The following is a 57671-nucleotide window of genomic DNA, read 5'->3' on the forward strand; positions in this document are numbered from 1 at the left end:
TGGAGTATTTCATATCAATAGTCGGACTATCTTATTTTTACAGGGTAGTTTCAGTTTTACCGGAGTCAGCAATATGACCGTTGCCGTTCTTTGGGCAGGAGGGACCGTTTTAACATCTCAATCTTTGAAACCTAAAAAATGGATACAGCTGATGGAGGTGCATAGGGCGGATCATATATATGCGCTGCCTACGAAATTACGTTTATTGATGCGGCATTGTGAATGTACATTATCATCGGTTGATTATATTATCGCAGGGTCTCAAGTGTTGGATCGAGATTTGATGGAGCGATTGGAATTCATATGCCCTCGCATGCAGTTTATCCTGTATTATGGGGCATCGGAATTGAATTATATATCGTATTGTAGCGGTTCGGAATGGCTGGAGAGGGAACATACGGTGGGAAAGGCTTTTCCTTCTGTACAAGTTGAAGAGCAGGATGGTCTATTGTATATTACAACCGCTTATCATATCGAAGGGATTCCTGATACATATACGGTTAATGATTGCGGATACATCGACAGTGACGGATATATTATTTTTACGGGGCGTCAAGGGGATGTGGTGAATAAAGGCGGTTATAAGATATCCGTTCCATCCATGGAAAGGTATTTACAATCGTTGACCGGTGTTGATGAGGTAGCTGTCATTGTCATTGACGACGATATGCGCGGTGAGGACTTTGCGGTATTTATGGTTTTAGCTGAAGGCAGTTCACGAGCGGATGTATTTAATCGTATTCGTGAAAGTTTACCCTCCGTAGAATGGCCGAAGAAAATTTTGGATGTTCCTATGTTACCTTTAACAGAGTGCTCAAAAGTTGATAAACGAAAGTTAAAAGAATGGTATAATAAGCTTGTATGTTCGTAATGATTGAGGAGGCTTTATGCAGATAAATAAAGCGGTGCTGGAAATTTTTGATTTTACATCGTCTCTGGCGGTATACTCTGAACATGAACTGAAGGTCGGTGACCAGTCTGTGCAGGAGTATATCGCTGCTCATGTAGCAAAGGCTTTTAAGGATCCCGGAGCGCGTACGGGCACCTTACATACCGCTAGTCCCGTAGGAAAACAATTAGATGCTTATAAACAGGGAACCCTCGATTTTGTTACGCTCAGTAAAGAGTTAGGTGAAAGTTTATTTAACTACATGAAACAGGCTACAGATGGAATCGTTATTGATACTATTATCTGTGAAGCTGTCACGGATACTTCATATCTCTGTATACTGTTATGTCAGGCCCATGATGCTTTCACCCATCAGTTATTCAGTGAAGATGATGGGACTCTGACGACAGAGTTAGTAGCTCATAAGGCTGTTTTACCTATGCCGGCTCAGAAATTACGTGCCTTTGCAGCGATTAATACGAATGATTTATCGGTGCGTATCTTCGAGCCGAAGGGTGAGTTCGATGGCGAGGTATCCTATATTTTAGCGGATAAGGTTCTGCAGTTAGGTACGAATCAATCGTCGCGGGATACGGTAAAAAAGGTGAAAAATATTGTAAATAAGGTGGCACAGGCCCATGAGTCTGACGGTGTTGCGGAAATGACCATGGCAAAGTCCATGATTGCAAAAAATGCCGAGGTATCTGATACGGTAGATCCTGTGCGTATCGTAGAGGAAGTATTTAAGACCAGCCCGATTCAACAAGAGGCGGCGAAAAAGGAACTGGCGGATCAGGATATGATGCGTCCGTTACCTGTAAATCGGGAATTTGCCGTCAAGGTGGGGGAACATCATAAAATAAAGACCGATACGGGCATAGAAATTTCTTTTCCTGTTGAATATATGAAAAATCGTGAGTTTATCGAAATCGTGACGAATGATGACGGCACATTGCGCATCGAATTAAAAAATATTAATAAAATCGTTAATAAATAGTTTTATAATAATTAGAGTTTATTGTTACACTGATATATAAGGCGGGATACAATGAGTAAAGAGAAACACAAGAAAACAAATGCATTGCGTATCTTAGATACGCATAAGGTGCCTTATAACATTAGTGAATATGAATGGTCCGAGGAGCGGGCCGCCGGACTTCATGTAGCGGAGGTTTTAGGGCTTGATGAAAAGAAAGTATTTAAAACGCTCGTCGGCAGAGGGGATAAGACGGGTTATGTCGTCTTTTGTATTCCCGTTGCCGCTGAGCTGGATATGAAGCAGGCTGCTCGGGTCAGTCGTAATAAGTCTGTTGAACTTATTCACGTAAAAGATTTATTGGGGATTACAGGTTACTTGCGAGGGGGCTGTTCACCGGTAGGTATGAAAAAGTCTTTTCCTACGTACTTTGATGCAACCATGGAGATGCAAGATTCCGTTTATGTAAGCGCCGGTCTCAGAGGAATGCAGATGCAGGTTAATCCGGTGGAATTGGCAGCTGTTGTCAATGCCGAGTTTGCAGCGTTGACGATGGATCATTAAGAGGTGCTTATGGCTAAGAAATATTATGCTGTGCGGCATGGTCGCACTCCAGGAATCTATATGATCTGGGCCGATTGCGAACAGCAGGTAAAGGGCTTTGGCGGAGCCGTCTATAAATCGTTTCCTACCGAAGCTGAAGCTCGCGCATTTATAGCTGATGCGGATATGAATAAACCTGATTTTACCGAATCTGCCCATCTTGTCGCGTACATTGATGGCAGTTATAATAAACAGGCGAATATCGTTGGTGCCGGTGGTATTATATTCTTAAACGGACAGAAGGAAACCTTTTCATTTTCTTCCGCTGATGAACGGCATACAGCGTTTTGGAATGTAGCCGGTGAATTACTGGCGGCCATGCATGTTATGCAATATGCGGTAGATCATGGGATAGAGGAGTGTTCCCTTTATTATGATTACATGGGCATTGAAATGTGGGCTACGAAGAAGTGGAAACGTAATAACTCCCTTACACAGCAGTATGCGGAGTTTTATGATTCCGTCAAAGGGGCTGTCAATGTACACTTTCACAAGGTGGCAGCTCATACGGGCGATACGTATAATGAAATGGCGGATATATTGGCAAAAAAAGGTGCCGGTATAAATTGATTATCGCAGAAAGGAGGACGTTATGAATATTTGTGTAACCGGTGGGGCCGGATTTATTGGTTCTCATCTGGTAGATCGTTTGATTGATTTAGGGCATAATGTCCTGGTTATCGATAATCTATCTACGGGGATGCGTTCGTTTGTACATGAACGGGCACAGTTTAAAGAGATGGATGTTCGAGATGCAAATCTGACTGCCGTATTTGAAGACTTTAAACCTTCTGTTGTCTTTCATGAAGCGGCGCAAACGATGGTGCCTTCATCGATGGAAAATCCAAGTTACGACTGTGATGTGAATTTATTAGGTCTCATCAATGTTCTTGAAGCGTGTCGTAAGGTAAAGGTGGAGCAGATGTTAATGCCTTCATCAGCCGCCGTATATGGGGATTTGGCTATTTTGCCGCTCACGGAGGAGTTGAGCGGTAAACCGTCCTCCTTTTACGGATTAACAAAGCTCACCGCAGAAGGATATTTGCGGATTTATCATGAGGCCTTCGGACTCAATACAGTATGTTTCAGATATGCTAATGTATACGGCCCTCGTCAAGGTGATGGCGGTGAAGGTGGCGTTGTGAGCATTTTCAATCGTCTTATCGTAGAGGGGCAGGAGTTGACCGTTTTTGGAGATGGCGAACAGACCCGTGATTTTATCTATGTTGATGATGTAGTGGATGCCAATATTAAAGCTATGGGAAAACCGGATTGCACCGGGATTTATAATATATCCACCAATACAGGTGTTTCTGTGAATGAATTGATTGCTCGATTCCGTGCTATCAGCGAAAAGGCTTTTACTGTTCGGTATGAGGCCGAACGGGTCGGAGATATAAAGCATTCTCGTTTGAGCAATGTAAAAGCCATGGAGAATTTTGGCTTTGTTGCACAGACTTCCTTGGATGAAGGGTTGAAAAAGACACTGGATTATTTTATTAATCAGATTCGAAATAAATGAGTGTAAGTGGTTTGGGGATATGAGTGATTTACAGTTTTGGGTGACAATAGGCCTTTGGAATCTCATTGTATGCGGAGTCTACGGGTATGATAAATTATGTGCGATCAAGGGATATGATCGTATTTCTGAATTTACATTGTTGTTTTTAGCCTTTGCTTTCGCCGGACTGGGCGCATTATTAGGAATGGTTTTGTGGCATCATAAAACAGCGAAGCTGAAGTTTAGAATTGTTATTCCTATAGCTTTACTATGGTCTGTATACTCCATAGGTTTTGCCTATGCTTTGTGGGTGTATTGATTGTATAAACTAGTATTTTATTCATCTAATTGTGTTATAATAAAATAGTTAGTATATAAAAATAGTAGAGAAGGAGTTATTTGATGTTGAGGTTAGGTTCGGGGTTTGAATTAGATTATTCCAATATCTATAATGAAAGCTGCATACAAGAGCGGGATGTAAACAATTTTGAACGGGCGATACAAAATATATGGCATCACACGAATATTTTACGGTCCACCGGATTTGAAGAAGGACATGTGTCAAAAGACGGTCTACCGGAGCCTGTTCTGTTTTATCAGTTGCCTTATATTTCGGAGAATGGCATCAATACGCCGCATATGTTAGAACGTTTATATGAATTGCGTGATTATGCACGTAATCATATTGATACGGTCGTATCTGTGGGCATCGGAGGATCCTATTTAGGGAGCAAGGTTATCTTTGATGTTCAATGCGGATCATTCTGGAATAACTGCAGCGTTGAAGAACGCGACGGATATCCTCGTATGTATTTTGCGGGTTTTAACGTAGACGGCGTTTATTTAGATGGCCTCATGCGCACCTTGAAATATCAAGCGCAGGAAAAGGGCTCCGATTATAAGGTGATGCTTGTTATTACCTCGAAGTCGGGATCTACAATTGAACCGATGGCAAATTTTATGATTCTTGAAAAATTCTTACAGGAGAATCATATTAATTATGAAGTGGTGGCTGTTACGGATACATCCGATGATGAACATCCCACCGTTTTGCGGTCCATGGCTCTTGAAAATAACTGGAAAACGTATTCTATTCCCTACGGTGTAGGCGGACGTTTTTCCGTATTTACGGAGGTGGGCTTTGTAACGGCGGCTTTAGTGGGTTTTGATATCGAAGGATTCTTGGCGGGGGCCGCATCTATGGATGCGGCATGCCAGGATGAAGATACTTTCAGAAATCCGGCTTTGTTGAGCGCTTTGTTGAAATATATTGCATCAGAACGGTATGGACGTATTATAGAGGTGTTTATGCCTTATGGGGAAGCATTACATTCCCTGTCGGATTGGTATGTACAACTTTTATCCGAATCGTTAGGCAAGATGAGTAATACGTGTCTGCCGTATGGACGCACACCTGTGGCGGCAGTGGGAACAATGGATATGCATGCACAGGTACAGGAACATCAAGAGGGACGCTTAAATAAGGTTGTTCAATTTATTAAGGTGAAAGACTGGCATAATAATCTTGTCGTGCCGGATACATATAGTCAGTATGAACGGTTGCGCTCATTAAATAATGTAAATATTTGTGATATTTTAAATATCGCTTTAGATGCCAATCGTGAGGCTTTATCCACCGATAATCGTTTTAATATGACAATTACGGTGCCCACATTGAATGCTTTTCATTTAGGGGAAATAATGTTTATGCATTGTTGGGCCGTATATTTTGAATCTATTTTAGCCGGTGTAGATGCTTTCGATCAGCCTGGGGTAGAGGTTTATAAACGTCTGATCGGGCCAAAACTGGCAGAAGTAAAGAATTCGTATAATTAGTAGGGGGACGTTATGAATATTTTAGTTACCGGAGGTGCCGGTTATATTGGAAGTCATACAGTACGTGCATTGCAACGCGCCGGGTATACACCTGTTATCGTAGATAATTTGTCTCGAGGCCATGTGGAATCGATTCCTGAAGGCATTGATTTTTATAACATGGATATTGCCGATCCAAAATTGGTAGAGGTGATGAAGAAGCATCAAATTATCGGTATAATGCATTTTGCAGCTCATTCCCAGGTCGGTGAATCAATGCAGAACCCCGCTATTTATTATGAAAATAATGTAGTCGGCTCGTATCACCTCATCGAATCCGCCCGCCAAGCCGGGATTAAGCATTTTGTATTTTCCAGCACTGCCGCAGTTTACGGGGAACCGGAGGTAGTGCCGATTCGAGAGGATGCTCAATTACATCCGACGAATGTATACGGTCGTACAAAATTGATGATTGAAGATATGTTGTCCGATTACAGTGCTATTTATGGTTCCACCTATGTGGCACTGCGTTACTTTAACGCAGCCGGAGCCGATCCGTCCGGTACAATCGGAGAGGATCATCATCCAGAAACGCATTTAATTCCGCTGGTTCTTGATGCGGCACGGGGAAAACGCGAATATATTACCGTGTTCGGAACGGATTACGATACGCCGGACGGCACATGCGTACGCGATTATATTCACGTCAATGATTTGGCATCCGCTCATGTGTTGGCAATGGATTATTTGCGTAATGGCGGACAGTCTCAGGTGTTTAATTTAGGTAGCGGCAATGGATTTTCTGTGAAAGAAATTATTGAAACTGCCAAAGCCGTGACGGGAATAGATATTCCTGTTCAGTATGGAGATCGTCGTGCCGGAGATCCGGGAACGCTTATTGCATCATCGGAAAAAATTAAGGATTTATTGGGATGGAATTCTCAATTCAGTAATGTATCCGATGTCATCAAGGATGCATGGAAATGGCATACATCTCATCCGGAAGGCTTTATAACTAAATAGTCATAAAAATTATTTTGTCAATATATTTAATGACTCTATTGGTCACCTATGTGACCGGTAGAGTCTTTTTTTTGTAGGATTTGGAAAGGAGTTCCTAGAATATGTGAGTAGGAGGTGGACTATGAGTCTGAACACATATAAGGAGCGGGTATGGCGGTGGATTTATAAACAACGCATTGTAGTCAGTCATTATAAAATTGCAGTTATTAGCTTTACGATAGTAACATGTACCATACTTGGAATAGGATTAATTTTTCCTTACGAGGAGGAGTCGATTCACTTGTCTTCTGTTCATAGTGAAAGCGAATCTAAACTTGAACATAGTGAGACAAGTGGTAATCAGAGCAGTAATTCTGATAATCAGCGTAGTAATAGAACGCATCATAGTGGGGATACCGATAAACGGAGCCGTCATAGCGATACTGCTGAGCAGAGCAATAGTGACTCTAAATCAGTAAAAGGGCGATTACTGTATGATGTCAGCTCTGTGGAGCGGGCATATCCGTGGCGTGAAGTGTTTAAAGAGTTGCCTCTGAGCGGCAATGTTGACAAAGCAGATATGGATATAAAGGATGAACCTATGGGACGAGAGATCTATCATTCACCTAAGAACCGACGTGATATATCTCAGAAAAAAGTAAGTAGGCATCATGAAAATAATTATGAGAGTACTAAAGAAGTAAGTAATAGTCGCAATAAAACGGATAGGAGAAATCATTCAGAACCGGTGAGATCAACGGTACAATTAGTGGGTATCATAGAAGGTGAAACATTTGTTGCCGTTTTGCGAAGCGGCGCAGAGGAATGCTCCGTTACGACCGGGACGAAGTGGAAAGGGATTACAGTTAAATCTATAGGACGTACTGGTGTGGAAATTGTAGAAGGAGGTCAGGTGCGATGGCTTACGATGGATTGAATCGAAAATATATAGGTTTTATTACAAAAATTTTTCTGGTCTGTATAACTTTTGATTTACTTTTTTTAGGTATGGGCATGGCACAAGCTGTTGAGTCTACATCGACATCGCTCCCGATTAATCGTGAGATTGGCAATGAAAATAACGGAGCAGGGTACGCAGAAATTAAAAATGCTATTTCCTTATCTGTACATGATGCATCCTTGAAGGAAACCGTTCTCGGTATATGCAGAAGTTATGGATTATCCGCCATCGGGGTGGAGTCCTTATCCGGAAACATTACGGCCTCCGTTAAGGCGGATACCCCGGAGGAACTGATTGCTCAGTTGGGATCTCTTTATCATTTTTCCGTCACAAAGCAACATAAGACCCTTGTTATAGAAGGGGATGGCAAAGAGTTGGAGCAAAGAGAATTATATGTGTTAACGCCTCAACATTTGACGGCGCAGTCGCTCGAAGGCGTACTGGGCACTGTTGTGCATGCGGATAAGATGGCCGTACTTTCAGAGGGAAATGAAGTAGTATTACATATTACTAATGGAGAAAAACGGCGTGTAGAAACGTTGATGAAAGTGGTTGATAATGAACCGAAACAGGTACAACTGGAGGCAACCATCATCGCTATGGAAAGGTCGTATGTAAAAGAAACGGGAGTCCGTTGGTCATGGTTGAGCCTTATCGGACACGGAGAGGATAAGACGCACTCTTATGGGGCCGTATCGTTCGGAAAGACTCCGGCCGGGGACGCATACAGGTTTTTTGTGAAACCTGAGTTAAGCTTGATGGAGAACTCCGGGAAAGCGGTCCTCATTGCACGGCCGTCTATTATGGCATTGAATGGTGAAACGGCGCATATTTTAATCGGAGAGAGAATTCCCGTGGTGGAGGAATCACAGGTGAATGGTGAGCGGAAGACTTCGGTGCGCTATGAAGAGGTGGGTATAAAACTGAATTACACACCTATCGTTACTGAAGACGGATCGGTAGATGCCAAAATTCATGCTGAGGTGAGCACTCCTGTCATGGTGTCGGAAATCAAGGCTTATAAAATCAGCACGCGGCAAGCTCATACCCGTGTCCGATTGCGCCCAGGAGAAGTACTGGTCATAGGCGGACTCATGGATAATCGAGATCAACATCAGTTGCAGAAAATCCCCATCTTGGGTGACATTCCTCTATTGGGAAAGTTGTTTCGGCATAGCCGAAAAACCAAGGATTCCGTAGAAATGATGATGTTTGTAAGGGCTACTGTGATATAATGAAAGGAAATGATTGGGAGGTTATGAATGGAACGCATTCGAATGATAGGCCTTGGAAAATCATTTGGGGTGCGCCAAGTATTTTCCAATGTGTCCTTTGAATTAAAAGAAGGTGATCGACTTGCTTTAGTAGGTCCCAACGGGGCAGGTAAGTCGACATTGTTAAAATGTATATTAGGATATGAAGAACTGGACGAGGGCCATGTTGTTAAGTCGCCTGTGGCGAGTATAGGTTATTTACAACAGGATGTGAATCTCGGTGATGACAGTCTTGCTGATGAAATTGAAAAGGCTTGGGCCGATGTTCATGCTCTGGAAGAACAGCTACGCGATTTAACTGTTTACCTGGAATGTCATGAAGCCGAAGAAACAGATTTACAACGCCTCGATTACTTACAAAATCGTATTGAATGGCTCGGTGGATATGATTATGAACAGAAGTCAAAGCGCATTGTCTACGGACTGGGTTTTTCCGATGAAGATCTACATAAACCGGCCAACGCCTTTTCAGGCGGTCAGAAAACGCGCATTAATCTGGCAAAGGCGTTGGTTCGCAGTCCGGATTTTTTGTTTCTGGATGAACCTACAAACCATTTAGACATGGATATGCTTGAATGGTTGGAGGGCTATTTGTCATCCTATCCGGGGGGGATTTTAATCGTCAGTCATGATCGGTATTTTATGGACCGTATCGTGACGGGGGTTGTGGAACTTGATAATCATAAGGCGACCGCATATCGGGGTAATTACAGCCGTTATGTTCAACAGCGGAATGAGCGGCTTAAGGCGAATATGATTGCCTATGAGAAACAGCAAGAACATATAAGGAAGACGGAAGCTTATATTGATAAATACAGAGCCGGAATTAAATCCAAGATGGCTCGCGGCCGTCAGTCTCAGCTGAATCGACTGGAGCGGTTGGATGCACCGGTTATATCTCATCACTTAGATTTTTCGTTTCCGCCGGCAGGGATGAGTGCTGACAAGGTTTTGGTATTAGATCATCTCTCTGCAGGATATGGCGACAATCGAATTATTGATGATATATCCTTTGTCGTGCGTCGCGGAGAGTCTGTGGCTCTGATAGGTCCTAATGGTGCCGGTAAATCGACATTGGTAAAGACCATTGTAGGCGAAATTTTTCCTGAGGACGGTCATGTAGATATCGGCAATCGCGTGCAAGTAGGTTATTTCTCGCAGGAGCATGAGGAATTACATGAATCCTGGCAAGTTGTAGAAGAAATTATGAATCACTTTAACTTTACCGAAGAAAGGGCGCGTAATGTACTGGGTTCATTCTTATTTAAAGGGGATGATGTATTCAAACTAGTCAGCGATTTATCGGGTGGTGAGCGTGCCCGTTTGGCATTATTAAAATTGTTCCTGCAAGGGGATAATTTCCTTATTCTCGATGAACCGACGAATCATTTGGACATCCCGACCCGAGAAGTTGTAGAGCGGGCATTACAGCAATTTGAAGGTACTTGTTTTATCATTTCTCATGACCGGTACTTTTTAGATCAGGTTGCTACGAAAACGGTCGTCCTCAATGAGGGGCGGATTACGGAATACCTTGGCAATTATTCGTACTATAAAGAAAAGTTGAAGGAACAAGAAGAGCGGCTGTCTTTAGAAAATAAGGAGTACATAGGAGAGTCGAATGCTAAAGTCAGGACACAAGAACATGGCGAGCTTTCACAGACGGAATCTACGGAAGCACCTAAGAAACCTAATGCATACATGGTGGAAAAACAGTTGGCTGAAGTGGAATCGGAAATTGCCCGTTTAGAGGCGACCATGAAGATGTATGAGGTGCAGCTGGCTAATCCCGATGTACAACAGGACCTTGAAGAAATGGCCTCTATTTCAAGTCAGATTACAGCGACACAGTCGCAGCTGGATGAGCTATATGAAAGATGGGCACATCTATGTGAATAATATATAAATGGGATATAAATACAGCATTGTAAATTGCATCCTTTTAATTGACAAAAGTGTTAAAAACTTCATAATATAAGTATAGATTTAAAATGATTAATATTTTAAAGGAAGGGTGTAACATGAATAAATCCATGTTGAAAAAGGCGGTCATTTTCGGCCTTGCCGGAGTGATGGCGATTGCTGCGGGTTGTGGCAGCAATAAGGATGCAGGTAATGCAAATAATAATGAAGCTAAAATCGCATTGTTAACGACGACGACGGGCGGTGCGGCCGCATATGGTGAATCCATTAAATCCGGTGCCGAACTGGCGGTGAGTGAAATTAATGCTGATGCAAATTCTGTGAAAATCAATCTATTAGTAGAAGATACCAAAGGTGATAAAAATGAAGCGATTAACGCTATGAATAAGGTGATTTCAAAGGATAAAGTGGTCGGCGTTATCGGTCCTATGTTATCCGGTGAAATGATGGCAGCGGGCCCTGTAGCGAACAAGAGCAAGGTGGTTGCTCTCGGTACGTCTACTACAGCTGAAGGTATTACTGATATCGGCGATTATATTTTCCGTAATGCCGTACCGGAATCCTTGGCGGTGGATACGGCCATTAAAGAAGCACATAAAGTACTTGGTTTTAAAACGGCGGCCATTATGTACTCCAATAACAATGATCAGATGGTATCCGTAAATAATACGGCCCGTAAGGCGTTGGAAGCAGCCGGTGTTCAAATTATCGATACGGAAACCTTTGCCGATAAAGACACGGACTTCTCCGCTCAGTTGACGAAGATTCAACAGGCTAAACCGGATGTAATCGTAGTGGCATCTCTTTATCAAGAAGGTGCACTCATCATGAAAAAAATGCGTGAAATGGGCATGAATCAACCTGTAATCGGTTCTAACGGCTTCAACAGTCCTGAATTTATTAAAATTGCAGGTCCTGCAGCGGACGGTGTTATTGTAGGTACGCCTTGGTTCCCTAATAAGGATGACCAGAAGGTAAAAGATTTCCGCAAAGCTTATGTTGCTAAATATAACAAGGAACCTGATCAGTTCGCGGCACAAGCATACGATGCGGTATATCTTTACGAAGCGGCTTTAAAAAAAGCAGGCTCTACGACAGATCGTGAAAAATTCCGTGAAGCGTTGAAAAATATCGCTGACTTTGTCGGTGTAACGGGTCAATTCAAATTTAACGAAAAACGTGATCCGTCCATGGAAGTTCAAGTGTTACAAATCAGAAACGGTCAATTTGACGCATTAACAAAATAAGTTGAGGTAGTATAGTGTTTTTACAACAATTGGTTAACGGGTTAACCCTCGGTAGCTTATATGCTGTACTCGCTATCGGCTTAACACTAGTGTTCGGCGTTTTGAATATTATCAACATGGCTCACGGAGGCATCTTCATGGTAGGTGCCTTCGTTGGTCTTTTTATGGTGACAATTTTCAATGTCAACATTTTTGTAGCCCTTATCGTTGCTATGGCTGTAGGAGCTATCCTCGGTTACCTATTAGAACTTGTGGCGCTTCGTCCGCTACGCAAGAAAAAGGTGTCTCACTTGGCACCGCTTATCAGTACCATCGGTGTCTCTATCTTTATTGAAAGTTTGGCATTATTGCTTTGGGGGCCTCAAACGAGATCCTTTCCGACCGATTATATCGGTGGACTCATCGATTTCGGGGTGTTTAAAATTTCCATGGTACAAATCATCGGTTTAGGCGTGTCCGTCTTGCTGATGCTTATCTTAAATATAGTTATTAAAAAGACTAAAATCGGTAAAGCGATTCGTGCCGTATCGTTAAGTACAGAAACGGCTGCATTGCTCGGTATTAATCCGACCCTGATCATTTCCCTAACGGTTATGATTGCGTCTGCATTAGGAGCTGCAGCAGGTGTGCTTGTAGGGTTATCGTTTAACGCTATTGAGCCTACTATGGGGGTTATCATTGGTTTTAAAGGACTTGCCGTGCTAATTTTGGGCGGACTTGGTAATATTACAGGTGCTATGGTGGGCGGCTTTATTCTCGGTGTGGCGGAGGTTTTTTCTGTTGCATACGGGGCATCTACATTCCGCGATGCCGTGGCATTCGGTCTCATCATTTTATTATTATTCTGGCGCCCGCAAGGTTTATTCGGTTCTAAAGATAAAGGGGGGAGACCATAATGGATTTGTTAAACCCTTATTATCTTCAAATTGTGATGTTCTTTATCATCAACGCCATTATGGGGATTTCCATCTACTTTACATTGTCCAGCGGACAGCTTTCCCTCGGTGCAGCCGGATTTATGAGCGTCGGTGCGTATGTGGGGGCATTGCTTTCCCTGAAAGCTGAATTACCTATCGTTGTAGGTATTATCGTCGGAGGATTGGTGGCAAGCCTCGTGGCCGTAGTTATCGGTTTACCTACGACACGTCTTCGCGGCTTATATTTAGCTATTGCCACATTGGGATTTGGTGAAGTTGTGCGCGTTGTATTTTTGAATCTTGATGTTACGAATGGCGCGTTGGGTTTATCCGGTATTCCGTCTATTCCTCAGGAGCTTACAAATTATGCCTACGAATTTGACTTGGATGGTCTTATGGGCATCGATGCCGTTACATGGGGAAATTTAATGGCCATCATCATTTTATTTATCATATTGGCCATTACCATTGCTTTTTGTGTGCGTATCAATAATAGTCGCGTCGGTAGAGCCTTTGCTGCGATCAAAGCGGATGATCATGCGGCTGAATTGATGGGAATTAATGTAGTGTATTATAAGATGATGGCTTTTATCATCGGTGCTTTTATTGCCGGTATCGGCGGTGGATTGTATGCACATGTTACAAATTTCATCAATCCTACAGATTTCAGCTATCATAAGGTGGTACAAATCTTGTTATTCCCTGTGTTTGGCGGTTCAAATGTAGTATGGGGATCCGTATTAGGTTCATTTATCCTCACATTATTGCCGGAAGTATTACGTTTCTTGTCCGATTATCGAGACATTATTTACGGTGCGTTACTTGTCATTTTAATGGCTGTTCGACCGGACGGTATTTTAACAGAATCTATGGTGGACCGTATCAGTCGTAAATTAGGATTTAAAAAAGCCCCTTATATTCCGGAAACGCAAGTGTTAACGGAGCGTTTTGAAGCGTATAAACGAAAACAGGCTGAATCGAAGGAATAGGAGGGAACTGAATGCTATTAGAATTAAATGATGTAAGTAAAAGCTTTGGTGGCGTTGCAGCTCTCACAGGTATCTCCTTTGGTGTTAAGCAGGGGGAAGTATTCGGTGTTATCGGTCCTAATGGAGCAGGCAAGACAACTCTATTCAATTTGATTACCGGGGTCTTTCCGGTTACATCCGGAGAAATTGTATTCGACGGTATGTCCGTTATCGGCATCAAACCACATAGAACAGTGGAAATGGGCATTGCCCGTACATTTCAAAATATTCGGCTCTTCGGTAATATGACGGCATTGGAAACGGTATTGACCGGCATGCATTGTCGAACCGGCTCCGGCATCATATCCAGCTTCTTTAGAACAAAACGCCAACGCATCGAAGAAGAGCGTTGTTGTGGTATTGCCTATGAGTTTTTAAAGCTGGTAGGCCTTGAAGCCGATGCGGAAGAAGTGGCCACATCGTTGCCGTACGGTAAACAGAGGCGCCTCGAAATCGCACGTGCATTAGCGACGCATCCACAATTAATTTTGCTGGATGAACCGGCGGCGGGGATGAATGATAGTGAAACCGAAGCATTGCGACAACTTATCGGTAAAATTCGTGATCTCGGCATTACCGTGGTTGTTATTGAACATGATATGGCTTTGATGATGAATATCTGCGATCGTTTAGTAGTATTTAATTTCGGCAAGAAAATTGCAGAAGGAACTCCGCAAGAAATTCAGAATAATGATGCCGTTATTGAAGCTTATTTAGGTAAGGAGGTGTAATATGTTAAAACTGGAAAATATCGTGGCCGGTTACGGACATATTACGGCTTTGAAAGATATAAGCTTGGAGGTTCCTCAAGGTGCCATCGTATCTTTAATCGGTGCGAACGGTGCCGGTAAGTCTACGACCATGAAGACGATTATGGGCCTTGTAAAACCGACATCGGGGCGCGTAATATTTGAAGGTCAGGATATTACAGGTCATAAAACACATCATATTGTAAAAAATGGTATATCCCTTGTTCCGGAAGGGCGCCAAATTTTACAGGATATGAGTGTTTATGAAAATCTTGAAATGGGTGCGTATATTCGCAATGACGATGAAATCGAAGCGGATATTAAAAAAGTATTTAAACGGTTTCCTATTCTCGATGAACGTAGTTACCAATTAGGCGGCACATTATCTGGCGGACAGCAACAGATGTTGGCAATCGGTCGCGCATTGATGGCCCGCCCTAAATTGTTGTTGCTCGATGAACCGTCCATGGGTCTGGCGCCGCTTGTGGTCAATGAAATCTTTGAGACCATAAAGGAAATTAGTGCGGAAGGGACTACTGTTCTTCTGGTGGAACAGAATGTACGGCAAGCATTGAAGATTGCCGATTACGCTTATGTACTGGAAACCGGTAAAATGGTTTTGAACGGACCTGCTGAAGATATTCGTCATAACCCTCGCGTTATGGAGGCTTACCTTGGCGGTCGCGTAGAATAGTAGAATAATGATTGGTCAGACAGCTATTTAATTTGGCTTATGTAATACCCAAAAGGTGTATATACTACTGGTTTAGTATATACACCTTTTTTCTCGTTAATAAGTAAAATTGATGATATCATGTGGCACTCATGAGCTTAGAATATAGTTGGTTTATAAAATATTTATACTTTGAGTGCTTAATTATAGATTCATGATTTATTACGATAAAAAAATTATGTATAAAAGATGAAGTAAATATGATAACGATAGGATTCGATGTTAAATATTTTATGAATCTTGGATAAGCATATTCATTTTCATAGATTTTTATATAAAATAATGATAAAATTGCTTTAATCTTTTTTTATAGTTAAAAATTTAGATTTAAAACGTATTTCATGATATGTAATAAAGGTAAAAGAGGCATAGTATGAACAGAAAACAATGTATGATTATGGCGGCTTTTATTTGTGTTACCGGTACGGCGATGTCTGCACCAGTAAATGTATCGCAGCAACATGATTACAGCAAAACGAATAAAATAGCGGAGAATCAAGTTAATGCCCCATTGGAATCGAGTGCTACAGCTGTGAGTTCGGATAAAGAATATCGACTGCGCCAGGGCGATGAATTGTCGATTCAGGTTGTGCAGCAAGCCGATTTAGGTACGCGTAACGGTCAGGATATCGTGTATGCGGTTCGTCCTGACGGATATGTAACGTTCCCGATGGTAGGACCTGTGAAAGCAGACGGACTTACCGTTGATGAATTTACGGCACAACTGCAGCAGGGCCTGTCCAGATATATCGTTAATCCCGACATATCCGTGAATGTGACAAAACTCGGCGGCGTTCGTGTTTATGTATTTGGAGAAATTAATAAGCCTGGTGCTTATACATTGACGAAGTCCAGTACGGTTATCGATGCTATTGGTGCGGCCGGTAGCTTTAACTGGGATACGGCAAAGAAGAAAATTTATCTGATTCACCAGAATGATCCGGAAAAGCCGATTGCTATTAACCTTAATAAGATGTTACAAACCGGCGATATGTCGGAAAACTATGTGATGCGAGAAGGCGACATTCTATACTTAACTAAAAATAGTCGTATCAACTTCGCTCGTGATATTGCGCCGATTTTGACGGGGGCGTATATGGTATCTCGAATCGGGAAAGATTAGAAGATAGCAATCTTATTCACCACATAAGGGGGGAATTTATTTGCGTTCATATTTACTACCTGGGATTTTATTGTTTGCTGATATTATTACCGTTGTCGTTGTGGCGTTTATCGGCCTGTTTATACGATTTGACGGTTATATTGAGCCTCAATATATCAATCAAATGGTGGGGGCGTTACCACTCTTAATAGTTGCATATATCTTAATGTTTTTAGTGATGCATTTGTATACCCGCATTTGGCGATATGCAGGCATGCGTGAACTGCTTGCCGTATTTGTGGCAACTACATTAGGTACGGCTATATTTTACTCATCTATGTTCTTCTTTGGTAAATCCCTACCAAGGTCCGTGTACTTTATCATCTGGTTCCTTACAACCGGTGTTGTTGGTATGGGGCGTATGTTATTACACTATTTAGCGCTTTATTACGGCGGAAACGATGATGATGAAAGCAAACAGGTTAATACGTTGATTATCGGTGCCGGCGATGCGGGGGCTACTATAGCTCGTGAAATTGAGCGCTATCATAAACGGTCCCGTAAAGTTATCGGCTTTATCGATGATGATGAAGTGAAGTACAACCGTCTCATGAGCGGTTTGCGTATTTTAGGAAAGCGTCAGGATATTCCTGAGATCGTATCGAAATATAAAATTGAAGAAATTATTATTGCCATGCCGTCCGTTAAGCGGGAGGTAATACGAAAAATCATGGAAATCTGTTCTCCGTTGAAATGTAAGGTAAATACATTGCCGGGGATGTATCAACTGCTTGATGACGAAGTTCTCGTTTCGCATTTACACCCTGTATCCATCGAGGATCTGTTGGAGCGGGATGAAATCCACCTTGATACATCACAGGTGGCACCTTATCTGCAGGATAAGGTGGTATTGGTTACCGGTGCAGGTGGTTCAATCGGTTCCGAGATCTGTCGTCAGGTTTTACGGGTTAAACCTAAACAGTTATTATTGTTGGGGCATGGTGAGAATAGTATTTACTTGATTCATCAGGAGCTTAAAGGATTAGTTCCGGAAGGGACTGTGGTCCCTATTATCGCGGATATTCGTGATAAGTTTCAATTGGAACAGATTTTTACCCATTATAAACCTGATGTCGTATTTCATGCGGCGGCTCATAAGCATGTTCCGCTCATGGAAGTGCAGCCGATTGCGGCCGTGTTTAATAATATTTACGGAACTCGTAATGTAGCGGATGTAGCCGGTGCTCATGGGGTGGAACGATTTGTTATGATTTCCACGGATAAGGCTGTAAATCCGACGAGTGTCATGGGGGCTACGAAACGCGTCGCGGAAAAGGTGGTTCTCGGCATGAATCACAAGTACGAAACAAAGTATATTACCGTTAGATTCGGTAATGTACTGGGTAGTCGTGGTTCTGTTATTCCGCTATTTAGAAAACAAATTGAAGCCGGTGGTCCGGTAACTGTTACCGATCCGGAGATGACACGATATTTTATGACGATTCCGGAGGCGAGTCAGCTCGTATTACAAGCCGGCGCCATGGGGCAAGGAGGAGAAGTATTCCTTCTCGATATGGGTGAGCCCGTTAAAATTGTGGACTTGGCGAAAAATATGATTAGCTTATCGGGATTTGAGCCTGATAAGGATATTCGCATTGAATTTACAGGACTTAGACCTGGTGAAAAGAAATACGAAGAATTATTAACTGCCGGAGAAGGCATCAACAAGACGAAGCATAAGAAGATATTTGAGGCCGCTTTGGAAGAAGTGGATCAAGATTGGCTCAGTCGTGAAATTGATCGCTTTCAAAATTGCAAGACGGATATGGATGTCATCAATGTGTTGAAGGATATCATCCCTACGTATCATCCGAATCATAATGTATGATGTATTGTTGTATAAGGTATAACGATAGTTGTGATGCAATTGCTATCCATCGGAAATCATATCGTTATTTTTATATTAGCTCATATATGGCTATGAATGAAAATAAGGGAGAGATTTCGTTGTTTGCATACTTTCATAGAAAGGGGTATATGGGTGGAACAAATTATTGATTTACAAGAGGTAGCTAAGCTACTTGTGCGGAAACGCCGCAAGATTTTAAATATAACCGCTGTTTGTATTTTGCTGGGGGGCACTTATGTGCTGCTCGCGCCTGCTACATATCAATCGACATCCATGTTGCGTATTAAACAGGCACAGGATTTAGGTAATTCGGTATTGTCGAGTCCAAACGGATTTACAGACACTATGGCGCGTCAGTTGATGAATACGGATGCGGAAATTTTAAAGAGCCGTAATGTGGTGGAACCGCTCATGGCCTCTATTGAAGAACAAGATGGGGAGGGCAGTGTTCCGACCTATGAAGAATTCGTAAAAAATCGAATCGAAACAAAACCGTTTAAAGAAACAGAATTGTTACAGGTAAATGTTACCGGTCGTACTCCGGAACAGGCACAAAATGCGAATCAATTTTTAATCGATACCTTTTTAAAACGTTTAGCCGAGTTATCTCATGTTGAACAACGGGCGACTCGTGAGTTTTTACAAAAACGGGTGGTGTCCGCAAAGGCTGAACTGGATGAGGCCGAGAAGAGACTACAACAGTTTCAGGTAGATAACAACGTATATTCTACCAGTGATCAGATGAGGGGATTGACGGATACCATTACGCTCATCGATAAGGAAAAAGCGCAGAATAAACTGGACTTGGAAACGGCACAAGCCGCATTGGGCAGTATTAATGAGCAATTGGGGTCCGCCGGTCGAAGCATTGCGGATAGCTCTACCGTACAGGCCTATAAGACGCAATTGGCGGAACTTGAATCTCGTAAGGCTTCTTATGTGGGCAAATACACGGATGAACATCTGGTTATGAAAGAGTTAAATCAGCAAATTGCTGAAGCTAAGAACGGTCTTAATACAGAAATCAATGCTATCGCTACGCAACAAGCTCCTTCCAGTAACTCCGCGCAGCAAGGTCTGCTTGCGGATAAGTTTAAAAATGAGGCGGCTCTTGCGGTCGCACAAGGTAAAGAAACCGCGTTGGCAAATCTGGACAAGACGAACGAAGAGGCTATGAAAAGCCTACCGGAAAAAGAACGGGGCTATATTAAAGCAAAACGTGATGTAGATGTAGCTCAAGATATTTATTCCATGCTTTCAAAACGGTTAGAAGAAGCGAAAGTGGCGGAAGTAATGGTTCCGAATGAGGTACAGATAGTCGATGCGCCTACATTACCGGAAAAAACAGTTGCTCCGCGCAGTATTCTTATTTTGGTGGGATCCGCTATTATCGGCTTAATTTTGGGGTGCCTCTATGTGTTGGGTCAATCCTTGTGGAATCGAAAGATTCAATCCGTTCAAGAAGTGGACTCTATCTTGGGCGTTCAAAATTTAGGTGTGATTCCTAATCATCAACGTAAGGACTATAAAGACTATGAAGAATCCGGTAGTCGTATGGCTGTATGGTGGAGAAAACTGAGAGGATAGTATGATCAGATTAATTTCAAAAGAACACGGTGATACACCGTTTGTTGAAGCATATCGTACATTGCGCAGTAATCTACAGTACGTATGCAATCGTAAGCATGGAAAGCTTATTTGTATTACGGCGGCTACCAGTGGTGAAGGCACATCTGAGGTGGCGGCTAATGTAGCATTATCATTGTCGAAAAATAACGATAAAGTACTGTTAGTGGACGGTAATTTGCGTAATCCTATTCAGCACGTCGCTTTTGATGTGCAGAATCGAGGACTTACAAATGCGGTTCTCATGGATGAAGATTTGACGATCCATCGCAATGTGGAGCCTCATCTGGATATACTTGCTGCGGGGGACCCTGTTGAGCGATCGTCTGATGTGGTAGACTCCAGTAAGTTACCTACAATTTTGAATTATGTGCGCGATGAATACGATGTTATTATCGTCGATACGCCGCCTGTATTAGCGGTAACCGATGCAGTGGTACTGGCAGAAAAATCCGATGGCGTTATCATTGTTGCCCGCAACGGCGGGGTAAGTCCCGATGATTTGAAAGAAGCTAAAAAGCGACTTACTCAAGTAGGCGTTCCATTATTGGGCTCCATTGTAATAGACGTATAAGTTTTTTGCATAAGATAGAAAGCATTGAGGTGATTACTATGAAAATTAATTTTTCCCCTCCTGATATTACAGAGCTAGAGATAAATGAGGTCGTTGCCGCTTTACAAAGTGGATGGATTACAACCGGTCCTCGTACAAAAGAACTGGAAAAGCGTATCGCTCATCAGTTGGGCACGCCTAAAGCGGTGTGCTTGAATTCCGCCACGGCGGCTTTGGAGCTCATATTACACGTGCTGGGAATCGGGCCCGGTGATGAAGTGATTACTACGGCATATTCTTACACAGCCAGTGCCAGCCCTGTCATTCATGTGGGGGCAACCTTAGTGCTTGTCGATACACAGCCGAACTCTTATGAAATGGACTATGATGCTGTAAAGACGGCCATTACATCTAAGACGAAGGCGATTATACCTGTTGATATAGCGGGCGTTCCATGTGATTATGAACGCATATTCCGTATTGTGGAAGATAAAAAAAACTTATTTAAACCGGCCAATGACCTGCAAAAGGCTTTGGGCCGTATTCCGGTGGTAGCGGATTGCGCACATTCATTCGGAGCATCTTATAAGGGGACTCCTACAGGGAATGTGGCGGATTTCAGCAGTTTCTCCTTTCATGCGGTAAAAAATTTCACCACAGCGGAAGGTGGCTGTGCTACGTGGCGTCATATCGACGGTGTCGATGATGAACAGATGTACAAGGAATTTCAGCTCTTATCACTTCATGGTCAAGATAAAGATGCTTTGGCGAAAACAAAGGTAGGCGCTTGGGAATATGATATCAAGGGTACATATTACAAATGTAATATGACGGATATTATGGCCGCTATCGGACTTGCTCAATTTGAGCGATACCCGCAACTGTTAGCGAGACGTAAGGAAATCATTAAAACCTATGATAAAGCCTTTAAAGATTTGCCTGTAACCGTATTGAATCACTATACAAAAGATCATGAAAGTAGCGGTCATCTCTATTTGGTGCGCCTTGACGGTCGCGATAGTGAATATCGCAATACATTCATAGAGGCTATGGCGGATGCAGGGATTGCAACGAATGTGCATTACAAGCCGATTCCGATGCATACGGCATATAAAAAATTAGGCTTTACCATTGATGATTATCCAAATGCGTATCATCAGTTCGCCAATGAAATTACATTGCCGCTCCATACGCGACTTACCGATGAGGAAGTGCAGTATATAATTGATAATTTCAAAAGGATTCTTGACGAATGTTAGTACGACACTTTTATGATTTGCCTGCTGAACTTCAGTGCGAGGCGGTGCGTCCCTACTTTGACATACTGAATAAGAAGCGTGGCAGTTTGTTCTGTAAAAGCATTTTTGACCGCATCGTTTCAGCTGTCATGCTCGTCTGTCTCAGTCCTGTATTTTTAGTTCTGAGTATCATGATTAAGTGTGACAGCGAAGGTGAAATATTCTTTCGACAGACACGCGTGACTCAATATGGACGCACCTTTGGAATCTACAAGTTCCGTACGATGGTGAAAGATGCGGAGTCTTTAGGGGCTCAAGTGACATCTAAAAGCGATATGCGCGTTACCAAGGTGGGTCATATGCTTCGCAAATGTCGGCTTGATGAATTGCCGCAGCTGATTAATATTTTCTTAGGGGATATGAGCTTTGTCGGCACGCGTCCGGAAGTACCTCGCTATGTGGATGCTTATACGGATGAAATGAAAGCTACATTATTATTACCGGCAGGTGTAACCAGTGTGGCCAGCATCGCCTATAAGGATGAAGATCAGCTTTTACAAGATGCGCATAATGTGGATCGGGTTTATATTGAACAGGTGTTGCCGGAGAAGATGGCGTGGAATCTGAAAAGTATTAAAGAGTTCTCCTTTTGGAGTGACATAAAAACGATGATAGATACGGTTGTTGCCGTATTGCGATGAAAGAGGTCCCTATGAGTACATCTATGACAAAGGAAATACAAGAGAAAGAACTTGCAATGTTGCTGTACTTTAAAGAGTTTTGTGATGCACATAATTTGCGATTCTATCTCTGTGGCGGTGGTCTCATCGGGGCTGTCAGACATGAGGGATTCATCCCCTGGGATGATGATTTAGATATTTTTATGCCTCGGCCGGATTATGAAAAATTAGCGATATTATGGCCAAAATATGCTGATACGGAGCGTTTCACTTATTGTAGAACAGACCGCAATCATATTTATCACGATGCAGGCGCCTCCATACGGGATAATCACACGACATTTATCAATCGTCATAGCATGAACGAGGATATATGTCATGGACTGGCCTTAGAAATTATGCCTATAGATGGATGTGCACCTGGTAAAATCAGCCGGATGTTGCAGTTGATGTGGGCCATGATGTTCGCTCTGTTCAATGCGCAACGGTTACCAGATAATAAAGGTCCTGTATATCGCGCTTTGGCAGGGGGAATTTATAAGATTATCTCCGGACCTTCTGTGCGGTATCACATCTGGCGCTATGCAGAGAAGAAGATGAGTCAATATGATTTTAATACCAGTGCTGAATGTACTGAATTGATCGGTAGTTTGAAAGGGATGAAATTACGTCATCCTCAAGAAGATTTCAGCTCTGTTGTATATAAAAACTTTGAAGGGCATCAAATCCCGGTTATGAAAGGCTATGAACGATATCTGCGCCTTATCTGGGGGGATTATATGCAATTACCTCCGGAGGAACAACGCGTGGCAAAACATGATGCGGTCTTTGCAGATTTGCATACGGGTTATAAAGCCTATAAAGGTATTCATTATGCGAGGGATTCTTCACAGACATAAGGAGGGCCTATGAAACGAATTGCAGTAATTTTTGCGGGCGGCGTAGGTGCTCGAATGAAAAACAGTAAGACACCGAAGCAGTTCCTACAATGGAACGGTAAGCCTATATTGATACAGACTCTGGAAGTCTTTGAACGTACCGAGGCTATAGACGGTATCGTACTGGCCTGTAAAGAAGAATGGATCGATCATACGAAACAGTTAATTGAAGATGCAAAAATTTCAAAGGTGGTTTCCGTCGTAGCAGGCGGCGCTACCGCATTGGAATCGCAATTTAACGGTTTGCTCGAAACAAAACGTTTATATTCCGACGAAGATACGGTGACGGTACTCATTCATGACGGCGTGCGTCCGCTTGTTGATAGTATGACTATTGAGCGGAACATTGTATCCGTTGAGAAAAACGGGTCTGCAATTACGGTAACTCCGGCTATTGAGACTGTAATGGTTACCCAAGGAAAGGCTATTCGACGCATTTTAAACCGTGATGAATGCTTGATGGCCAAAGCACCACAAAGTTTTCGCCTAGATGATATATTGCATGTTCACGAACAGGCGAAGCGGGACGGCATACATGATTTTATAGATTCCGCCTCGATGATGATGCATTACGGGTATGAACTGTATCCGGTGATGGGAACGTCGGAAAATATAAAGATTACAACCCCTTCGGATTACTATATGTTCACGGGGATTATAAAAAATCGCGAATTGGGAGGCCTTCAAGATGAATAATTCCGTTATACAACGCGAGTTAACCTCCTTAGTTAGAGAGACACCACTCTTTGTTCCGCTTCGCAGTCAACACATTCTTGTTACGGGGGCGACGGGCCTTATAGGCTCCATGTTTATCAAATTGTTGCTGATTGCCGATGAGGTGCACAAGCTTGATTTGCATATCATAGGTCATGTGCGCAGCAAGGACAAGGCAAAGTCCATATTTGGAGATTTCCTCAATCGTGAAGGTATCGAGTTGATTGATACCTCTCTTGATGCGGTGGATGTATCCTGCGATTATATTCTGCATGGTGCGGCGCCGACACAATCCAAATTCTTTGTGGAACATCCCGTAGAAACGATACATACATCCGTTTCTGGTACTGAGGCGATGTTGGAATTAGGACATCGCAATAGGGTCAAGAAATTAATCTATTTGTCGAGCATGGAACAATATGGTGTGCCGAATGAGTCAGGTCAAGTTATGACCGAGGATCAGTCGGGCTATTTGGATCATCTTAATGTGCGCAGTTCTTATTCTGAAAGTAAAAGACTTTGTGAGTGTTACTGCAAATCATATGCCGTAGAGTATGATGTGCCTGCCGTGATAGCTCGATTGGCGCAGACCTTCGGTCCCGGAGTGCCTGTTTCAGACAATCGTGTCTTCATGCAGTTCACAAAGAGCGCTATCGCCAATGAAGATATTGTGCTTCATACGAAAGGCGACTCTATGTCAAATTATTGTTATATAACGGATGCATTGTCGGCGATTCTCGTGCTTATGCATAAGGGACAGGCCGGTGAGGCATATAATGTATGTAATGATGAAGAAACTAGATCCATCGCCAGCATTGCCAATTTGGTAGCTCACCATGTGAGCCATGATCGAAGTAAGGTTATATTTGATATTCCGGACGATGTTAACGGGCTCGGTTATGCACCGACGGTTCATATGTTTTTAAGCTCAAAGAAATTGAAGGCTTTGGGATGGGAACCGAAAATATCGATGGAAGAAGCTTATATAAGATTAGCCGAATATATCAGAGAGGAATGTTCATGAAGAAAGAAATTATTATCGTTACCATCTCTCTGGGAAATGACGGGGCGGAACGAATTTTAACGGAGCTTTCTCGCCAATGGGTACAAGAGGGTCATCATATTACGGTCATTCAGACGAGTCCCAATCGATACGGTAACGAATATGCATTGGCGGAGGGCATCGAATCGATTCAGATTCACACGACCAGTTCGAATAAGGTGATTCGCTTTATACAGGAGATAAAAGAGCTGATTAAGATTCTCAAAACGAGACCCGATGCGACATGCTTATCCTTTTTATCCGCATCCAGCTTTATTTTGGCTATCAGTTCATGGTTTGTAAAGAATCGCATCGTTTTCTCCGAACGAAATAATCCTCGAAAGGTTCCTGTCGGTTGGCATCAGCAGGCATTGCGCAACTTTGCATTTCTTTTTGCGGATGCTGTGGTCTTTCAGACGGAGGATGCAAAATCTTATTTTCCGCGGTCCGTTCAAAAAAGGGGCGTTATCATTCCGAATCCTATAAACGGAAAATTACCGCCTCCTATGGAGGGAGAACGGGAGAAAGTTATCGTTACCGCATGTCGTTTACATCCGCAGAAGAACCTACCTATGATGATCAATGCTTTCAGCATGTTAGCCGACGAATTTCCGGATTACAAACTGGTTATTTACGGACAAGGCGTGCTGGAGGATGAATTACGGGCTCAGATTAAATCGCTTAATCTGGAAGATCGTATTCTGCTACCGGGGTTTGCCGATAATATTTTAGAGAAGGTGGCACCATGCGCTATGTATGTGTCGTCTTCCGATTTTGAAGGTATATCAAACTCTATGCTTGAGGCGCTCGGCATGGGGTTACCTTCCGTAGTGACGGATTGCCCGGTAGGCGGTGCGCGGATGGTTATCCGTAACGGTGAAAACGGTCTGTTAGTACCTGTAAGGAATACGGAGGCCATGTATAAAGCGATGCGCAGTGTGTTATGTGATTCTGCGCTAGCAGCGCGATTATCTCGGGAGGCTATCAAGGTTCGCGATGAGTTTCCGTTATGGAAAATTGCAAAACGCTGGTTGGAAGTTTTATGAGTTGTAAGGAGGAGAACCATTGAAGTTAAATATAACGGCTCTTGCTGATCGCATGATATGGTTCATTACTCTACTGTTTTTGGTGTTGTCATTGACCATTTCCTTTGCCCTCGGCGATGCGGATTATGGTGCTTATGTATTGTTTGTATGTTTGTTTGGCCTCATATTGTTTTATCTGATTCGTGAGCGGGGGATTATCAAGTTTAGATTCACCTGGATGCACGCTTATATGCTGCTTTTTATCGGAGCCTGTTATCTCAGCGCTATTAATGCGATGGACCCGGCAGTGGCCATGAGTCGTAGCTTTGATATCGTAAAAATATTCTGTATGCTCATCGTTTTATATATGTGCTATCAGGATAAGCCGACGGTGGACTCCCTTTTAAAAATCGGCATGTGGACAGGCTATATCGTCTGCTTTTACACGGTATATTTTTATGGATTGGATTACTTCATTACGGTTTTGTCGTCATCGGCACGTATTGCTAATGATGCATTAAATGCTAATACGGTAGGCCTTTTGGGGGCTAATGCCATTGTTATGACCATTTATTATATGATGTATGACAAGCCACGCTGGTGGAATGTAATCGCTTTGCCGACTCTGGGTATTTTGGCCGCTACGGGCAGTCGCAAGGCTCTTGTTTTTGTCGTGGTCGGTATTGTTCTGCTCTTTGTTTGTAAAAGTTTCCGCAGTTCGAATGCGCTACATTCTATTCTGAAACTGGTCGGTTCTTTGGCAGGATTAATTGCTATCGGCATAATGGTTCTACAATTACCGATGTTTGAAGAAGTGTTGACGAGAATGGAAGATATGGTGGCGGCATTCTCCGGAACAGGTGGGGATTCATCCACCATGATACGCATGTCTCTTGTGGATATCGGATGGGATTTATTTTATCAATCTCCCATAACCGGTGTAGGTGTCAATAATCCGTCTGTATTTACATACTTTATCTTTGGCAGAGATAATTATTATTTGCACAATAACTATATTGAGCTTTTGGCAGGAACCGGCGTTATAGGTCTTGTCACGTATTACTCCATGTATGTGTATCTAGTTTATAACATGATTCGATATCATGACTTTCACAGCAATGAATATGTGATGGTTTTAATCCTCTTATTATCACAGCTCGTGATGGATATGGGAATGGTATCTTATGAAAGTAAGAGTACCTATTTTTACATGATGTTATTTTTCTTGGAAGTACAGATTTTAAGGAAAGGACGGAAAAATGCAGCTAAGTAAATTGTGGAAACAGGGATTGTCCTTTCTGGGGGATGTATATTATCGCACACGGGTATTAACAAAATTAGGTTATTACGATAGATTGTCTGACAGTGATTTTCTGAAAACTGTGTTTCCCAAGTATATGGACTATCCATTAGACCTTGAAAATCCGAAGAGTTTTAGCGAAAAGTTACAATGGCTTAAAATTCATAATCGTAAACCTATTCATACAAAGATGGTGGATAAATACGAAGCAAAATCTTTTATCACAGAAGCTGTAGGTGCGGAGTATGTAATACCGGCTATAGGTGTCTGGGATTCGGTGGATGATATTGATTTTGACTCCTTACCGGCACAATTTGTTCTCAAATGTACTCATGATAGCGGGGGTCTTGTCATTTGTAAGGACCGTAAGACTTTTGATATAGAAGCGGCAAAAAAAACGCTGCAGAAATCATTGAGTCGTGATTACTACCGCATCGCCAGAGAATGGGCCTATCACGATGTGCCTCGGCGTATCATCGCCGAGCCGTATATGGCGGAACTCGGCGAGAAGAACTTACTGGATTATAAAATGTTCGTATTTAACGGTCAGCCGAAGTTGACGATTGTCTGTTCAGATCGCTTTTCCAAAAACGGTACGAAGATGAATTTTTATGACCTGGATTGGAAACCTATGAAAGTCGGATTCCGCCTTCATGAGTTGGCGGTACCTGAATTTCCGCGGCCTCAGACGTTTGACGATATGTTGCGTGTGGCCCGCATATTAAGTAAGGACTGTCCGTTCATACGCATTGATTTTTATGAAATAAATGGTCATTTATATGTTGGGGAGTTAACGCTGTTCCCCGGTGCAGGATTTGAACCTTTTAGATCCATAGATATGGATTATGAGGTAGGAGGGTGGCTAGATCTTGAAACTGTACATCGGAGCTGATTTTGTATCTACGGATGTGAATAGAAGCTATTTTGAGTCTGGTGATATAGAATCATTAGTAGGCAAAGAAGTGTATGAGATATTGCATGCATCTGATTTGAATATATTTAATCTGGAGGTTCCCTTAGCGGATGTGTCAACACCGATTGAGAAATTCGGTAATAATTTAGAGTCTCCATCGAAAACGATTCATGGATACGCACGATTACAGCCTTTATTTCTGACCTTGGCAAATAATCATAGTTTGGATCAGGGTGTACAGGGGTTAAAGGCAACGACAAAGCTATTGGAAGAACATAATATTCTTTATGGCGGTGTAGGCAATGATCAAGAGGAGGCGAAAAAGCCTTTCATCTTTGAGAAAGATGGCATTTGTGTAGGCCTTTATATGTGCTCGGAACGGGAGTTCACCATTGCATCCGCTCATAAGGCGGGGGCTAATCCGTTTGATGTGCTGGAAAGCTTTGACGATGTAGCCGAGCTGAAGGCGCAATGTGATTATGTCATCGTCCTCTATCATGGCGGCAAGGAGTTTTATAGATATCCGTCGCCTATGCTGCAGAAATATTGCCGTAAATTTGTCGATAAAGGGGCGGATCTTGTAGTGTGCCAACACAGCCACTGTATCGGTTCGCGTGAAAACTATAAGGATGGCAGTATCATTTACGGGCAAGGCAATTTTATCTTTGATTCCAATTTTTTCACGAAATATGGAGAGTTTATAAGAGAGTCATTACTTTTAGCCGTAGATGTTACAAAGGATCATTTTATAGTTAATGAAATCCCGATACGAAAGACGGACATAGGCATTCGTTTAGCGACGTCAAGTGAGGCGAACGAAATATTGGCTGACTATGAGGCGCGAAATGCGCAGATCAAGGATCCTCATTTTGTATTGCAGGCGTATAAGGCGTTCGCCGACACTCATGTAAATCGATATTTGCGGGAGTTTCTAGGGCGTTCCTTTGTTGTACGGGCGCTTAATGCATTATTTTTACGCAAGTTAGTGAATCTTATTTTAGGAAAAACCAGCTATCTGGCAATACAGAATTACTTGGAATGTGAAGCACATCATGAGCTGTTTTTACGCGGAATAAAGAATATAAATAAGAAGTAATGGATACAAAAATCGTAGTTGCCGCCAAATGGTCTATTATTACAGAGGTCTTGGCGAAGCTCATAACACCACTGACAAATATAATATTGGCTCATATGCTGGCGCCGACGGCGTTCGGTATATTGGCGACGATTATGATGGTCATATCCTTCGCGGAAATGTTAGCTGATGCGGGTTTTCAAAAGTTTTTGGTCCAGCATGAGTTTGACTCTGAAGAGGATAAACAACAGGCTACGGATGTAGCCTTTGTGGCCAATCTGGTCCTGTCTCTTATATTATGGGGATGTATCATCGTCGGTCGTGATGAACTGGCTACATTGGTCGGTAATGAAGGCCTAGGTATTCCTCTAGCGGTCATGGGATCCATGATTCCCTTGTCCGCTTTCAGTAGCGTACAGATGGCCTTGTACAGAAGAGATTTTAATTTCCGATTTCTCTTAAAGATTCGGTTTATTACAATCATAACGCCTATAGCTGTTTCTATTCCCCTGGCCCTCATGGGATTCGACTACTGGTCACTGATCGGAGGCATATTAGTCGCTCAATTATTGACGTCTATTGCGTTATTTTACAGTCGAAAAAATCAGATACATCTGTTTTTTGACAGGCGTATTTTTATGGGGATGTTCAGCTATAGTGCATGGTCTTTGGCCGAAGCTTTTTCTATATGGTTGACCGCTTGGGTCGATACGTTTATCATAGGTCATTTTCTAAATGCATATTATCTAGGTATTTATAAAATGCCGATGGCTATCGTTACGACTGTGATGTCTATAGCGACATCGTCATTAGCACCCGTGCTGTTTGCGGCACTGAGTCGTGTACAACATGATGAAAAGGCTTTTTCTGAAACGTTCTTCACCTTTCAGCGATATATGGCGTTATTCTTAGTGCCTATCGGTGTAGGTCTCTTTGTTTTTCAGGATTTTGTGGTGCAGATTCTCTTGGGCCCTCAATGGGGACTGGCGGGAATCGTACTCGGTTCATGGGCGCTCAGCTCGGCTATCATGACGGTAACGGCGAATCTTATTTCCGAGATATTCCGGTCTAAAGGTGTTCCGAATTTATCTTTTTTATGTCAAATTCTCCATCTTATAGTATTGGTACCCGTTATCTATATATGTATTCAATATGATTTCACCACCTTTGTATACGCTCGATCATTGGTCCGTTTGGAAATGATGGCGGCTGCGATGTTATTGCTGGCGGTATTTGTTCATATGAGCGCATGGCGCGTCATATCAAATATTAAAATATATCTGCTCACATCGGCTGTAGTGGGAGCTTTAGCCTATGAAGCATTAACATTGAGCAATTCTTATGGATGGACCATCCTATGCATGTTGCTATGTGTCATATTGTATGTGGCAATTCTATATGCGATTCCGTCGGAACGAATAATCATTACCTCCGGATATCGTATGGTGCTCGGTAAGCTGAGGCGTTCATAATCAACAGAAAACATGAAAGGAGTATATATGCTTTCACAAAATGTAGAATTAAATAATACAGTTATCCTTGTAACAGGAGCAGCCGGATTCATAGGGGCCAATCTTGTTATGTCCTTGCTGAAAGAAGCGGAAGGTACACACATTATCGGCATAGACTCTGTTAATGATTATTATGATGTAGCACTGAAGGATTACCGATTGGAACAAATTCAGAAATTGGCTAATCGTAAGGGTAATACGTGGATTTTTAAGAAGGGAAACATTGCGGACAAGGATTTTATCGATACTATTTTTAATACGTACCATCCTCGTATCGTAGTGAATCTGGCGGCTCAGGCCGGCGTGCGGTATTCCATTACAAATCCGGACGCGTATATAGAGTCGAACATCATAGGTTTTTATAATATTTTAGAAGCCTGTCGTCATTCGTATGATAATGATGGCAGCGGTGTTGAACACTTGGTATATGCATCATCATCCTCCGTATACGGTGCGAATAAACGCATTCCCTATTCGACGGAACATAAGGTGGATAATCCGGTATCTCTCTATGCGGCGACTAAAAAATCAAATGAGCTGTTAGCGTATTCGTATGCAAAGCTGTACAATATTCCGAGCACGGGCCTTCGATTCTTTACTGTATATGGACCGGCGGGACGTCCTGATATGGCGTATTTCGGATTTACTAATACATTGCGTAGCGGCGGAACGATCAAGATATTTAATTATGGTAACTGCAAACGTGACTTTACCTATATCGATGATATAGTACAAGGTGTTCAGAAGGTAATAACTGTTGCCCCTGAACGGCGTAATGGTGCTGATGGATTACCGGAACCACCATACGCAATCTACAACATCGGCAACAGTCGTCCGGAAAATCTATTGGATTTTGTGCGGATTTTATCGGAAGAACTTGTGGCCGCCGGCGTTTTATCGTCAAATTATGATTTTGAGGCACATAAGGAATTGGTTCCTATGCAACCCGGTGATGTACCTGTTACCTATGCTGATACGAGCGACTTGGAAAGGGATTTCGGTTTTAAACCGAATACATCACTACGGGATGGCTTGAGACAGTTTGCCACCTGGTATAAATCGTTTTATATGATGGAGGGCGAATAAATGAAAATTGCAATTGCCGGTACAGGCTATGTGGGCTTATCGAATGGCGTATTATTAGCTCAGCATAATGAAGTGATAGCGCTGGATATCGTAGCGGAAAAGGTGGATATGCTGAATCGCGGTGAATCCCCAATCGTAGATGCGGAGCTGAATGAATATTTACAGCACAAGGATTTAAATTTTAAAGCGACTTTAGATCCTGTAGAAGCTTATAAAGACGCTGATTATGTCATCATTTCCACACCGACTAACTACGATCCGCAAAAAAACTTTTTTGATACGTCCTCTGTAGAACAAGTTATCGAAAATGTGTTGGATATTAATCCGGATGCAGTGATGATTATCAAATCCACCGTTCCCGTAGGTTACACGATGCAGATGAGAGAGCGTTTTAATACCGATAAAATCATCTTTTCACCTGAGTTCTTACGAGAAGGAAAGGCGCTCTATGATAATCTTCATCCGTCGAGAATCGTGGTAGGGGAAGATTCGGAACGGGCTCGTCGGTTTGGACAACTTCTTGCGGACGGAGCGATTAAGGAAAATGTGCCGCAATTATATACGGATTCTACTGAGGCTGAGGCGATTAAGTTATTTGCCAATACGTATTTGGCACTTCGCGTGGCATACTTTAATGAACTTGATTCATATGCGGAGGTGCGCGGGCTCAATACGAGTCAGATTATCAACGGCGTATGTCTGGATCCGCGTATCGGAGATTTTTATAACAATCCATCCTTCGGCTATGGCGGATATTGTTTGCCGAAGGATACAAAACAGCTGTTAGCTAATTATAATGATGTGCCGCAAAACTTGATTTCCGCTATTGTCGATGCTAATCGGACGCGTAAAGATCATATTGCGGATGTGATTATTGGCAAAGATCCGAAGATAGTTGGAATTTATCGGTTGACAATGAAGATGAATTCTGATAATTTCAGAGCATCCGCTATTCAAGGGGTAATGAAACGTATTAAGGCGAAAGGAATTGCCGTTGTCGTTTATGAACCTACGCTGGAAGCGGAGGAGTTCTTTCATTCACCCATCATTCGAAATCTTGAAGATTTTAAACGCGTTAGTGATGTCATCGTGGCCAATCGGTGGGATGACGCTTTGGAGGATGTTGTGGATAAAGTATATACGCGAGACATTTTTGACCGTGATTAATACAAAGCTGTATGTACGGTAACATAGGAGAGATTGATGAAACGTTTCGGATTATATATCGTGCTTAGCTTAATCATATTTTTTATATGGGATAACTCTCTACAAAACGGAGGCACATCTGATGGATTCAGTCTCGTTTTTGCGAAATGGCTGCTGCCATTCGTTCATAAACTTGGATTTCATGCCAATATATGGAGTCTGAATCGGGTGGTGCGCAAGTTGGCCCATGTAACTGAATTTGCTTTTCTTGGCGGGGTTTTATATATAATATTAAAACGATATATCACCTATGGCACCGTGCTGAAGACCGTCGGTATCGGCATTGCTGTTGCTGCATTAGATGAATTTTTGCAACGTTTTAGCCCCGGACGCAGTTCACAGTTGTCAGATGTACTTATCGATACGTTAGGGGTTATCATAGGGATTATCGTGGTGAAAGTAATCCTATATATAGGGCAATCTGAGTCATCTTCAAAACATTATAAATAAAAAGTTCCTCATGTTCCGGATTGAACATGGGGATTTTTATATGAGTAAATGATGAAATAATAAAATTTTTGTTAAGTGGGCCTGATTGAGTTTATGTATTTTTATAGAAATAATGCTGTACAATCGACTTTTCTCTTGCTATAATTATGAACAAAAGATGAATTAAGTGGCTTTGAGATAATTTTTTGTTACATAATATATAGAACGGAAGGAAAGGTCATGCATCGGGTGGTGGATTTACACGGTTGTATTTTGCCGGGCGTATCGGGTGCAGAGATGCCTCAAACGTTGGCGGAATCCGTACAGATGATTAAATCTTTAGTCGCACAGGGGATTACAGATATTTTTAGTGCCCCTACTGTGACGATAGATATGGGAATTGATGAGTGGGCATATATAGAATCTTTATTAAAGGATTTGCGCCTTGTGCTAAAAAAAGAACATGTAAATGTTACTATTCATGATGGTGCTCGTGTTATGCTCAGCGATGATATGATATCCTATATCAAAACACACAGAACTCAATATTTATTGGGGCAGAGCCATTTTATGCTTGTAACTGTTCCTGAAAACAGCAAGATCCATCATATTAATGCATGGCTGTTGGCATTGTTGAATTTAGGGATTATACCTATTATCAGTGATTTGGAAGCACATCGTAATTTATTCGCTCAGCCTGAGCAATTATTGGAATGGGTGGATAAAGGAATTCTGATTCAATGCAGTATGGCATCGTTTGATATCAGCTCTCCTAACTATCATAGAGCGGTTGAACTGTATAGAAACGGACTTATTCATTTCTTCGGCTCCGGCAGCTGTGACAATGCGTTGGCGTATAGAGAGTATATGGAGTCCATATCTCGACTCGATAGTACGTATAAACAGGATTTGCTATCTGATGTACAGCTAAATGAGCGGGATCTGCTGGCTAATCGTGTGTTTTATCCGCATGTACCTTCCCGCTGGGTAGGGGGGAAAGGAAATTTCTGGACTCGTTTATTCGGGTTTGCTTTATAAGTTATAACAGGGGTTCCTGTATTCTAGTGATATGGATACAGGGGCCCTTTTCCACTTTATATAGTATTTATTATTGAAATTAACCACTATATATAGTATACTTAGGGGGCGGTAAAAATTAAGGAGTTTACGATGATCTCTAGAATTTTTTCGTATGATAAATATGGGTTACCATATCTTTTGTCTTTAAACATATAGTTTTTAGGTAACAAACCGGGGAGGTTGCCAAAATGTTGCAGGTTATTAAACGGGATGGTACACGGGTACCATTTGATAAACTCAAGATTGCCACAGCTATTGAAAAGGCTGAGCATAGTAGTACAGGGCTGTACGAAGAGGGATTGGCACAACGAATCGCCGATGAAATCGAAGAATATGCCAATAAACTTCATAAAGATATGACGATTTACGCCATTGAAGATCAAGTGTACTATAAGTTGATTGAGTATCATAATCCTGCAACGGCACGTGCCTATGAAGGTTATAAAGCGGTGCAGGCGTTCAAGCGCCGTCAAAATACAACTGATGAAGATGTAATCGGTTTGTTGGACCGCAGTAATGTAAATGTATTGGATGAAAACTCCAATAAGGATGCGGCTATCGTATCTACGCAACGCGATCTTATCGCCGGTGAAGTATCAAAGGATATCGCACGGCGTAAGCTGATTCCTACGGATATCTTGGAGGCGCACGACAGCGGCGCTATCCATTTCCACGATATGGACTATATCATTCAGCCTATGTTCAATTGCTGTTTGATTAACTTAGAGGATATGTTGACTAACGGTACTGTTATCAATGGTAAGAAAATTGATACACCGAAGTCTTTCCAGGTAGCTTGTACAGTAACTACACAAATTATTGCACAAGTGGCATCCGGTCAGTATGGTGGTCAAAGTATCAATGGTATTGATCGTATTCTGGCGCCGTTTGTACGTAAGTCCTATGAAAAAATCCTCAACAATGTCATCGAAGAACAAGTTGAGGTTTACGGTATGGAGCCTAATATGGAAAAGGCTCGTGAAATTGCGTGGAAACGTACGCGTAAAGAGGTAAAGGACGGCATTCAGACCATTCAGTACCAAATCAATACATTGATGACGACGAACGGACAATCCCCATTCGTTACATTATTTATGTACTTTCAACCGGATTACGAATATGCTAAAGAGGCGGCTCTCATTACAGAGGAGATTTTACGTCAGCGTATTAAGGGCGTAAAGAATGAAGCCGATGTATATATTACACCGGCATTCCCTAAGCTTATATATGTGTTGGATGAGCATAATATAAGACCGGACAGTCCATATTATTATTTAACGGAACTTGCTGCACAATGTACGGCTAAGCGTATGTACCCTGATTATATTTCCGCGAAAAAAATGAAGGAAAATTACTCGGGTAATGTATTCAGCCCTATGGGGTGCCGATCTTTCTTATCTCCATGGAAGAATGAAAATGGCGAGTATAAGTTTGACGGGCGTTTTAACATCGGTGTAGTGAGCTTGAACTTGCCTCAGATCGGTATTTTGGCTCGCGGCAGTGAAGAACGATATTTTGAAATTTTAGATAAACGTCTTGAACTGGCGGAAAAAGCGTTGATGCTTCGCTATGAATTACTTAAGGATGTGGTGAGCGATGTGTCGCCAATTCATTGGCAACACGGTGCTATTGCACGACTTAAAAAAGGCGAGAAGATTGCTAAATTCTTGACCGGCGGTTATGCGACTATCTCCTTGGGATATATCGGCATTTATGAAGCGACCCGTTTGATTACAGGTGAATCGAATACGGGCAAGAAGGGTCGCGTTTTTGCGATGAAGATTATGGACCGCTTAAATGCGGCTGTTGATGAATGGCGTGCTAAACATAATATGGGCTTCGCTTTATACGGAACTCCCGCTGAAAGTTTAACGCATCGATTCTCCTCCTTGGACCGTGCTCGCTTCGGTATTATTGAGGATATTACGGATAAAGGTTATTATACTAACAGTTATCATGTAAGCGTACGAGAAGAGATTAATGTATTTGATAAATTCTCTTTTGAATCGGAATTCCAGAAGAAGTCTACCGGCGGTTGCATTTCGTATGCAGAAATTCCGAATATGACAAATAATATTCCTGCCGTATTGACGATGATGCAATATATTTATGATCATATTTCCTATGCAGAGTTTAATACAAAATCCGATTATTGTCATGAATGCGGCTTTGATGGAGAAATTAAAGTCAATGACAATAATGAATGGGAATGTCCTCGTTGCCATAATACGAACCGTGATAAATTGACTGTTATTCGACGTACTTGCGGCTATTTAGGGGAAAACTTCTGGAATGAAGGACGCACTAAGGAAATTAAAGATCGCGTAATGCATATTTAATTCGTTTTATGAGATTTGGGTGTATTTGATTGTAGCCTTAAGAGTTTATAACAAATACTATTAAGAAGTTATATAACGAGTTATATTATCGGTGTTTAATAATTAAAGCATGAATTATCAAGGTGTAAATTTAACGAATATAATTAGTAAAAGCTGTGCTATAGGCACAGCTTTTACTATATGGAAAATAAATTGAAATATATCTATATGTTGTATGGATAAAACAAAACTATATAGAAATCAAAGTTGATTTGGGCTGGTATATGGGGGATGTCACTATGAGATACGGACAGATTAGACAATATGATATAGCTAATGGAGAAGGCATAAGAACCTCCATCTTTGTAACCGGATGTACGCATTGCTGTTATAACTGCTTTAATGAGGAATATCAGGATTTCAATGCGGGCAAGCTGTGGACACAGGCGGAAACGGATCTGGTCGTATCCTATGTTAAAGATTCTAATTGCGCAGGTCTTACCTTGCTTGGTGGGGAGCCGTTCCAAAATGTACAAGGGTTATTGCCTGTTGTTCGAGCCGTACGTGCAGCGGCGCCGGAAAAGAAAATTTGGGCTTATTCAGGTTATGAACTTGATGATATACTAGAGGATGAGTTGAGGAGCGCTTTGTTAAAGGAAATCGATATCCTTGTGGACGGTCGTTTTGTGGATGAATTAAAAGACCCGGGATTACGATTTCGCGGCTCCTCTAATCAACGTATCATTGATGTTAAAAAGACATTGAAAGCTTGTGAAGTTGTATTGGCAATGGAGTAAATATGGCATTTGATAAACGATTAATAGGACTTATTATTATAGTAGGATTCATTGCTGGTCTTGTGGGGGCTTCGTATACCCATCTTTTACATGCCGTTCAACATTTTGTATATCACTATTCTGCAGCGGATCATCTGAGTTTCGGTGCCGCTGTAGCTCGTGTAGCACCGATGGAACGATTGTTTGCTCTCATGGTTTGTGGCGTTATCGGCGGGATAGGGTGGTTCCTGATTCATCGATATGGCCCCGGGATTGTAGATATAAAGGCCGCGGTTGCGGGTAAAATGGACATGCATCCTGTAACAACGGTATTACATGCGACATTACAAATTATTACAGTAGGCATAGGTTCTCCGTTGGGCAGGGAAGTGGCACCTCGGGAGGCGAGTGCGGGGATTACGACCTTTTTAGTAGATCATTTTGATATAAAGCGGGAGGATCGACAGCTGTTGATTGCCTGTGCCGCAGGAGCGGGGCTGGCAGCCGTTTATAATTCGCCTTTATCAGCGGCTATTTTTACACTGGAGACATTGTTACTTACATGGAATGTGCGTTCTATGAGTGCCGCTCTATTATGCTGCGGTTTAGCAACGTTGGTTACGAGACTCGCCGGCGTGGGGGATGTCATTCAATATACAATGGCTCAGCCGAGCCTAGGCAGTCATTATGAAGAGTTTTCTATTGCGTTAGGTGCAGTTATCGCTATCGGTGTTGTCGTATTTAATATAACGCAAAGCAAGTTGCCCGCATTTCATCGTAATAGTCCTGTTATGATCGTTGTTTCTATTATTGCTTTTACCTTAATCGGTGTATTATCCATGTATTATCCTGAAATTCTCGGCAACGGCAAGGCCGGTAACGAGTTAACATTTGCTAACGATATAACTTGGACATATGCGTTAGGACTCTTCGGCTCAAAATGGATAGCTGTTCTTTTAGCATTAGCCGCGGGGGCTTACGGCGGTCGCATTACGCCGTCTATGATGTTAGGTAGTACCTTGGCTATTGTATTCGGTACATTTTGGTCTATAGCTGTGACTCCGATTTCTCTTGGAATGGCTGCTTTCATAGGGGCTGTTGCATTTCTCGGCTTAGCACAGAAGATGCCTCTCACATCATGTGTGTTTATGTTAGAACTATCGCGTTTTTCCGTTGAGATGCTATTCCCGATTGCCTTGACCATGGGCACCGCATTGATGGTGGAACAAATAATACAGAGCAGATTGGCACAATCGTAAGTGCACCTGATAAGATATGCTTTACCGAAGTTAATTAAAAATTTCCGGAATTATAAAAAAGACAGTTGATTACTTGAATAACCTGCGTTTCCAAAAATATTTAAATTTTTGGAGTTCGGGTCAAGCTCAACTGTCCTCTTTTTATGCGGTTAAATTACTACTATACGTTAAACAATTTTGGCATTTTTGTCGTATTCTTCACCGCCCGCATCGGGAAGCATACCGTACTCTATGGTCCATAGATGTTTGTATTTCAATGCCTGGTTGTGAATGCGTTCGATTTGTGTGTCATCTGTGCGTACTATGCGTGCCGGGATACCTACTACTAATGAGTTCGGAGGGATAACCGTGTTTTCTTTTACTACTGCACCGGCAGCAATAATAGAGCCCGAGCCTATATGACAACCGCTTAAAACAATGGCACCCATACCGATAAGTACATTATCCTCTACAGTTGTAGCATGAACGATAGCACCGTGTCCTACCGTTACAAAATCGCCCAGAATACATGCTTTATCATCGTCTACATGTAGAACGGAATTGTCTTGAACATTGGAATAGCGACCGACGATGATTTTATTCACATCACCGCGAAGTGCACAGTTTTGCCAAATGGATGCATATTCTTTTAATTCTACGTCACCCGCTAGTTCAGCACCGGGCATAACGCAGCTTTTAGGGTCTAATTTAGGATATTTTCCGTGAAATGGTAACATGTATTACTCCTAGTCTAAATATTAAATGACATCGATAAAACGTTGAGCCTTACGAATAGACATGATTGCTTCATTCATAACAGTTTGAACGATGACGCGTGCCGGTTCAATCTTGTTGAGTCGATTTAAGCCTTGTCCGACTTGAACGGCACCGTTTACAACATCACCGTCGATAGCAGCCAATTTATTTGTGCCTTGAGACATTTTTGTGCGTTCTTCCGGTGTGGTTACGCCATCGGTTTCCGCCGCAAGATAGCGCGTGGTAAAATTATTTTTCAAGCTGCGAACACCGCCGTGGCCTGAGAGAAGTCCCGTTACAACCGAGTCCGTATCGGTTGCTTTGATGATGGCTTCTTTCATATTTGGATGGGCATGACATTCTTCAGCTAACAAGAAACGAGATCCCATCTGAACGCCTTCCGCGCCCATTAATAAAGCGGCTGCAAGGCCTCGCCCATCAACGATAGCACCTGCGACTACAACGGGAATAGAGATTTCCGGCAGAATATTTTCCATTAAAGACATAGTTGTTTGTGTGCCGATATGTCCACCTGCCTCCATGCCCTCCACGATAAGTGCATCTGCACCGGCATCGGCGATACGTTTAGCCAGCTTTAAGGACGGTACGACGGGAATGACTTTAATTCCCGCATCTTGAAACGGTTTGATATACGGTACGGGATTACCTGCACCGAGTGTAACAAATGCAGGCTTTTCTGCGATGATTATATCTACGAGCTCATCCTTGTTAGGGGCCATCAGCATGAGGTTTACACCAAAGGGTTTGTCCGTTAATTTTTTGCAGGTCCGAATTTCATTACGTGTCCAGTCCGCATCCCGACCGCCTAGAGCGATGACGCCGGTAGCTCCGGCGTTAGCGACAGCGGCCACGAGTTCGTGTTCCGATACCCAAGCCATGGCACCCTGAATGATAGGGTATTCTATTTGTAAAAGTTGTGTTAATTTTGTTCTCATACATCCTCCTAGAATAATTAGTTTATGGTTTCTGCCTATAAAACAGCGATATTTATAAGTACATACTTATATAACTCATATGATAAGTATCGACATAAAATCATATCTTATTTATATAACATATAATAGTATAATAGTGAAATTCTGTATATAGACTTTTCTCGTTTGGTATAATACGAATGCTAATTGATAATATATTTCAGTAAAGGCGCGCAGAATAAAACCGCATATTATCTATGCTTTTTAAATATTGTGAAAACTAAAAAAATAAGAAAATGAGTATTGAAAAGTTTCGATATCTTTGATATACTACATTCAGATGAAGTATCTGAACTATTGAAAGATAAAATGTTAATCATAATTTTCAAGTGAAGGAGGAAATACACATGGAAAAATATGTATGCGTAGTATGCGGTTGGGTTTATGATGAAGCTGTAGAAGGTGTAAAATTCGAAGATCAACCGGCTGATTATGTTTGCCCGATCTGTGGTGTTGGTAAAGACCAATTCGAAAAAATGTAATTGATTTACCGAAAAGGCTATCTTAAGCGGACTTGAGATAGCCTTTTTTATTTGACAAAGCACAATGTCGTGTTTATAATATTATAAGTCGAGGTAAGATTATGAAACTGCAAGTAGAGCAAGCAAAAGAACATATAGGAAAGAAATTTCCTTATAGCCATACGATGCCAGCCTCTATACTTGGCGACGTAACTGCTTTTCCTTGGAGCCGTCATGATATAACCATTAGTGGTGAGTTTTGGTATGATGGTCAAAACTACATTGTCCACGGTTCGATCACATCTAAAGGTGATTATGAGTGTTCTAGGTGTTTAAACATAACGGAACATAATCGTAATGATTTTTTCGAAGAAGTCTTTAGTAATGGTCGGAGTACAGAGGATGATGTGATTCCTTTCGATGGAGAGGAAATTGACTTGACCGAACTGATTAGGGATACATTAATCATCAATGAACCCTCTCAAGTGTTATGTCAGGATGATTGCAAAGGATTGTGCGTTCATTGCGGAGCAAATTTAAATGTTTCACCTTGTTCTTGTGAATCCTTTGTGGTGGATCCTCGATTTGCAGAGTTACGTGCTTTGCTTGATGAGAAAGATGATAGATTGTCCTAATGATTGTATTAAGGAGGTGCAGATAATGGCAGTACCTAAGCGTAGATTGTCTAAATGCCGTCGCGATCGTCGCCGTGCTAATTGGAAATTGGAAGCTCCAGGTTATGTAGCATGTCCACAATGTCACGAACCTAAGATGCCTCATCGTGTTTGCCCTACATGTGGTCACTATAAAGGTGAACAAGTAGTAACTAATGCTTAATATGTAAGCTGAGAGAAGAACGTCTGTTTAGCAGACGTTCTTTTTTTGCGTTTTATAGTCGTCTTTTATATTTCCGATAAAATAAATACAACAAAAATATAAAATTATTACCATATTTGGTAGATGTGTTTAAAATTCTTACCATATATATGAAAAGTCTTGCCAATGAGGGAATTATTGTATATACTTAGTATGTAATATTAATACTAGGTCATAAAAGGTGGTACCATGAGTCGGTTGAAGAAACAAGAGCGCCAAAAGCAGTTGCAAGAAAAACTGAATATCACGCCATTTCTAACTGATGAAGATTTGGCCGCTCACTTTGGCGTGAGTGTGCCGACTATTCGTTTGGATCGACTAGAATTGGGGATTCCTGAATTACGTGAGCGTATTCGCGTGATGGCTACAGGCGGTTATGCGCCGGAAACAGCGGAACATTTGCCGTACGAAGTAGTGGGAGAACTGATTGATGTTACCGCAGGGCAACAGGCCTTATCCATGTTGCGCACAACTGTGGATATGGAGGATCAGTTCGGTTATATAGAGCCTCAGTATTTATATGCGCAAGCAAATTCCCTGGCAAAAGTCGTCATGGGGACGACCGTTTGTTCGGCGGAAGTTGGAAATATAAAGTATAAAAGCCCTGTAAGAGCCGGTACCAATCTGGTGGCAAAAGCAGAAATTGTTCGTCGCCGTGGAAATAAGTTCTTTATTTGGGTCATCATAAGAGATAAAATAAAAGAAGTATTTCGAGCAAAATTTATCATGGAATCCATAGAGAATAGGGTGTAAATTATGAAAATCGCAGTAGACGTCATGGGAGGCGATTTTGCTCCTTTGGAAACCGTTCTAGGCTCCATTGAAGCCGTACGAGAAAATAATCACATCGAAGTGGTTCTCGTAGGTGATGAGCAGCAAATTTTTGATATATTAGAAGCTAATAATGAAGCGAATAATTCGCGTATTTCCGTACATCATGCCAGTCAAGTTATCGGCATGGATGAACATCCGGGACAGGCGTTACGTAAAAAGAAAGATGCATCCGTTGTCGTTGCAACTTCATTAGTGAGAGATAAAGCCTGTGATGCCGTCATCGCTCCCGGAAGCACCGGTGCTGCTGTGGCAGCGGCTCTTTTCGGTTTAGGTCGAATCAAGGGCATTGATAGACCGGTTATTGCAACACCGATGCCCACGGTGAACGGTATCACGGTAATGCTGGACTCCGGTGCTAACTCCAATAGCAAGCCTAAACATCTTGTACAGGGGGCTTTGATGGGGTCGGAATATGCAAAGCTGTTATTAGGTAAAGATAACCCTACAGTAGGATTATTAAATATCGGCGAAGAGGCCACAAAGGGAAACGAAGTCGTTTTGGCTACATATCCTATTTTAGAGAAAATGAAAACCATCAACTTTAAAGGGAATGTAGAAGGTCGCGATATACCGAAAGGAACCGTAGATGTTGTCGTATGTGACGGTTTTGTAGGCAATGTGATTTTAAAGTTTGCTGAAGGTCTGGTTACGGGGTTAACACAACTTATAAAAGAAAGCATTATGGCGAGCGGCATTTTTGCAAAGCTCGGTGCTATGCTTGTAAAACCGGCTTTGAAGCATATCGCGAAGAAGATAGATCACACAGAAAACGGCGGCGCTCCACTTTTAGGGGTCAATGGTGTGTTTATGATTGCCCATGGCAGCTCCAAGGCTAAGGAAATCAAGACGGCTATTACCATTGCCGGAGATTTGGTGGATCGTAAGATTATTGAACACATTCAACAAACGATAGAAATTGAAGGAGCTTTAAAATATGAGTATGATGAGTAAACCTGTCGGTATTATTGGTACAGGCAGCTTCCTTCCTGACAATGTGGTAACCAACTTTGACCTTGAAAAAATGGTCGATACTAATGACCAGTGGATCAGAGAACGTACAGGTATTGAAGAACGCCGCATTGCACCGGAAGGCATGAACACATCTTATATGGCGGCTGAGGCGGCAAAAAAAGCCATGCAGATGGCTAAAGTTAATGCAGAAGACCTCGATATGATTATCTTCGCCACCTTGACACCGGATATGATTATTCCTTCTGCTGCTTGTGTGCTACAAGCAAATTTAGGAGCAAAAAATGCAGCGGCTTATGATTTGCAGGCGGCTTGCTCCGGTTTTGTCTATGGGTTGATTACGGCAGCAAGTTATATTAATTCTGGAATTTATAAAAAGGTACTCGTCGTGGGTGCTGAAATTTTATCACGTCGAGTTAACTGGAATGATCGCGGTACATGTATTCTCTTCGGTGATGGTGCAGGAGCGGCCGTTGTTTCTGAAGTTCCTGAAGGATATGGTATCAAAGGCATCGATATGGGGGCCGATGGTACCGGTGGTTCATCTCTTTGCATACCTGCCGGCGGTACAGCCGTTATCGCTAATGACCAGCGTGTGGAGGAGGGATTGACTTTCATCCATATGGATGGACCTGAAGTTTATAAGTTTGCCGTTAAAACAATGGGGCGCACTGTTTTAAAATCTTTAGAACGTGCTCATATGGATTTAGAGGATTTGGATTTCTTTATTCCTCATCAGGCGAATATTCGGATTATTGATTCGGCTGCAAAACGTTTACATATGCCGAAAGAAAAAGTATTTGTTAATTTACATAAGTATGGTAACACATCTGCCGCGTCCGTAGCGATTGCTCTTGATGAAGCCTGGCGTGAAGGACGCTTCAAACGCGGTGATAATGTTGCGTTTGCAGGATTTGGAGCTGGCCTTACATGGGCGAGTCTGGTCTTGAAATGGTATTAAGGAGGAAACATCGAGATGATTAAGACTGATATTTGTGATTTGTTGCAGATTGAGTATCCGATCTTTCAAGGTGGTATGGCTTGGCTCGGTACTGCAGAACTTGCGGCAGCTGTTTCTGAGGCCGGCGGCCTCGGCATCATCGGTGCAGGTCATATGCCTCCTGATGTGTTCCGCAATGAAATTCATAAATTAAAAGAACGGACAAGTAAACCTTTTGGCTGTAACATCATGTTAATGTCTCCGTTTGTAAAAGAAGTAATGGAAGTTGTTCTGGAAGAACGCGTTCCTGTCATTACAACCGGTGCAGGTAATCCAGGGGTTTATATTCCGGCATTGAAAGAAATCGGTACGAAGGTTATTCCTGTAGTAGCGTCCGTGTTGCTTGCTAAACGTTTGTTGCGCGGCGGTATTGATGCGATTATCGCGGAAGGTACTGAATCCGGTGGTCACGTAGGTGATATTACGACGATGGCGCTGATTCCTCAAGTTGTAGATGCCGTTGATGTACCGGTTATCGCAGCCGGCGGTATTGCAGATGGTCGAGGCATGGCCGCTGCATTTGCATTGGGCGCTAAAGCGGTGCAAATGGGTACTCGTTTTGTATTATCCGAAGAATGTATTGCTCACGAGAATTATAAGAATGCCGTGTTGAAAGCAAAAGATCGCGCTACGGTTATGACCGGTCTTACGACAGGTCATCCGGTACGTATTATCGATAATGCATTGGCGCATAAGTATAAAGCGCTTGAATTTAGCGGTGCTTCTAAGGAAGAATTGGAAAGTTTGGGTGCAGGTACACTTCGTAAAGCTGCTATCGACGGTGATGTAAAAGAAGGTTCCGTAATGATCGGTCAAATCTCCGGTATGTTGACGGATGTTAAACCATGTGCAACGATTATTCAGGATATTATGACTGAAGCTGAAACAGTAATTAAAACCCTTCAAGGTCTTAGTAAATAAGGAGGCCCCTATGAAAACGGCATTTGTTTTTCCCGGTCAAGGTTCACAAAAAGTAGGTATGTTACAAGATTTGTATAATGAATATCCTATTGTGAAACAACGTTTTGAAGAAGCTGACGAAGCACTTGGGTATTCTATTACTAAATTATGTTTCGAAGGCCCTGATACAGAGCTTGTAAAGACGGCAAATACACAACCGGCTATTTTGACAGCATCTGTAGCATGCTATGAAATCTTAAAAGATAAAGGGTTTACGCCTGACATTGTAGGCGGTCATAGCCTAGGTGAATACAGTGCTCTTGTGGCTGCCGGCGTATTAAAATTTAAAGATGCCGTATATGTAGTTCACAAACGCGGCGAATATATGCAGGAAGCTGTACCTTTGGGGAAAGGTGCCATGGCGGCTATTTTGGCATTGCCTCGTGAAGAGGTTGTGGCTATCTGTAATGAAGTCGATGCATCTGTTGGTTCCGTACAGGCAGTAAACTTCAATTGTCCAGGACAAATTGTTATTGCCGGGGAAACAGCGGCGGTGGAAGCGGCGGCGGAAAAAATGAAGGAAGCCGGTGCAAAACGCGCAGTTATGCTTCCTGTTAGTGCTCCATTTCACAGCCGCTTGATGGAACCTGCGGCAATCCGCTTAAAAGAGGAATTGGATAAGATTCAGGTGAGTGATGCGCAAATTCCTGTAGTTGCGAATGTTACCGGTAAGATTTTGACTAATGCTGATGATATTAAAGAATCTTTAGTTACTCAAGCCGCTAATCCTGTGTTATGGGAAGACTGCGTAGCGGAAATGATTAATTTCGGTGTAACTCGCTTCGTAGAAGTAGGTCCTGGTAAAGTGCTTACCGGCTTTACTAAAAAAATCAACAAAGACATGGAATTGGCTAATGTGGAAGACATTGCATCCTTAGATAAAACGCTTGAATTTTTGAAAGGGGTTCGATAAAATGCACTTAGAGGATAAAGTAGCCATTGTAACAGGCGCATCCCGTGGTATCGGCCGCGCTGTAGCGATTCAATTAGCACAATCCGGTGCAGATGTCGTAGTTAATTACAGCGGTAGTGAAGGTGCAGCTCAAGAAACCGTTGAAGCTGTACAAGCACTTGGGCGTAAAGCCATTAAAATTAAGGCCAATGTGGCCAATCCTGAAGAGGTTGCTTCCATGGTGGAAGAAGCTCATAAAGAATTCGGACACATTGATATCCTCGTTAATAATGCCGGAATTACACGTGACGGCTTATTAATGCGTATGAAAGATGATGATTTTGATGCTGTTATTGATATTAACCTTAAAGGTGTGTATCTAGTAACGAAAGCAGTTGCAAAAATTATGATGAAGCAACGTTCAGGACGTATTATCAATATGACATCCGTTGTTGGTGTTATCGGCAATGCTGGTCAAACCAATTATGCCGCATCTAAAGCGGGTGTTATCGGATTTACCAAGTCTTGTGCTAAGGAATTGGCGAGTCGCGGTATTACGGTTAATGCTATTGCACCGGGCTTTATCAATACTGATATGACCGATGTATTACCGGAAAAAGTTAAAGAAGCTATGGTTGCTGAAATTCCGTTAGGCCGTATGGCTGAAGCTGAAGAAGTGGCATCGGTAGCAACATTCCTTGCGAGTGATTTTGCTAATTATATTACGGGACAAGTCATCAATGTTGATGGCGGCATGGTAATGTAGTTGTAAAATTTGACTATATATAAACCTACATTGAAAGGAGGTGAACCACTAATGAGTACTTTCGATAAAGTTAAAGCAATCGTTGTGGAACAATTAGGCGTTGATGAAGCTGAAGTTACCATTGATTCTACATTCATCGACGATTTAGGCGCAGACTCCTTGGATATCGTTGAATTGATCATGGCATTCGAAGAAGAATTCAATGTTGAAATCCCTGACGACGTTGCAGAAAAAATCAAAACCGTTAAGGATACAGTAGAATATATTGATTCTGCTAAATAAGCTGTAAAGCTGACAATTCAGCCGAGAGGGGGGCCGAGTGGCCTCCCCACCGGTTTTATTTACAGGAGGATTTGATAGTGAAGCTCCCTGAACTTCGCATTGGGAATCTAGTGGCCAAAGTACCTATTATTCAAGGTGGTATGGCGATTAGATTGTCTACAGCTCGCTTGGCAGCAGCCGTTGCAAATGAAGGCGGTATAGGTCTTATTGCGGCATCCGGTTTGCCTTTTGATGAATTAAGATATGAAATACAATTAGCTAGAAAATTATCACCTACGGGTATTATTGGTATAAATGCGATGGTAGCGGCCACACAATTTGCCGGCCTTGTTAAGACTGCCATCGAAGAGGGCATAGATCTTGTAGTAGCAGGTGCTGGTTTTTCAAGAGATATGTTCGCTATGGGTAAAGAATCCGGTACGCCTATCGTACCGATCGTTTCATCCGCAAAGTTAGCACGCATTTCCGAAGGATTGGGCGCCGCTGCCGTTATCGTTGAAGGTAGCGAGGCGGGTGGCCATCTGGGTACAAATCGTTCAGCCCGGGATATCGTTCCTGAGGTTGTAGCTGCCGTAAAAAAAATACCGGTGATTGCTGCCGGTGGTGTTTTAGATGGTCGCGACATTGTGGATATGTTAAAGCTCGGTGCCAGTGGTGTTCAAATGGGCAGTCGTTTTGCTGCTTCTGATGAATGTAACGCATCCGATGAATTGAAAAAAATGTATGTGCGGGCCACAAAGCCTGAGGATATTGTATTAATTCAAAGTCCTGTAGGTTTACCCGGACAAGCCATTAAAAATAAGTTTGCCGAATCCGTATTGGATGGCACAGTAGCACCACCGACGGTGTGTGATAACTGTTTGAAACATTGCTCACATAAATTCTGCATTATTCGTGCACTTTCACGAGCACAACAGGGCGATGTGGAAACAGGATTGGTATTCTCTGGCAATAATATGAGAAAAGTCGACAAGATTATGCCAGTTAAAGATATCTTTGCTCAATTGAAACAGCAAGTAGCGGAGATTGATTAATTTAAAAGGGCTGTATGTCTATAAGAGGTGGAATAATTGGAAAAACGTGTAGTAATTACTGGCTTAGGAGCAGTGACTCCTGTAGGTATCGGTAAAGAAAACTTTTACAATGCGTTATTAGCAGGTCAATCTGGTATTGGGCCGATTACACGCTTTGATGCATCTGACTATGCAACACGCATTGCGGGTGAAGTAAAAGACTTTGACATTACAAACTATGGAGTAGATAAGAAAGAAGCTCGTCGTATGGACCGTTCCGTAGAATTGGCTATCGGTGCAGCAGTTCTTGCTTGTGAAGACTCCAAACTCGACTTGGATAAAGAGGATTTGGATCGTTGCGGTACTGTTGTCGGTACCGGTATCGGCGGTATCGACTCTATCCATGAAGTATATGAAACGCTATTCGATAAAGGTCCTGGTCGTGTGAGTCCATTTGCGGTGCCTATGATGATTGCTAATATGACATCTGCACGCGTATCTATCCGCTTAGGCCTTAAAGGCCCTGTTATTACAGATGTAACAGCTTGTACTTCCGGTACTAATGCAATCGGTGATGCTTTCCGTATCATTCAACGTGGTGATGCTGATATCATGTTTGCAGGCGGTACAGAAGCCGCTGTATCTCCAGCTGCTGTGGCCGGTTTCGCAGCTATGAAAGCTATGTCCACACGTAATGATGAACCTACAAAAGCATCTCGTCCATTCGATAAAGACCGTGACGGCTTCGTTATGGGCGAAGGTTCAGGGATTGTTGTCCTTGAAGAATTAGAACATGCAAAAGCTCGTGGTGCTCATATCTATGCTGAAGTTGTAGGTTACGGTACAAACGGTGATGCATATCATATTACAGCACCGGCTCCCGGTGGTGTGCAGGCTCGTAAATGTATGGAATTGGCTATTAAAGATGCAGGTATTGACCCGAATGAGGTTAACTACATCAATGCGCATGGTACATCCACAGGTCTTAATGACAAAAATGAAACATTAGCTATTAAGGAATTATTCGGCGATCATGCGAAAAATATTGCTGTCAATTCTACAAAATCCATGACAGGTCATTTGTTGGGCGCTGCCGGAGCTATTGAAACTATCGTTGTTGCAATGGCTATTGAAACCGGTAAGGTTCACCCTACAATTAACTGTGATAATCCTGATGAAGGGTTGGATTTGGATTACGTTCGTGAAGGTGCGCGTGATTTACAAGTTAAATGTGCTCTTTCCAACTCTTTCGGCTTCGGTGGTCATAACGGCACAATTTGTGTGCGCCGTTATGAAGCTTAATGGGGGCTGTTGAAGCGCATAAGAGTAAGATGACACAAGCTCGTGAAGAATCTCTTCAGGGGCTTGTTAGTCGTTTAGACATACCTGTTTCAGATATATCCATTATAGATTGTGCATTTACACATACCTCTTATGCGAACGAACATAAATCAAAGCATATTCATCACAATCAACGCTTGGAATTTCTCGGTGATGCCGTATTGGATCTTATCATCGGTGAATATTTGTTCAGAACCTATCCGGATATGGCGGAAGGTAGTTTGACAAAAATCAAGGCGGCTACGGTTTGTGAAGACTCTTTGGCTTCCGTGAGTCGCACATTGGATTTAGGTAAATATTTACTGCTCGGACATGGGGAATATGCCTCCGGCGGCAATGATCGAAATTCTATTTTAGCGGATACATTTGAGTCTCTTATCGGAGCCATTTATATTTCTACAGATTACCAAACGGCTATGACCTTTGTGTTGAAGCATTTGACCGCTTATATAGATCAAGCCTTGGAAGGTAAGCGGGGCAAAGATTATAAGACATTATTACAAGAGTATGTACAGCGAGACGGAGATAAACATATCGTATATCGTCTACTCAGTGAAAGTGGTCCCGATCATGCTAAAACCTTTCATATGGAGGTTCAGATCAATGGTGTTACTTATGAGTCCGGCTCAGGTAAAAGTAAAAAAATTGCAGAACAGCATGCCGCTCAATTGACCTTGGAACGGTTGATGAATAAATAAAAGCGCCGTATGGCGCTTTTTCTGTATTATAATAGAGATACTTGGATTACTATAAAAATAGATATTTTGATTATTATATTAGATTTCATAAACGGAAAGGGGGTGCCTATGAAACCGTATGGTATGATTCCTTTTTTTATACCTCATGTGGGATGTCCTTATATATGTACATTTTGTAATCAGTCACGTATTACGGGACAATCGGGAATCAGTCATCTTACAGCGGAGTATATCAGAAGAACAATAGAGGACTATGTAGGCGAAAAACGCCATGACAAGTTCTGGGAGGTCGCGTTTTACGGCGGCTCCTTTACAGCTATTCCTGAAAAATTGCAGACACAGTTGCTGAATCCGGCCTATGAGGCATTACGAGAGGGATTGATCGATGGGATACGCTGCTCTACAAGGCCCGATGCGGTAGGGGACGAATCCATTGCTTTATTGCAGTCTTATGGTGTACGGACCGTAGAGATCGGCGTCCAGTCCATGAATGAGAAGATTTTAATAGATGCTAAGCGTGGACATACGGCAGAAGACGTAATCAGTGCAGTACAACGTCTGAAACGATACGATATGACTGTCGGTGTACAGATATTGCCGGGGCTCAAAGGAGAAACGTGGGGGACTTTATTGGAAACCGCCGTCAAGGTAGTGCAGTTACAACCGGATTTTGTACGGATTTATCCGGTACTGGTCATTGATAATACGGAACTGGCAGATCAATATCGTGCAGGTGACTATACGCCGCTCAGCACGGAACAGGCCATAAGGTACTGTGCGTTTCTCAAGGAATGGTTTGAGCGTCATCATATCGATGTCATTCGTACCGGACTACAGAGTACAGATGAACTCGATTCCGGTGAAAGCTTAGTGGCGGGACCGTATGAGCCCGCTATGGGTGAACTGGTGATGAATGAACAATTCAAGCAACGTATAGAGCACTGTATTGATGAACATATGCTACCGATTCTGACAGTTCGAATTACATACCCTCGTCGATTGACATCTAAGGTACGAGGCCTTAACAATCGAAACGTTGAATACTTTCAGAATCAGTATCCGCAGTATGCATTTGAATGGTGCGAAGATAGCACGAGAAATACAGTGCGTTGCTGTATTGATGGCCTACAATATATGTTATAATTAAAGATGTGATTATTCGGGATTGTTAGTAGAAAGGAGGCAGTCATGCAATTACTTCGGTTGGAATTAAAGGGCTTTAAATCGTTTGCGGATAAAACGATTGTAAAATTCTCACCAGGAATGACTGCCGTTATTGGTCCTAACGGAAGTGGTAAAAGTAATATTACGGATGCTATGAAATGGGTATTGGGAGAATCCAATGTCCGTAATTTGCGCGGTCAGAAAGCGGAGGATATCATTTTCTCCGGTACGGAAAAGCGTAAACCTATGAGCTCCGCCGAGGTTACGCTTGTCTTTGATAACAGTGATCATCAGCTCGATCTCGATATGGCCGAGGTGGCGATTACACGCCGTATTTATCGTACCGGTGAAAGCGAGTTTCTCATCAATAAACGATCTTGTCGTTTAAAGGATATCCATCTTTTATTAGCTGATACGGGCCTCGGAAAGGATTCGATGGCCATCATCGGTCAGAACCGTATCGATGCAATTCTGAACAGTAAGCCGGAAGAACGTCGTATTATCTTTGAAGATGTGGCCGGGATTTCCCGCTTTAAAATCAATAAGGAAGATGCACTTCGCCGTATTGCAAGCACAGATCGTAATATGGAACGTGTGCGCGATGTGATGGCGACAATTGAGGAACAGATGGAGCCGTTGGCGGAAAAGGCTGAAAAGACCAAAACGTATATGGCTCTCAGCCGTACAAAACGGGATTATGATGGTGCCTTGGGCTTTCATAATTATAAAACTTCGGACCGTCTGCTCACGAGATTTGAAAATGACAATATATCCTTTAAGGACGAGGAGATAGAACTGCAAACGGAGCTGGCTAAATTAGAGGCACGCCGTCATACGTTACAGTCGTCATCCTTAAAGGAGCAGGAGCAGTTAAAACTGTGGGAAGCTCAATACACGGAAAAGCAACGTGATGAAGAGCGCTTGTCCGGACAGTTGCGCCTTCTGGAGGAACAATTAAAGACGGCGCATCGCGAGTTGGACGAAACGACCATGCGTATCAACGAATTGGAAGCGACGCAAAAGGGCGAGGAGCAACAATTACGTATTTTAGATCAACTTTTACAGGATGAAGGAGCTCAACTGTCTGAAAAGGAAGAACAGTTAGAGAAATTGGAAGCCGCCTATAATTCTGCCGTTGAAGCTGTATCTACTGAGCAGGAGAGATTTCAATCCTTGCAGTCTGATCGTGATACCTTTGAGAAGCGTCAGTTAGAAGTGGTCAGCGCGATTGAAACTGCCAAGGCCGGATTGCGCAGCCTGGAAGCTCGTAAGGCGGAGTGTGTTGCTCAATGCAGCGTGCTGGAAGCTGAAATCGGTCAGGTAGAAAAAGAACTTCATACCGCTCGTGCCGAGTATGAACAATTAGGTCAGGATTTTAAAACCTTATCGGCTCAACGTGAAGCGCTCATAGAGCGTGCAAAAAATGTATCTGTACAGATACGAGAAGGTCAAAAAGAATTACAGAAGTTGCGCACGCAGGAGCAGCGGACGAAAGGTCGATTGGAACTGTTGGCTCAATGGGAAGAGCAGCATGAAGGTTATTTGGAGGGGACCAAGAATATTCTGAACGGAAAAGGTTCATGGCGAAGTCAAATAACAGGCGCCGTCGGCGATCTTTTTACCGTAGAGGATAAGTTTACGACGGCTATCGAGACGGCTTTAGGCGGTAGCGTGAACCATGTGGTTACGACTACTGCACGGGCTGCATCGGATGGGGTTAATTATTTAAAATCCATACAAGGCGGTCGTGTAACCTTTTTGCCCATGGATTCCGTAAAAGGAAAGCCTTATGATACACCGGCTCTCACTGAATCCTGTGTATTGGGAACGGCTGTAGACTGTATTTCCTTTGATAATCAATATACTCATATCTTTCAATATCTACTGGGGAGAACCTTGGTGGTTAGATCCATGGATGATGCCATTGGGTTGCAGAAAAAATACCACCACCAGTTGCGTATCGTTACGTTGACCGGTGAACAGTTTCAACCGGGCGGCTCTTTAACAGGCGGGGTCACAAAGCGGAAACGCGCCTCCGTTATGAGCCGTAAGGAAGAAGCAGCTACTTTAGAACGTGAATTGGAGCATATCGGAGAACGGATCCGGAGCCTGACATCGAATTTGGAGCATCTTGAATCCTCTGTAGAAGAGGCTGAAAGGGAACGAATCGGTCTCGATGAACGGTACCAACATACGAATTTACTCTATGTGGCGGGCGAAACAAAGGTTCAGAATATACAGAATCAAGCAGATCGTAAGCGACGCGTCCTTAATTCTGAACAGGAGCGGTTAGTGCAAATCGATATCGATTCGGCTACGACGCAAGCAAATTTGAAACAACAGGAACAGACCTTGGCAAGTCTGCAGGCATCTCACGGTGTAGATGGCAATCAAGGTGCCTTAATGGATCGATTAACGGATTTGCAGAAGGTGCAGCAGGACGCCTATGAAGCTTTCACGGAAGTACGACTTACATGTGATACATTGAGACAGAACATTAAGGAGCGACAAAGCCAGCGCGAACAACGGACTCAGTCTGTTGAAAGTATCGCTGCCCGATTGGTACCGTTAAAGGAATTACTGGCGAGCACGATTATTCGCTGTGAAGAGGAGCTCCCGAAGTCTCAAGAGTTGATACAGTCGGAATTGCAGAATGTTACCGAAGAGGTAGAGCGTTTGCGTATATTGCGCGATGAAGCATATGATAAAACCTCTACAAGTCGAGAGGAATTGGAATCCATCTTAAGTGAACAGGATCGATTGAATCAACGGTACAAAGTTGTTCAGTCCCGTCTCGTCGATATGGAAGGTAAAATTACTCGTCATCGCATGGATTGCGAGCGATATGTAGAGGAACTGCAAGAGTTGGGCTTTACCTTGGAAGATGCTCAAGGTATCCGATTGGAAGGTTCCGTGGCGGACTGGAAGGATGAACAGGCCCGTTTAATGGCGGAAATCGTCGAATTGGGTTCTGTGAATCCGAATGCGGTTGAAGAGTATGAAGAAACAAAGACTCGGTACGACTTTTTAACGAATCAGCTGTCGGATCTGGAGACGGCGAAGGATCAGCTGCAAGCTGTTATCGCTGAAATGGATAAAGCCATGAGCACACAGCTGTATGATGTACTGGATGTGGTCGGAAAGGGATTTCAGGATGTATTCAGTCAATTATTCGGCGGCGGGACGGCTCAAATCGTATTAACCGACCCGGAAAATATTTTGACGGGCGGCATTGATTTTTATATACAACCGCCTGGGAAGAAGCGTCAGCAATTGACGTTGTTATCGGGTGGTGAACGGGCTCTTACCGTTATCGCATTATTGTTCTCATTCCTCAACTATCGTCCGGCACCGTTCTGTGTACTTGACGAAGTTGATGCCGCCTTGGATGAAGCGAATGTAGATCGATTCAGTTCGTATCTGAATCGTATAAATAAGGAAACGCAGTTTATCGTCGTAACTCATCGTAAGAAAACCATGGAAGCCGCCGAAGTATTACAGGGCGTGACTATGGTGGAACGCGGGGTATCGCGACTATTGACGGTTTCATTTGAAGATGTGAAGGAGGATCTGGCATAATGGCATTTGGATTCTTTGATAAAATTAAGGACGGCTTGGAGAAAACTCGTAAGTCCTTTGTCAAAAATGTTGAAAGTATTATCATCGGTTATGCTCAAATCGATGATGACTTTCTCGATGATTTAGAAGCGGTTATGCTTACGGGTGACCTCGGTCCGAAAACGACGGAATATCTGATGAAAGAAATCCGTCGCGGCGTAACGGAAGGTATCATCAACAATACAGGTGATGTTATGCCTTTTATGGAGGACCGCATCACGGAAATGCTCGTCGATCAGGAGGACGAAATTACATTACATCATCCTGAGGTCATCCTCGTCGTGGGTGTTAACGGCGTCGGAAAGACGACGACCATCGCAAAACTGGCAAATTATTATACGAAGGAAGGGAAAAAGGTCATCATCGCGGCGGGGGATACGTTCAGAGCCGCTGCGGCAGATCAACTGTCCATTTGGGCGGATCGCGTAGGTGTACCAATTGTCAAGCATAAGGAAGGAGCCGATCCAGCAGCTGTTGTATATGATGCAATGGAAGCGGCAAAGGCCCGTAATGCGGACCTTGTCATTGTCGATACGGCGGGACGTTTGCACACAAAGGTCAACCTTATGGAAGAGCTTAAAAAGATGGGACGCGTAGCTAATAATCATGTGGAAGGGGCTCCGCATCAGACGTTGCTCGTCCTTGACGGTACGACAGGTCAAAATGCTGTCAGTCAGGCAAAATTATTTGGACAAGCTGTTCCCGTGAACGGTATCGTCGTAACAAAACTTGACGGTACAGCCAAAGGCGGTGTCGTTATTTCCATTAAAGAAGAATTGGGTGTACCGGTTCGTTGGATTGGCGTTGGTGAAGGCATGGATGATTTACGTCCGTTTAATGCGAAGGAATTCGCTAACGCATTATTTAATAAAGGAATGATTCAGGGTGACAAATAAATTTAACCGGGAATTCTTACTTGAATATGTAGAATCGGAAAATAAGTCAAATGAATATAATGTAAGCTTGGATAATATGAATAAGATTGTCGATTTAATTGAATATTTCGGCATAGAGTTATATCGTCCTATTACGCGTTTATTGTTATCGAATTGGAATGAAATTACGGAGCGCATCAATAACTATACTCCTGAAGAATGGAAGATGGCGGAGTCAATTCAGACATCGACACCTTCATTAGATCGATTCTCCATTGCCATGCTCATCGAAGTATTGGAGGGGGAAGATACATTGAGCCAAAGTGAGAATGCGGGGCGGCGCTTAAGTGACGAAGAATTACGCGCTATCCGTAATCATCAGGATGAACAGTAATGAAACACAATACATATAACTATGAAGGGGGCCAGCCGTTTAAGGTAGAGGCGCCCTTTATACCTACGGGGGATCAGCCGGGTGCTATTGCATCTCTTACGGAAGGAATTGAACGTGGTGAATGGGCGCAGGTGTTATTAGGTGCAACGGGTACCGGCAAAACGTTTACTATGGCCAAAGTCATTGAAGCCGTGCAGAAACCGACGCTTATCATCGCGCATAATAAGACATTGGCGGCTCAATTAGCCAGCGAATTCAAAAGCTTTTTTCCTAATAACGCGGTTGAATATTTCGTATCTTATTATGATTTTTATCAGCCGGAAGCATATATTCCGTCCAGCGATACCTATATTGAAAAGGATGCTTCCATCAATGATGAAATCGATAAATTACGACATAG

57 protein-coding genes (2 of these 57 cut by a window edge) are annotated in these 57671 nt (G+C 42.6%); 55 read left to right on the forward strand and 2 right to left on the reverse strand.

Translation table 11 applies throughout. From position 1 onward, the window contains the following. The 37 genes from HMPREF1521_RS00395 to HMPREF1521_RS00575 form a co-directional block, all read left to right on the forward strand. Positions 1-871: the 3' portion of an AMP-binding protein gene (locus HMPREF1521_RS00395; protein ID WP_038114482.1), read on the forward strand. It extends 419 nt beyond the left edge of the window; 871 of the gene's 1290 nt are visible here — the last part of the coding sequence; its start codon lies beyond the left edge, outside the window; its stop codon occupies positions 869-871. A gap of 16 nt (positions 872-887) precedes the next feature. Further along, positions 888-1886, forward strand: a complete 999-nt coding sequence (locus HMPREF1521_RS00400) for a nucleoid-associated protein (protein WP_038114485.1) — start codon at positions 888-890, stop codon at positions 1884-1886. Positions 1887-1937: 51 nt separating this feature from the next. Further along, positions 1938-2429, forward strand: a complete 492-nt coding sequence (ybaK, locus tag HMPREF1521_RS00405) for a Cys-tRNA(Pro) deacylase (protein WP_038114489.1) — start codon at positions 1938-1940, stop codon at positions 2427-2429. A 9-nt stretch (positions 2430-2438) separates the two neighbouring features. Then, positions 2439-3038, forward strand: a complete 600-nt coding sequence (locus tag HMPREF1521_RS00410) for a viroplasmin family protein (protein ID WP_038114491.1) — start codon at positions 2439-2441, stop codon at positions 3036-3038. A gap of 22 nt (positions 3039-3060) precedes the next feature. After that, positions 3061-3990 carry an NAD-dependent epimerase/dehydratase family protein gene (locus HMPREF1521_RS00415; protein ID WP_038114494.1) on the forward strand — a complete coding sequence of 310 codons (930 nt, stop codon included), beginning with the start codon at positions 3061-3063 and terminating at the stop codon, positions 3988-3990. 19 nt (positions 3991-4009) lie between these two features. Continuing rightward, positions 4010-4288 (forward strand): DUF1294 domain-containing protein, encoded by a 279-nt coding sequence (locus HMPREF1521_RS00420; RefSeq protein ID WP_038114496.1) that lies wholly within the window; start codon positions 4010-4012, stop codon positions 4286-4288. 83 nt (positions 4289-4371) lie between these two features. After that, positions 4372-5805, forward strand: coding sequence for a glucose-6-phosphate isomerase (locus tag HMPREF1521_RS00425; protein ID WP_051435726.1), 1434 nt, complete (start codon positions 4372-4374; stop codon positions 5803-5805). A gap of 12 nt (positions 5806-5817) precedes the next feature. Next, positions 5818-6807, forward strand: a complete 990-nt coding sequence (galE, locus tag HMPREF1521_RS00430; RefSeq protein ID WP_038114500.1) for a UDP-glucose 4-epimerase GalE — start codon at positions 5818-5820, stop codon at positions 6805-6807. A gap of 121 nt (positions 6808-6928) precedes the next feature. Then, a complete protein-coding gene (locus HMPREF1521_RS00435) occupies positions 6929-7723 on the forward strand; it encodes a hypothetical protein (RefSeq protein WP_038114502.1) in 795 nt (264 codons plus the stop codon). After that, positions 7705-8982, forward strand: a complete 1278-nt coding sequence (locus HMPREF1521_RS00440; protein WP_038114503.1) for a type II secretion system protein GspD — start codon at positions 7705-7707, stop codon at positions 8980-8982. The genes HMPREF1521_RS00435 and HMPREF1521_RS00440 overlap by 19 nt, the downstream gene beginning before the upstream one ends. Positions 8983-9009: 27 nt before the next feature. Beyond that, positions 9010-10920, forward strand: a complete 1911-nt coding sequence (abc-f, locus tag HMPREF1521_RS00445; protein WP_038114505.1) for a ribosomal protection-like ABC-F family protein — start codon at positions 9010-9012, stop codon at positions 10918-10920. 122 nt (positions 10921-11042) lie between these two features. Further along, positions 11043-12191 (forward strand): ABC transporter substrate-binding protein, encoded by a 1149-nt coding sequence (locus tag HMPREF1521_RS00450; protein ID WP_038114507.1) that lies wholly within the window; start codon positions 11043-11045, stop codon positions 12189-12191. Positions 12192-12205: 14 nt separating this feature from the next. Beyond that, positions 12206-13087, forward strand: a complete 882-nt coding sequence (locus HMPREF1521_RS00455; RefSeq protein ID WP_038114509.1) for a branched-chain amino acid ABC transporter permease — start codon at positions 12206-12208, stop codon at positions 13085-13087. Then, a complete protein-coding gene (locus HMPREF1521_RS00460; RefSeq protein WP_038114512.1) occupies positions 13087-14097 on the forward strand; it encodes a branched-chain amino acid ABC transporter permease in 1011 nt (336 codons plus the stop codon). Before HMPREF1521_RS00455 ends, HMPREF1521_RS00460 begins: the two co-directional genes overlap by 1 nt. 11 nt (positions 14098-14108) lie before the next feature. Continuing rightward, complete coding sequence (locus HMPREF1521_RS00465) at positions 14109-14867, forward strand: ABC transporter ATP-binding protein (protein WP_038114514.1); 759 nt, start codon at positions 14109-14111, stop codon at positions 14865-14867. 1 nt (position 14868) lies between these two features. Beyond that, positions 14869-15579, forward strand: a complete 711-nt coding sequence (locus tag HMPREF1521_RS00470) for an ABC transporter ATP-binding protein (protein WP_038114515.1) — start codon at positions 14869-14871, stop codon at positions 15577-15579. 412 nt (positions 15580-15991) lie between these two features. After that, positions 15992-16741 (forward strand): polysaccharide biosynthesis/export family protein, encoded by a 750-nt coding sequence (locus HMPREF1521_RS00475; RefSeq protein ID WP_038114517.1) that lies wholly within the window; start codon positions 15992-15994, stop codon positions 16739-16741. Positions 16742-16781: 40 nt separating this feature from the next. Continuing rightward, positions 16782-18608, forward strand: coding sequence for a nucleoside-diphosphate sugar epimerase/dehydratase (locus HMPREF1521_RS00480; protein ID WP_038114519.1), 1827 nt, complete (start codon positions 16782-16784; stop codon positions 18606-18608). Positions 18609-18761: 153 nt separating this feature from the next. After that, complete coding sequence (locus HMPREF1521_RS00485; protein ID WP_038114520.1) at positions 18762-20216, forward strand: GNVR domain-containing protein; 1455 nt, start codon at positions 18762-18764, stop codon at positions 20214-20216. A gap of 1 nt (position 20217) precedes the next feature. Beyond that, entirely contained in the window at positions 20218-20829 is a 612-nt protein-coding gene (locus HMPREF1521_RS00490) for a CpsD/CapB family tyrosine-protein kinase (RefSeq protein ID WP_038114523.1), read from the forward strand. A 38-nt stretch (positions 20830-20867) separates the two neighbouring features. Further along, the gene (locus HMPREF1521_RS00495) at positions 20868-22067 is read left to right on the forward strand and encodes a DegT/DnrJ/EryC1/StrS aminotransferase family protein (RefSeq protein ID WP_038114525.1); all 1200 of its coding nucleotides are present in this window, start codon (positions 20868-20870) and stop codon (positions 22065-22067) included. Continuing rightward, complete coding sequence (locus HMPREF1521_RS00500; RefSeq protein WP_038114527.1) at positions 22061-22747, forward strand: sugar transferase; 687 nt, start codon at positions 22061-22063, stop codon at positions 22745-22747. Before HMPREF1521_RS00495 ends, HMPREF1521_RS00500 begins: the two co-directional genes overlap by 7 nt. Before the next feature lie 11 nt (positions 22748-22758). Next, positions 22759-23625: a phosphorylcholine transferase LicD gene (locus HMPREF1521_RS00505; protein ID WP_038114529.1), complete on the forward strand. Its 867-nt coding sequence runs from the start codon at positions 22759-22761 to the stop codon at positions 23623-23625. A 9-nt stretch (positions 23626-23634) separates the two neighbouring features. Further along, entirely contained in the window at positions 23635-24360 is a 726-nt protein-coding gene (locus tag HMPREF1521_RS00510) for a 2-C-methyl-D-erythritol 4-phosphate cytidylyltransferase (protein WP_038114531.1), read from the forward strand. After that, a complete protein-coding gene (locus HMPREF1521_RS00515; RefSeq protein WP_038114533.1) occupies positions 24353-25402 on the forward strand; it encodes an NAD(P)-dependent oxidoreductase in 1050 nt (349 codons plus the stop codon). The genes HMPREF1521_RS00510 and HMPREF1521_RS00515 overlap by 8 nt, the downstream gene beginning before the upstream one ends. Continuing rightward, positions 25399-26466, forward strand: a complete 1068-nt coding sequence (locus HMPREF1521_RS00520) for a glycosyltransferase (RefSeq protein ID WP_038114535.1) — start codon at positions 25399-25401, stop codon at positions 26464-26466. Before HMPREF1521_RS00515 ends, HMPREF1521_RS00520 begins: the two co-directional genes overlap by 4 nt. Before the next feature lie 19 nt (positions 26467-26485). Beyond that, positions 26486-27718, forward strand: coding sequence for an O-antigen ligase (locus HMPREF1521_RS00525; protein WP_038114537.1), 1233 nt, complete (start codon positions 26486-26488; stop codon positions 27716-27718). Further along, positions 27705-28637: an ATP-grasp fold amidoligase family protein gene (locus HMPREF1521_RS00530; protein ID WP_038114539.1), complete on the forward strand. Its 933-nt coding sequence runs from the start codon at positions 27705-27707 to the stop codon at positions 28635-28637. The genes HMPREF1521_RS00525 and HMPREF1521_RS00530 overlap by 14 nt, the downstream gene beginning before the upstream one ends. Continuing rightward, the gene (locus HMPREF1521_RS00535; protein ID WP_038114542.1) at positions 28615-29754 is read left to right on the forward strand and encodes a CapA family protein; all 1140 of its coding nucleotides are present in this window, start codon (positions 28615-28617) and stop codon (positions 29752-29754) included. The genes HMPREF1521_RS00530 and HMPREF1521_RS00535 overlap by 23 nt, the downstream gene beginning before the upstream one ends. Next, the gene (locus tag HMPREF1521_RS00540; protein WP_038114545.1) at positions 29754-31205 is read left to right on the forward strand and encodes a lipopolysaccharide biosynthesis protein; all 1452 of its coding nucleotides are present in this window, start codon (positions 29754-29756) and stop codon (positions 31203-31205) included. The genes HMPREF1521_RS00535 and HMPREF1521_RS00540 overlap by 1 nt, the downstream gene beginning before the upstream one ends. A gap of 27 nt (positions 31206-31232) precedes the next feature. Continuing rightward, complete coding sequence (locus tag HMPREF1521_RS00545; protein ID WP_038114547.1) at positions 31233-32330, forward strand: NAD-dependent epimerase/dehydratase family protein; 1098 nt, start codon at positions 31233-31235, stop codon at positions 32328-32330. After that, entirely contained in the window at positions 32331-33497 is a 1167-nt protein-coding gene (locus tag HMPREF1521_RS00550; protein WP_038114549.1) for a nucleotide sugar dehydrogenase, read from the forward strand. It begins immediately after the preceding gene. A gap of 36 nt (positions 33498-33533) precedes the next feature. Then, positions 33534-33986, forward strand: a complete 453-nt coding sequence (locus HMPREF1521_RS00555; protein WP_038114550.1) for a VanZ family protein — start codon at positions 33534-33536, stop codon at positions 33984-33986. Between the two features lie 219 nt (positions 33987-34205). Further along, the gene (locus HMPREF1521_RS00560) at positions 34206-35003 is read left to right on the forward strand and encodes a CpsB/CapC family capsule biosynthesis tyrosine phosphatase (protein WP_038114553.1); all 798 of its coding nucleotides are present in this window, start codon (positions 34206-34208) and stop codon (positions 35001-35003) included. A 230-nt stretch (positions 35004-35233) separates the two neighbouring features. Then, entirely contained in the window at positions 35234-37384 is a 2151-nt protein-coding gene (gene nrdD, locus HMPREF1521_RS00565; protein WP_038114554.1) for an anaerobic ribonucleoside-triphosphate reductase, read from the forward strand. A gap of 278 nt (positions 37385-37662) precedes the next feature. Further along, a complete protein-coding gene (nrdG, locus tag HMPREF1521_RS00570) occupies positions 37663-38160 on the forward strand; it encodes an anaerobic ribonucleoside-triphosphate reductase activating protein (protein WP_038114556.1) in 498 nt (165 codons plus the stop codon). Positions 38161-38162: 2 nt separating this feature from the next. Then, positions 38163-39398 carry a chloride channel protein gene (locus HMPREF1521_RS00575; protein ID WP_038114557.1) on the forward strand — a complete coding sequence of 412 codons (1236 nt, stop codon included), beginning with the start codon at positions 38163-38165 and terminating at the stop codon, positions 39396-39398. A gap of 167 nt (positions 39399-39565) precedes the next feature. Here HMPREF1521_RS00575 and HMPREF1521_RS00580 read toward each other — a convergent pair whose 3' ends face one another. Both HMPREF1521_RS00580 and HMPREF1521_RS00585 read right to left on the reverse strand, forming a co-directional pair. Then, on the reverse strand, positions 39566-40114 hold the full coding sequence (locus HMPREF1521_RS00580) for a gamma carbonic anhydrase family protein (RefSeq protein WP_038114560.1): 549 nt from the start codon (positions 40112-40114) through the stop codon (positions 39566-39568). Positions 40115-40135: 21 nt separating this feature from the next. Then, positions 40136-41089 (reverse strand): nitronate monooxygenase, encoded by a 954-nt coding sequence (locus HMPREF1521_RS00585; protein WP_038114562.1) that lies wholly within the window; start codon positions 41087-41089, stop codon positions 40136-40138. Positions 41090-41475: 386 nt separating this feature from the next. Between HMPREF1521_RS00585 and HMPREF1521_RS00590 the strand changes: the two genes are divergently transcribed. The 18 genes from HMPREF1521_RS00590 to uvrB all read left to right on the forward strand — a co-directional run. Further along, positions 41476-41610, forward strand: a complete 135-nt coding sequence (locus tag HMPREF1521_RS00590) for a rubredoxin (RefSeq protein WP_004693422.1) — start codon at positions 41476-41478, stop codon at positions 41608-41610. Positions 41611-41711: 101 nt separating this feature from the next. Next, the gene (locus HMPREF1521_RS00595) at positions 41712-42224 is read left to right on the forward strand and encodes a DUF177 domain-containing protein (RefSeq protein WP_038114564.1); all 513 of its coding nucleotides are present in this window, start codon (positions 41712-41714) and stop codon (positions 42222-42224) included. A 25-nt stretch (positions 42225-42249) separates the two neighbouring features. Continuing rightward, positions 42250-42426 carry a 50S ribosomal protein L32 gene (gene rpmF / locus HMPREF1521_RS00600; protein WP_038114566.1) on the forward strand — a complete coding sequence of 59 codons (177 nt, stop codon included), beginning with the start codon at positions 42250-42252 and terminating at the stop codon, positions 42424-42426. A gap of 228 nt (positions 42427-42654) precedes the next feature. After that, positions 42655-43218 (forward strand): transcription factor FapR, encoded by a 564-nt coding sequence (gene fapR / locus HMPREF1521_RS00605; protein ID WP_038114568.1) that lies wholly within the window; start codon positions 42655-42657, stop codon positions 43216-43218. A 3-nt stretch (positions 43219-43221) separates the two neighbouring features. Further along, positions 43222-44250 carry a phosphate acyltransferase PlsX gene (gene plsX / locus HMPREF1521_RS00610; protein WP_038114571.1) on the forward strand — a complete coding sequence of 343 codons (1029 nt, stop codon included), beginning with the start codon at positions 43222-43224 and terminating at the stop codon, positions 44248-44250. Next, positions 44234-45229: a beta-ketoacyl-ACP synthase III gene (locus tag HMPREF1521_RS00615; RefSeq protein ID WP_038114574.1), complete on the forward strand. Its 996-nt coding sequence runs from the start codon at positions 44234-44236 to the stop codon at positions 45227-45229. Before plsX ends, HMPREF1521_RS00615 begins: the two co-directional genes overlap by 17 nt. Positions 45230-45244: 15 nt before the next feature. Continuing rightward, positions 45245-46189 carry an enoyl-[acyl-carrier-protein] reductase FabK gene (fabK, locus tag HMPREF1521_RS00620; RefSeq protein WP_038114575.1) on the forward strand — a complete coding sequence of 315 codons (945 nt, stop codon included), beginning with the start codon at positions 45245-45247 and terminating at the stop codon, positions 46187-46189. 10 nt (positions 46190-46199) lie between these two features. Then, entirely contained in the window at positions 46200-47141 is a 942-nt protein-coding gene (gene fabD, locus HMPREF1521_RS00625; RefSeq protein WP_038114581.1) for an ACP S-malonyltransferase, read from the forward strand. A gap of 1 nt (position 47142) precedes the next feature. Next, the gene (gene fabG / locus HMPREF1521_RS00630; protein WP_038114584.1) at positions 47143-47886 is read left to right on the forward strand and encodes a 3-oxoacyl-[acyl-carrier-protein] reductase; all 744 of its coding nucleotides are present in this window, start codon (positions 47143-47145) and stop codon (positions 47884-47886) included. A gap of 51 nt (positions 47887-47937) precedes the next feature. Then, positions 47938-48168 carry an acyl carrier protein gene (locus tag HMPREF1521_RS00635; protein ID WP_005376767.1) on the forward strand — a complete coding sequence of 77 codons (231 nt, stop codon included), beginning with the start codon at positions 47938-47940 and terminating at the stop codon, positions 48166-48168. Positions 48169-48245: 77 nt separating this feature from the next. Next, positions 48246-49202 (forward strand): nitronate monooxygenase family protein, encoded by a 957-nt coding sequence (locus tag HMPREF1521_RS00640; protein ID WP_038114589.1) that lies wholly within the window; start codon positions 48246-48248, stop codon positions 49200-49202. Between the two features lie 36 nt (positions 49203-49238). After that, complete coding sequence (gene fabF / locus HMPREF1521_RS00645) at positions 49239-50483, forward strand: beta-ketoacyl-ACP synthase II (protein ID WP_038114592.1); 1245 nt, start codon at positions 49239-49241, stop codon at positions 50481-50483. Next, the gene (rnc, locus tag HMPREF1521_RS00650; RefSeq protein WP_084214609.1) at positions 50483-51220 is read left to right on the forward strand and encodes a ribonuclease III; all 738 of its coding nucleotides are present in this window, start codon (positions 50483-50485) and stop codon (positions 51218-51220) included. The genes fabF and rnc overlap by 1 nt, the downstream gene beginning before the upstream one ends. 108 nt (positions 51221-51328) lie before the next feature. After that, positions 51329-52363, forward strand: a complete 1035-nt coding sequence (locus HMPREF1521_RS00655; protein ID WP_038114594.1) for an elongator complex protein 3 — start codon at positions 51329-51331, stop codon at positions 52361-52363. A gap of 45 nt (positions 52364-52408) precedes the next feature. Continuing rightward, a complete protein-coding gene (gene smc / locus HMPREF1521_RS00660) occupies positions 52409-55963 on the forward strand; it encodes a chromosome segregation protein SMC (RefSeq protein WP_038114596.1) in 3555 nt (1184 codons plus the stop codon). Continuing rightward, a complete protein-coding gene (gene ftsY, locus HMPREF1521_RS00665) occupies positions 55963-56898 on the forward strand; it encodes a signal recognition particle-docking protein FtsY (RefSeq protein ID WP_038114599.1) in 936 nt (311 codons plus the stop codon). Before smc ends, ftsY begins: the two co-directional genes overlap by 1 nt. Positions 56899-56974: 76 nt before the next feature. Then, positions 56975-57271 carry a hypothetical protein gene (locus tag HMPREF1521_RS00670; RefSeq protein WP_232203156.1) on the forward strand — a complete coding sequence of 99 codons (297 nt, stop codon included), beginning with the start codon at positions 56975-56977 and terminating at the stop codon, positions 57269-57271. Continuing rightward, on the forward strand, positions 57271-57671 hold the start of the coding sequence (gene uvrB / locus HMPREF1521_RS00675) for an excinuclease ABC subunit UvrB (RefSeq protein ID WP_038114603.1). The gene runs 1771 nt beyond the window's last position; the window shows 401 of its 2172 coding nt (coding positions 1-401); its start codon is at positions 57271-57273; its stop codon lies beyond the right edge, outside the window. The genes HMPREF1521_RS00670 and uvrB overlap by 1 nt, the downstream gene beginning before the upstream one ends.

Origin of the sequence: Veillonella sp. AS16 (genome assembly GCF_000517785.1) — a bacterium.
Taxonomy (GTDB): Bacteria; Bacillota; Negativicutes; order Veillonellales; family Veillonellaceae; genus Veillonella; species Veillonella denticariosi.

Bases quoted from the DNA above. Each gene is read 5' to 3' on its own strand.
- HMPREF1521_RS00400 (WP_038114485.1), top strand. From the start codon at position 888: ATGCAGATAAATAAAGCGGTGCTGGAAATTTTTGATTTTACATCGTCT.
- ybaK (WP_038114489.1), top strand. From the start codon at position 1,938: ATGAGTAAAGAGAAACACAAGAAAACAAATGCATTGCGTATCTTAGAT.
- HMPREF1521_RS00410 (WP_038114491.1), top strand. From the start codon at position 2,439: ATGGCTAAGAAATATTATGCTGTGCGGCATGGTCGCACTCCAGGAATC.
- HMPREF1521_RS00415 (WP_038114494.1), top strand. From the start codon at position 3,061: ATGAATATTTGTGTAACCGGTGGGGCCGGATTTATTGGTTCTCATCTG.
- HMPREF1521_RS00420 (WP_038114496.1), top strand. From the start codon at position 4,010: ATGAGTGATTTACAGTTTTGGGTGACAATAGGCCTTTGGAATCTCATT.
- HMPREF1521_RS00425 (WP_051435726.1), top strand. From the start codon at position 4,372: ATGTTGAGGTTAGGTTCGGGGTTTGAATTAGATTATTCCAATATCTAT.
- galE (WP_038114500.1), top strand. From the start codon at position 5,818: ATGAATATTTTAGTTACCGGAGGTGCCGGTTATATTGGAAGTCATACA.
- HMPREF1521_RS00435 (WP_038114502.1), top strand. From the start codon at position 6,929: ATGAGTCTGAACACATATAAGGAGCGGGTATGGCGGTGGATTTATAAA.
- HMPREF1521_RS00440 (WP_038114503.1), top strand. From the start codon at position 7,705: ATGGCTTACGATGGATTGAATCGAAAATATATAGGTTTTATTACAAAA.
- abc-f (WP_038114505.1), top strand. From the start codon at position 9,010: ATGGAACGCATTCGAATGATAGGCCTTGGAAAATCATTTGGGGTGCGC.
- HMPREF1521_RS00450 (WP_038114507.1), top strand. From the start codon at position 11,043: ATGAATAAATCCATGTTGAAAAAGGCGGTCATTTTCGGCCTTGCCGGA.
- HMPREF1521_RS00460 (WP_038114512.1), top strand. From the start codon at position 13,087: ATGGATTTGTTAAACCCTTATTATCTTCAAATTGTGATGTTCTTTATC.
- HMPREF1521_RS00465 (WP_038114514.1), top strand. From the start codon at position 14,109: ATGCTATTAGAATTAAATGATGTAAGTAAAAGCTTTGGTGGCGTTGCA.
- HMPREF1521_RS00470 (WP_038114515.1), top strand. From the start codon at position 14,869: ATGTTAAAACTGGAAAATATCGTGGCCGGTTACGGACATATTACGGCT.
- HMPREF1521_RS00475 (WP_038114517.1), top strand. From the start codon at position 15,992: ATGAACAGAAAACAATGTATGATTATGGCGGCTTTTATTTGTGTTACC.
- HMPREF1521_RS00490 (WP_038114523.1), top strand. From the start codon at position 20,218: ATGATCAGATTAATTTCAAAAGAACACGGTGATACACCGTTTGTTGAA.
- HMPREF1521_RS00495 (WP_038114525.1), top strand. From the start codon at position 20,868: ATGAAAATTAATTTTTCCCCTCCTGATATTACAGAGCTAGAGATAAAT.
- HMPREF1521_RS00500 (WP_038114527.1), top strand. From the start codon at position 22,061: ATGTTAGTACGACACTTTTATGATTTGCCTGCTGAACTTCAGTGCGAG.
- HMPREF1521_RS00505 (WP_038114529.1), top strand. From the start codon at position 22,759: ATGAGTACATCTATGACAAAGGAAATACAAGAGAAAGAACTTGCAATG.
- HMPREF1521_RS00510 (WP_038114531.1), top strand. From the start codon at position 23,635: ATGAAACGAATTGCAGTAATTTTTGCGGGCGGCGTAGGTGCTCGAATG.
- HMPREF1521_RS00515 (WP_038114533.1), top strand. From the start codon at position 24,353: ATGAATAATTCCGTTATACAACGCGAGTTAACCTCCTTAGTTAGAGAG.
- HMPREF1521_RS00520 (WP_038114535.1), top strand. From the start codon at position 25,399: ATGAAGAAAGAAATTATTATCGTTACCATCTCTCTGGGAAATGACGGG.
- HMPREF1521_RS00530 (WP_038114539.1), top strand. From the start codon at position 27,705: ATGCAGCTAAGTAAATTGTGGAAACAGGGATTGTCCTTTCTGGGGGAT.
- HMPREF1521_RS00540 (WP_038114545.1), top strand. From the start codon at position 29,754: ATGGATACAAAAATCGTAGTTGCCGCCAAATGGTCTATTATTACAGAG.
- HMPREF1521_RS00545 (WP_038114547.1), top strand. From the start codon at position 31,233: ATGCTTTCACAAAATGTAGAATTAAATAATACAGTTATCCTTGTAACA.
- HMPREF1521_RS00550 (WP_038114549.1), top strand. From the start codon at position 32,331: ATGAAAATTGCAATTGCCGGTACAGGCTATGTGGGCTTATCGAATGGC.
- HMPREF1521_RS00555 (WP_038114550.1), top strand. From the start codon at position 33,534: ATGAAACGTTTCGGATTATATATCGTGCTTAGCTTAATCATATTTTTT.
- HMPREF1521_RS00560 (WP_038114553.1), top strand. From the start codon at position 34,206: ATGCATCGGGTGGTGGATTTACACGGTTGTATTTTGCCGGGCGTATCG.
- nrdD (WP_038114554.1), top strand. From the start codon at position 35,234: ATGTTGCAGGTTATTAAACGGGATGGTACACGGGTACCATTTGATAAA.
- nrdG (WP_038114556.1), top strand. From the start codon at position 37,663: ATGAGATACGGACAGATTAGACAATATGATATAGCTAATGGAGAAGGC.
- HMPREF1521_RS00575 (WP_038114557.1), top strand. From the start codon at position 38,163: ATGGCATTTGATAAACGATTAATAGGACTTATTATTATAGTAGGATTC.
- HMPREF1521_RS00580 (WP_038114560.1), bottom strand. From the start codon at position 40,114: ATGTTACCATTTCACGGAAAATATCCTAAATTAGACCCTAAAAGCTGC.
- HMPREF1521_RS00585 (WP_038114562.1), bottom strand. From the start codon at position 41,089: ATGAGAACAAAATTAACACAACTTTTACAAATAGAATACCCTATCATT.
- HMPREF1521_RS00590 (WP_004693422.1), top strand. From the start codon at position 41,476: ATGGAAAAATATGTATGCGTAGTATGCGGTTGGGTTTATGATGAAGCT.
- HMPREF1521_RS00595 (WP_038114564.1), top strand. From the start codon at position 41,712: ATGAAACTGCAAGTAGAGCAAGCAAAAGAACATATAGGAAAGAAATTT.
- rpmF (WP_038114566.1), top strand. From the start codon at position 42,250: ATGGCAGTACCTAAGCGTAGATTGTCTAAATGCCGTCGCGATCGTCGC.
- fapR (WP_038114568.1), top strand. From the start codon at position 42,655: ATGAGTCGGTTGAAGAAACAAGAGCGCCAAAAGCAGTTGCAAGAAAAA.
- plsX (WP_038114571.1), top strand. From the start codon at position 43,222: ATGAAAATCGCAGTAGACGTCATGGGAGGCGATTTTGCTCCTTTGGAA.
- HMPREF1521_RS00615 (WP_038114574.1), top strand. From the start codon at position 44,234: ATGAGTATGATGAGTAAACCTGTCGGTATTATTGGTACAGGCAGCTTC.
- fabK (WP_038114575.1), top strand. From the start codon at position 45,245: ATGATTAAGACTGATATTTGTGATTTGTTGCAGATTGAGTATCCGATC.
- fabD (WP_038114581.1), top strand. From the start codon at position 46,200: ATGAAAACGGCATTTGTTTTTCCCGGTCAAGGTTCACAAAAAGTAGGT.
- fabG (WP_038114584.1), top strand. From the start codon at position 47,143: ATGCACTTAGAGGATAAAGTAGCCATTGTAACAGGCGCATCCCGTGGT.
- HMPREF1521_RS00635 (WP_005376767.1), top strand. From the start codon at position 47,938: ATGAGTACTTTCGATAAAGTTAAAGCAATCGTTGTGGAACAATTAGGC.
- rnc (WP_084214609.1), top strand. From the start codon at position 50,483: ATGGGGGCTGTTGAAGCGCATAAGAGTAAGATGACACAAGCTCGTGAA.
- HMPREF1521_RS00655 (WP_038114594.1), top strand. From the start codon at position 51,329: ATGAAACCGTATGGTATGATTCCTTTTTTTATACCTCATGTGGGATGT.
- smc (WP_038114596.1), top strand. From the start codon at position 52,409: ATGCAATTACTTCGGTTGGAATTAAAGGGCTTTAAATCGTTTGCGGAT.
- ftsY (WP_038114599.1), top strand. From the start codon at position 55,963: ATGGCATTTGGATTCTTTGATAAAATTAAGGACGGCTTGGAGAAAACT.
- HMPREF1521_RS00670 (WP_232203156.1), top strand. From the start codon at position 56,975: ATGAATAAGATTGTCGATTTAATTGAATATTTCGGCATAGAGTTATAT.